This window comes from Acetobacterium sp. UBA5834, assembly GCF_002435675.1.
Classification (GTDB): domain Bacteria; phylum Bacillota; class Clostridia; order Eubacteriales; family Eubacteriaceae; genus Acetobacterium; species Acetobacterium wieringae.
In genome coordinates, this window is record NZ_DJGY01000060.1 from 173,015 (window position 1) to 220,746 (window position 47,732).

The following is a 47,732-nucleotide window of genomic DNA, read 5'->3' on the forward strand; positions in this document are numbered from 1 at the left end:
TTGTCATTAAGGCTGCTGCCGTTGCTGATTTCAAACCCAGCGACGTGGCCACGGAAAAGATCAAAAAACGCGATGGAAAGGCAGTCATTCATCTGACGCCGACGATTGATATTTTAAAAACTATTGGTGAAAAGAAACGTCCCGACCAATTTATCTGCGGTTTTTCGATGGAAACTGAAAATATGATTGAAAATACCAAGGAAAAGCTTTATTTCAAAAATGTGAATATGATGGTGGCCAATAATTTAAAGGAAAAAGGTGCCGGGTTTAATACCACCACCAACCGGGTGACGATTATCACCCTGGAAAAAACCGAAGCCCTGCCACTTTTGTCCAAGGATGCGGTTGCCCACCGGATTCTTGATGCCATCCAGGACGAACTGTAATGACCATTACCCAGCTCAGTCATGTGGCCATGGAAATGGGGGTGATCCTTCTTTCCAATGGTGCTGAAACCTACCGGGTGGAGGAATCGATGCATCGGATCAGTATTGCCCTGGGCGCCAAAGAAGCAGAAATTTTTGTTGTGCCCACCACCATCATACTCTCGGTTACCCTGGAGGGGGAGGTTCCCCTGACCCGAACCCAACGAATTCACACCCGTAAAATTGATTTGACCAAGGTCTCGGAAATTAATCATTTATCCCGTCAGATCTGCTATGAACCCACCAACTACAAAGACCTGATCGCAGAAATCCGGCGCATCGACACCATCCCTTCTTATCCTTATTATCTTCATGTCCTGGCTTTTGCCTTTATTTCCCAGATGTTCACGCTTTTTTTTGGCGGCAGCCTGGTCGATAGCGGAATCGGATTTTTGATTGGTATTGGCATTAAACTGCAAATGGATATTATGGGACGCTTTGAAGCCAATGTTTTTTTTACCAATATTGTTGGTGGACTCATCGCCTCCACGGTGGCGGTAACCGCCACCGGACTGGGTCTGACCACCAATATGAACACCATTATTATCGGTTCGATTATGACCCTGGTACCCGGGCTGGCGATCACCAATTCGATCCGGGACATTATTGCCGGGGACTATCTCTCCGGACTGACCAAAGGCATTGAAGCACTGCTGATCGGCGCCGCCATTGCCGCCGGGGTTGCAGTTCCACTAAGTCTGTTGCGACCATTCTGGGGAGGTTGAAAATGAATTATATCACACCCTGTTTATACGCCTTTGGAGCCTCCCTGGCCTTTGCCATCGTCTTTAATATTCCCCGCAACAAGCTGCTGCTTTCGGCTTTGGGAGGGCTGCTGGGCCAACTGGTTTACGTGGTTTTTCAGCTGGTCATCAGCAATGATGTCATTCTCTATCTGCTGGCTACCATTGCCATCTCCCTTTATGCTGAGGTGCTGGCCCGGTTGACCAAATCGCCGACCACCATTTATTTGGCGGTAGCCCTGATTCCACTGGTTCCCGGTGGTGGCATTTACTATACGATGCTCTATTTTATCAACGGCGAAATGGATCTTGGCATCACCACCGGGGTCCACACCCTGCTGATTTCGGGTGCCCTGGCCGTGGGGATCATTATGATTTCTTCAACGGTCAACCTGGTTCGTAAAGTGATGCTGCGCAGTTCTTCAAAAATAGGAAAGAAGCTAAAACATGGCAAAAACGCTTAAACGATTGTTTGTCTTTGTTGTCCTGACCGGCTTGATTGTTTTGCTTTGGGGAAATTTTCTGCCCCACACCGAGGATAATACTAAATTGGCTAATTACACCACCCTTGTTTCGGAACCGCTGATTCCAGTCGACCCGCTTTCCCGGGAAGCGCTTAATTGTCGGGCCTTTATCGACGATCACCTGACCTCACCATATGGCGGTATTTACACCAATTATCAGAGCACTGCCCAAACCGGGGACTTATCAGCTGGTCATGAAGTACTTTCTGAATCGATGGGACTGTTATTGGAATATGCCCGCTTAACTGGTGATCAAAAACTATTTAACGACACTGCCAACTATATTAAAAATTATCTGATGGTTGATGATATCTTATTGTGGCGGATCGTTGAAAACAGTGATCCGATCACCGACGTCTCAGCCACCATTGATGATCTGCGGATTTACCAGACCCTAGCCTTGGCCAAAAACCAATGGCCTCATAATGATGCCGCCGCAGAAATTTTTAAAACCCTGGAAAATCAATTACCACTAAAGGGATTTCAGTCCGGCTACCTGGTTAATTATTACAGCAATGCCAGCCCCACTCAGGATAAAACCGTGGAGCTGGCCTATATCAATCTCTCGGCCATCCAAACCCTGGCGACGGCCAAGCCTGAAATGGCCTCGGCAGTCACCACCAACCAAGAGATTCTACTGGGTAGCTTTATTAGTGAAAGCTTGCCACTTTACCATAAAAGCTATGATCCCTCTAAAAGAATATATACCGATGCTGATGGAAAAATAAACATTCTGGATAGCCTGATGGTGATGCTAAATCTGGCTCATGTCGGGATTTATTCGCAGCAGTCCATCGACTGGCTGGAAGAGCGTACCGCTAGCGGAACCCTTTATTCCTATTATGATTCCCAAACCGGGGCCACCCTGGATACTCAGGAGTCATCAGCCGCCTACGGCCTGGCTGCTCAGATCGGGGCTGCCCTGGGGAATGAATTCCTGACCGGCAACGCCCTGAGCCAGCTTAAAAAGCATCAGAACAGCGATCCCCTCAGTCCCTTATACGGCGGTTTCGGCTACAACAATAACGCCTATTCCTACGACAACCTCCAGGCTCTGCTGGGTCTGGTTTATAACAAGTGATCGCTTCGACGATATGACAAACATGATGAGAGGGAGTAAAATGAAAAAAATTAAAGTCATGCTTCTTTTTGGAACCCGGCCGGAGGCCATCAAAATGGCGCCTCTGGTGATTGCCTTAAAAAAAGATCCCCGTTTTCAGACCCTGGTCACCCTGACAGCCCAGCACCGGGAAATGCTGGATCAGGTGCTGGCACTTTTTGCGATCACCGCCGATTATGATTTGAATCTGATGAAGCCCGGTCAAACCCTTTGTTATCTCACGGCCAGTATTCTCAATGAACTGAAACCAATTCTTGAGACTGAATCCCCGGATATGATTCTGGTTCATGGCGATACCACCACGGCCTTTGCCGCTGCCCTGTCGGCTTTTTATGAACAAATCCCGATTGGCCATGTCGAAGCTGGTTTGCGAACCAAAAATAAGTACTCCCCCTACCCGGAGGAAATGAACCGCACCCTGATCAGTCAGCTGGGGGATCTGCATTTTTCGCCGACCCCCGGCAATCGGGATAATCTGATCTGCGAAGACATTCCCGAAAACCAGATCGTCATTACCGGGAATACGGTCATTGATGCCTTATTAATGACCGTCAAGGACAACTATCAGTTTACCAACCCGATCCTTAATACCATTGACTATGACAATCGCCGGGTCATCTTATTGACTTCCCACCGCCGGGAAAATATCGGTGCCCCGATGGTAGAGATTTTTTCGGCCATCCGGGAACTGGTACTGAATAATCCGGATGTGGAAGTCGTCTTTCCAATGCACCCCAATCCACAAATTGCCAAAACCGCACTGCCACTATTGGCAGATCTTGACCGGGTACATATTCTTGAACCACTTGATTACGGGGATATGTCCAACCTGATGGGCCGGGCTTATCTAGTGCTCACCGATTCCGGCGGCATTCAGGAGGAAGCTCCGGCCCTGGGCAAACCAGTGGTGGTACTGCGTAAGGAAACCGAACGCCCGGAAGCCGTCGCCGCCGGAACCGTTGTCATGGGCGGGGTCGAGAAAGCCAATATCATCCGGATCACCCAGCATCTGCTGGATGACCCTCTGGCTTACCAGACCATGGCCCAGGCTGTCAACCCCTATGGCGACGGCAAGGCCGCCTTGCGCATCTGTCAGGCCATTGCGGCTTATTTTAATAAATAATAAAAAGACCAGCTATTGTGACGCAATAACTGGTCTTTTGCAATCTCCGGGTTTTCCCCTTAGCCGACATCGTATTCCATTTCTTTTCGGGCCTTTTCAATAAATTCCAGCGGCGAAACCATCTCGCCATTCTTACAATTATCACAATGAAAGACCCCGATTTTTAAATCAATTTCTACCTCGTAGGGAGCCGTAATGGTATAAAACTCTTCGGTTTTCATATGATCTCTGATCCGCTTTTCAACAATTCTGGTTCCGGCGGTATCGGTAATCAAAAACAGACCAAAGGTGATATCCTCTTTTTCAATCAGGTACAAGGTATCCTCTGCCCGGAGACTGCGATGCAAAACCTCAGTCATCTGACGGATAAACAACGGCAGCCGTTCTTCACCCAAAATTCGTTTGATCTCTTTATAGTGCCGAAATTTGATCATCATCAGGGATAACTCGATCTGTCCCCGCTTTGACATCCCAATAAAAATTTTGGCATCGCTGACCAGGGTCCGAAAGTTTCGCAGGCCGGTGTCCGGATCCACCGTCGATAAGCTGACATTTTCATCTTCAAGTTCATTAACCCGATTCTGTAGTGCCTGATTTCTGCTGGTCATCAAGCTGACGACATAGGTGTACAGGGGCAACAGCACAATCCAGAAATAGGAGGAGGCGGTCAGCGGCTCACCGTTTACCAGCACCAGAAAAATCGTATAGGAGATATAGAAAAAGATCACCACGCCGTTGGTCACCAGACCCAGGGTGATATTGCTGAAATAAGTAATTAAGATCACCAGAAAGGTCACATTCAACATTACCAGGTTTTGAACATAATGGTCAGCATCCTGGGCGGTAAAGGTAATGGTGACGAAGGTCAGTACCAGAAAAAATACAATCCCCAGATCAGATAATACATGATCGCGATTTTTCATTTTCGCCAACCTCCCTTCTTAAGCTCAATGCCGTTCTTCCTTACCACCATAATCAGACCTGCTGCCAGCAGAATAATAACCATAATGCTGACCAGCAGAAAAATCTGGGCTTCCTGGTTTACCGAAATTTGCTGTACCACCGCAATGGTGGGATTTTTCGGCGCTTTAAAGCGATAACTCTGGACATTGCCATTGGTATCGGCTAACGCAGCATCCCCAGATAATCGCCCCAGGTTTTTCATTTCGCCCAGATTATTTTCAATCGCCACCAGACCGGTCTGATTCGGGGCCACCACCATCAGGCTGGCACGACCGGGTTTGCTGTATAGTGAAGTCAGCAACTGCGCTGACCCCAGGGTTTTGCCGTAAGTCGGATCGATGACCAGTTTCTCATTGGACAAGAAGGTGGTGCCATCTTCGCTGAACTTAAAATATAGTTTGTCATTATTACTCTTAATAAAACTGTTGTTCTCGTAGGTTCCCACTGCGATAATATTGGAATAAAGCGCCACTTCATTCATTTCTTCCGGATAAAGAACGGTGAGCTCCCCGGTATTTCCTCTGGTATAGCGTCCCATCACCCGGAACATTTTGGCCAGCAGGTTGGCTGTTTCACCATTCAGCTGATCCGGCACCACCAAACTGACCGCGTTATAACTGTAATCGGTCACAAAGGGGGCTGGATAGTTTTCAAAAATCAGATCCTGACTGGTCACTGAGTTAATTTTTAACATTGTGTTTGGTGTGAGGTAGGCCCAGGGCATGTCCCCCTGCCGCAAGCTGCACCACAGATCTTTTATTTCCAGATCAAAGGTTACCTTCACCTGGAAGGAACCGCCAATATCAATGTCGATGGGAATCGGGATGGTGGCCTCGTCCCCTCCCGCCTTACTCTGAGAGAGCTTTCGGCTGCCGACGGGAACATCATTGATAGATACCGTCATCAGCGACCGGTCAAAGTCGAGATTTTCTGAATAGCGGTAATTCAGGTAAAATTCACTGGCATTGGTCAGGCTTCGATTGGCCGGGTAATTGATGGTAAACTCCTTAACCTGATGAAACGGACCATTGTAATAGCTTCCTTCTGAACCAGCAAAACTGATATAGGTTTCCGCTTCATAGACTTCGGTTTTAATATCTTCGCTTTTTCCCAGCAATTTTACCGGCGCCTGCAACTGGTTCATCAAGGCCGGGTTTCCCAACATCCGACCGGCATTGATCAGGGCCACGTCGTTTTTGGCAGTAATGATCAGGGTATTAATTCCTGACCCTTCATTAAGCAAAACCAGCACAGCATTCTCATCATCGATACCGTTCAGGTCAGCCTGGTTCCGGTAGTTTTCCGGTAACTGGTCATACCGGGCAATGATGATCCGGTTCCGGGAAAGATTCCCGGCAGGATCACTGAGTGTCAAAATCGGAAAATAGCCGTCTGGATAAATCGTCTGATTGGAGATCCCGGAGACGCCCAGGAGCGCCGCATTCAGCTCTGCCGGACTATCTGAATCCGAAATGATAAAGGCTGATTCTCCATAGCGCAAAGCATCCACCTCAAAAAAACGATTATAGAAGGAGGCAATACTGGTGGTAAAAGCGTTTTTATCAAATCGTACCGAAACGGTTGATTCCTTGAATATATCCAACCAGTTGGCTTCGCTGACATCATCCACACAGGGCAGGGCATTCTGGGTTCGCATATAGCCATCAATCCGGATATTATTGTAACCTTGCTGGAGCAACTCCAGCGGTACATAAATATCAATGCCATGCCGGTTGCCGGAATTATCAGCCGGTCGTAATGAATAAAAATATGTCCCATTAATGGCCACCGTCAGACTGGATAACTGGGTGTCTGCCAATTGAGTGGCCCGGTATTCCAGATGCAAAAGGACGGTTTCCACGTCCCAGTCTTTGGCAATCCAGAAGGTTTGTTCGGCGGTCGAAAACAAACCCTTCATCGATTGATCCGAAAAACTGGTGACAAAGGTCTGGGGTTCGGTCCGTAGATCAGACTGGGGCACCCCACCATAGTTGGCCGCACTGGCCGGCTCAATCAATAGCCCCAGCAACAAAACCAGCAAAACTATTGTAATCGTCGATCGTTTCATTTTCTCCTCCTTTATGTCATGAATTTAGGCATTTGCGAAACTAAAAACATCGAACAAGAATTGCTTTGGGTGCAGTTTCCACAAACAATTTTGTAACGTGTAGGCGAACAGTTCATCGAACTGTCCGCCGTACAGTGTAAAAATTGTTTCGTGCGAAACTGGATCCAAAGCTCATGCTACCTTCGCAATCACTTATCCATTGATTTTTATTTCAGCCCTGGAAGCGCTCGGTTTTATACCATTTGCTGTCCTGCTTTTTAATCCGGTCTTTAAAATACTGATAGACCCCATACACCGTTACGATGATCCACATCTGACAATAGGTAAAATACATCAGGGCGATGATAAAGAAATTGGCAACCGTCATCTCGCCTTTCTCCGTGGTCAGGGCAATAAATACCCCCAAAACAAACATCACGAAGGCAGTAAACCAGAGCAGGTTGCTAAATCCCTGGATGGAAGTGGAAACCAACCCGGCCATATTCATAAAAAAGATAATATCCGACACCACCAGCGCCGTTAAAAGCAAAAAGTAAGTGGATAGGAAATAAAAAATATCAAAGCGGATTTTTCTGGCCTCCTTATCAACCAGATAACCAATATTTTTTATCAGCACATAAACATTGCCCTTGACCCAACGGGTTCGCTGTCTAAACCAAACCCCCAGGGTTTGGGGTTCCTGTTCCCAGGTCACCGCCTTGGGCTGGAATTTAATTTTATAGCCCATTAGATAGATCCGGAAGCTGATTTCGGTGTCTTCTGCCACCGCCTTTTCGTCCCATCCACCGATCGCCTCGATGATGGTTCGGCGCAGAATGAAATTGGTTCCCGGAATGGTGCACAGCTTCATCAGCTGCCACCGCCCGGCCTGGGCCATCCACTGAAAAGAGAGGGTTTCAATATTGATAAAGCGGGTCAGCAGATTGACCTCCTTATTCCGGGTGCGGAATTTTCCAATCACAGCCCCCAGCGAATCGTCGGCCTTAAGTTCAGCGGCAAGATATCTCAGAGCCTTGTGTTCCGGAGTATTGTCGGCATCATAAATGGCGATAAACTCGCCTTTAGCCTGCTGATAGCCGATATTCAGGGCATTGGATTTGCCCTTGCCACCGGTAATATTATCAGTGTTGATAACAACCAGATTGCGACCGGGGTTATCGTCCTGGATTTCTTTGAGCAGCTCGGCACTGTTGTCGGATGAGTTGTCATTGATCACAATAATCTCGTAGCGATCCTCGGGATAATCAAAGGCCAACAGTGCTGCCACCGTTTTGACGATCACCACCCCTTCATTATGGGCTTGTACCATAATCGAAACAAAGGGGTACTCCCCGGATATTTCTGGCGGTTTCTGCTGTTCCACCTTGAGATAGTAAACATATCCGGCCACAATCAGGACAATGTTGACAAACAGGAGACTCCAGATTAAAAAGATATTGATCACCATTATATAATCAAATACGTTCATGGGGTGTTGCCCTCCTTTTTATCATTTTCTTTAACCGACTGATTGTCCTGCTCCTGATCCACCACTTTTCGAAATTTGTTGAGATAGACCCGACGGCTGAAAACCACAATGATGATAAAAACCACGATAATAATCCCCACCACTGTCAGTAAAAAGGCGTTGCCTGCAGTAAATATTTTTTCCAGGCTGTATTCCGGCGGTTTCTGGTATGCGTAATCATCACTGATGGGTTCCTCGTCATATACCAGCGAAACCGGAAGGCCATTGACCCAAATCCCTGCCGGGCCACTGACGACGGTATTCTGTCCGATGGTCCACTGATTGTCCAGCTGCTGATAGTTCGTCAGTGAAAGCCATTTTTGATTGATGATATTCAGCTGTGCAGTCAGCGCCTCCTCATTTTCTGGCAGCGCCATGACAATGGTGGTATTTATGGGGTAATTACCAAAATTACGATTCTGACTACTGCTATTTATTGCGGTTTCAAGTGTCACTGCCATACTGGCTGAATTCAGGGCCCAGCTTGCTTTTGGCCCCGGCGCAGCGATGCTGGTATCCGGCATAATTATCCCTGATGAAAATAAATTGAGAGGATTAACCACATCGACCGCATCAAAAAACAAACTTTCGTCAGTTACCAGTCCCAATGGATACACCCCATTTTCCACCATCTTCGCAATAACCGTATACATTTTTTCCGATAGCACCGTGCTGCTATCGGACACCGTCGCAGGACTGGGGCGGTGAATCAGGATGGTTCCATTTCTTGACTGTACATAGCGGAGCACCTGATAAAATCGGGCCATCGCCGGATAATCGATATTATCATCTAACGGTACCACCCCCAGCGAAAAGGGGATGCCATTGGCGTAAAAAGCATCAGCTGTTTCAATCACCATGTTCAGATCCGAAAAAGGATAGAGATCCGGGATTAACAGGGTCATATGGACTGAGTTAATGCGCCCAAACCAGTCTTGCAGCAGTTCTCCCAACCCCAGGGTAAACCCCGGCTGGCCGATAAAGGTCGGAACATAGGTCAGCTGGCCGCTGGTTTTGGCAAACGGATAGCTTGCTGTTCCAACTCCGATGGTGACTTCGCCAGAATCCGGTGTGGCATCAATCACCTGCAACTCATCGATCCAGATGCTGTTGATGGCCAAGCCATTGAGGTTCACCGAAACGGTTCGGCCCAGCTGACGATTGACGGGAAAACCCGCCAGCCCGGGAACCAATTCCGGTGCTGCAAAACCAATATAAACCATTGCTCCGGAATAGTTCTGACAATCCGCAATAAGGGCCGGGTTATTTATGGCATTTTGGGTATTTTTCAGGACAATCACTTTTTGATAAGCCAACAGCCGCCCGCCAGGGTAATCGTCCATCGACACGATTTCTGCCGTTTGCGACAGCGAACTCAGTAGGGTTTCCACCGCACTGAGATTGTTGCGGTAAACCGTGTCCGCCGCCAACTGATCATAGATCAACAGCACATCCTGGGGACTGTTGACGATAGCTTCCTGGTTGACAACTTCAGTGGCTGCGATCAGTGACATCGGCAAAATTATTAAAAATACGATGATAAAGCTCATTATGCGCCGTTTCATAATCGATATCCCCGCTGTTCCCGCTGTTTTTGCTTATTCTTGTTGCGATTTAAAAACGCCTGTTTTCGGGCCTCCCAATCCACCTTACGTAATTGTTTTTCAATCCAATGAATGAACTTACCCAAAATAATAAATGAAATCAGATCAAAGGTCAGCGAAAATATGAATAAATGCCCCAGTGTATCCGCATCGCCCGAAGTGATAATGGCCACATATAATTCCCAGAGTCCGATAAACAGCCAGGTCATCAGGCCGACAAAGCGCAGGGTATTGCGCTCATTTTTTTCAATGATGCCTTTCCTAAAAAAGCGGACATAGACACCAATAATCACCCCCATCCAGATGATAATAAAACCGAAATTTCCTGGTAGGTAATTGGCTTTAAGAAAACTCCAGAGGGTAAAAAAACTGGTTTGGGCACCGGGGGCATAACCCTGGGTTATTTCATAATTTCCCAGCCAGGCTGGCCGGATATTAAAACTGCTGTCCACCGAACGATTAAGCATTTCATACAATTGACCGGGATTGGCCAGATAATAAACGGCCACGCCAGTGGGATTCACCTTACTGAAAAAAGCCGTCTCCATTTCCTGACTGTCCATGGTTTCCGGAGCGATCGCCTGATAATATGAGGTGCCGGTGAGCACTGCATATTGGGGATTGATTGAAAATTCTTTCAGGGCCTGCTCCGGGTTTTCAGCCGTCATCAATACCCCCCGGGTCATACTGTGGTAGGCACTAAGATTTGTCAGTCCATTGGGCATTACAAAAAAAGCTGTCAGTGAACACAGCATCAAAAGGCTGCCACCAACAACACAGATGCGGATATAATATTTATCGGCACTGACATATTTAAGACTGATCCCCAGAATTCCCAGAAACAATCCCAGTAGAGCATATTGCTGATTCAAGAGACAAAGCAGCAATCCACTTAAAAAAAAGCAGCCGATTAAGAGATAATCATTCAGCTTTTCCTGGCCCATCAGAATCAGCGACGTTCCCAGAATCATCACCAGAAAAAAACTGAGGGCCTGGGGGTAAAATGAATTAATCCAGGCGGTGTAGGCAGTATCGCCAAAGATGATTACTCCCAACCCAACAATGACATAGGACCACCTGGCCCGTTTGCCATAAGTGACCGTTTCAAATAAAAAATACATTGCGATCAAATAAAAAATCGCGATCACAGCACCGTAAAAACGCATATCGAACAGCCCATCCCAGGTATAAGCCCGATCCAGATTTCTGGCGGCATTGAGAAAAGGTGTCTGTGAAGTAATCTGGCCATTGTCAGAATCGTTGTAATATTCCATGATGCCCCAATTTTTTTGAAAATAAGCCATCGCTTCTTTCGGGGTCAGTTCTCCCAAATTATAAAGGTCACTGCCTGTTATAATCGCCGCAGTGCTACCATCATCGCCCATTCCAATAACCGGCGGCAAAAATAAAACCGCGAAAAGCAACCCACATAAAACAAGCACTCCCAGGGTCGAGGGCTTAGTAAAATACTTAAAAAGCCCTACCCGAATCTTTGGCGTGTTTTGCTTTAGTGGCTCTTCTAAATGAAGGGTATTGACGTCTGGCTCTTTCTTCATGCTACATTTCCCCTTAATCATTAAGCATGCCATTCTTGGCAGGTAGTCCGATCCATGTATCCAGTAAAACCTGGTTTAGTGATAATTTATCGCCAGATTAATTGTGTCATTCTTTTTAGATCACTTTTTTATCCCATCAGATGTAATTCAATAATTACATGATTTATTACCCGATTGATGCGTGTATATTCAGCATGTTTAAGATCGGATAAAAATGAACCTCTGATGCCATCAATCAGAGGTTCACCTAATCGGTATAAATTAATTTAAAAAACCATCAATAATTTTCGCTTCTGCTTCCCCTTCGGTTAGGCCTAAAGTCATCAGCTTAATCATCTGATCGCCGGCAATTTTGCCAATAGCAGCCTCATGAATCAGGGTCGCATCCAGACTATTGGCGGTAATTTCCGGTACTGCTCGAACCACACCATGATCCATAATGATTGCATCACACTCGGAATGACCCATGCAACGGGTGTTGCCATTAATTTTTGACAAAAATGTCTGTGTCGAATAATCCCGGGCGACGGAACGGGAAATCAGATTAACACTGGAATCTTCACCATCCATATCCACTTCAAACTTAGACTCAGCAAATTGCTCGCCATGGGTCATCAGTTTTTCTTTGATTACCAGTTTGGCCCCATCTTTAAGTTTGGCGGTGGTAAAGCGGCGGGTGGAATCAACCCCTTTGATCTGGGTTGTTTCCATTTCCATGTAGCTGCCCTCTTCCTGAATCACCTCGGTTACCGGATCGATGACCCTTTTACCGGTACCGGTTCCCTCACCAATGTGTTTTTCAACATAGCGGACTTTCGAATTTTTTCCCAGAAAGAACCGATGAATCCCGTTATGCTCCGAGCCATCACAGCTATCCCCAGTGCTGACACCACAGCCAGCAATAATGGTGATATCAGCGTTTTCGCCAATAAAGAAATCATTATAAACCAGGTCATGAACCCCGCTACAGGATACCAGGGCCGGGATAAAGACGTTTTCGGATTTGGTGTCGGGCTTGACAATAATATCAATGCCGGATTTATCTTCTTTGCTGACAATCTCTATGTTTTCGCTGGACTGCCTAGCCACACTTTTGCTGTTTTCCCGGATATTATAAGCACCTTTGGGCATTTCATCCAAGCCGCTGACTTCTTTTAATAATTTTTTTGCAATGTCGTTCATTACTTATGCCTCCAATATATCATGACAATTCAAACAGTTTTTGGGATCTTCACAATGCAAAAGCTCCGGCAACACACTTTCTTTAGCACCGCGCTTGACAATGGCACCGTCAACCATGGCGATGATTTCATCGGCTACATCTAAAATACGCTCCTGATGGGAGATGATCACGATGGAGTTTTCCTGACTCTGATGCATTTTTAGAAAAATATCTATAAGGTGATTAAAGCTCCATAAATCGATACCAGCTTCCGGCTCATCAAAAATAGACAGCTTGGTATTGCGGGCAATGATGGTGGCAATTTCAATCCGTTTGATTTCCCCGCCGGATAAACCATCATTGAGCTCCCGATGGATATAATCCTTGGCGCAGAGGCCAACCTCCGACAAGAAATGGCTGGCATCCATTACCGATAGCTCCTCACCCTTGGCAATATTAATCAGATCATGAACGGTGATCCCTTTAAAGCGCACCGGCTGTTGAAAACCAAAGCTGATCCCTCTTTGGGCCCGTTCTGTGATCGACAAATCGGTTATATCTTCACCGTAAAAAGTAATTTTACCTTTGGTCGGTTTTAAGACCCCGGAAATAATTCGAGCCAGCGTTGATTTGCCCCCACCATTTGGTCCGGTGATAGCGATAAATTTACCTTTTTCGATGGTTAAATTGACATCTTTTAAAATTTCTTTTTCATTTTCAACTTCAAATGAAATGTTTTCGAGTTTTAACATTTTTTCTCCTCATCTGTTCTTTTCAAAGTTTTATTACTGTTTTCATTATATCAAATTTTTTCCAGCTTGTAATCCGGATCACTGATGATAATTTAATTTTATCAGCTTCACTATTTTATCACTTTTTGTATTCTTTGAAACTGATTTCATGGGGTAAATTTTCACTGTCGACCGTGTAGCCAGAATTTACCCTAAATGCTGGTTTTGTTACTGTTATTCACAAGCGGATTCCCCAAATCAGCATTGCTTTTGCCTCATTGATTGACTATAATGTAGATAATAGTATTTACAAATCGTTATTTTCTTACTGAATGAATAGCGACACTGATTTAAAATAAAGGAGAAACTCATGAAAATTATAGTCATCGGTGCGGTTGCCGGAGGAACCTCGGCGGCAGCCAAAGCCCGGCGAAATGATGATTCGGCCGAAATAGTTATCTATGAAAAAGATCAGGACATTTCCTATTCCGGATGTGGACTTCCTTATTTTATTGGCGGTAAAGTCGCATCAATCATGGAATTGACCCCTCGAACACCCGAATTTTTTAAGACCAAATACAATATTGATGTCCATATCCGCCATGAGGTCTTAAAAATTAATATTTGCGATAAAAATGTTATTATAAAAAATCTGGAAACGGGAGCCATTTTCGAAGATCGCTACGATAAATTGATAATCAGTACCGGCGCCCAGGCTTTTGTCCCTCCGATCAAAGGAATTGAACTGGACAATGTTTTTTTCCTCCGCAATGTCCAGGATGCCCTGAAAATCAAAACCTTTATGAACAACCATAAGCCCCAAACAGCGGTGGTAGTGGGTACCGGCTTTATTGGTTTTGAGGTGATGGAAAATCTGATAGCCTGCGGCATTCAGGTAACCCTGGTGGAACGGGCCGGTAAACTGACTCCTAACCTTGACGAGGATATGTCTCAATATCTGGAAAAGTTGCTCAAACAAAAAGCCATTCCCATCCTGAAAAATGCCAATGTGGTTGAAGCCACCGCTCAGGGCGTGATTCTCGAAGATGGCAGCCTAGTTCCTGGTGAGATGATTATTGTCGCCACCGGAGTTAAGCCCAATGTTAGCCTGGCCCGGGAAGCTGGCTTATTGCTGGGTGTTACCGGAGCCCTACGGGTTGATGAACGGATGATGACCATTGATACCGATATTTATGCCTGTGGCGACTGTATTGAAACCTGGTCATCGGTCACTAAAAAGCCCCATTACCGCCCCCTGGGCTCAACTGCCAATAAAACCGGGCGGATCTGCGGCGATAATATCACTGGCGGCAATGTGATTTATCCGGGTAACTTAAGCACCGGCATTTTTAAGGTCTTTGATATCAGCATCGGCAGCACCGGCTTATCCGAAGCAGAAGCCCTTAAGGAAGGTTATGATGTCGAAATTGTCCATAATATCAAGCCCGACAAACCAGGTTATTATGGTGGTCGGGAAATGCTGATCAAGGCTATCGCTGATCGGGCCACCCAAAAACTCTTAGGCGTACAGATCATCGGCTACGAAGGAGTTGACAAACGCCTGGATGTTTTTGTCACCCTGATTACCTATGGGGCCACCGTGGCTGAATTCTTTGATCTGGATCTCGGCTATGCGCCACCATTTTCCACCACCAAGGATCCGATCCATTATACCGGGATGATTCTGGATAATGCCCTGAACAATGGACGAAAACTGATCACCCCCGCCGACTTAAAAAAAAACTGAATAATGGGGAAACTTATCAAATCGTTGATACTCGAATAACTGAACACTATACTACCGATCATCTGCCAAAAGCGCAGAACATTCCCCATCAGGATCTGCGCCGCAAACTGACGCTGTTTAATCAGAACCGTCCAGTGATCACTTATTGTAATAAGGGTGTCACCGGTAATGCAACCCAGAACATCTTACTTAACCACGGCTTTAAAAATGTATTTAATCTTTCTGGAGGTTTTCAGTTTTATGATGCCACCAATGAAGAGTGATCAATCTTTAAGCATGCTGATTTTTTAACAGCGCTTTATTCGCCATAGCCCTGGGGATGGTTTTGATGCCATTTCCAGGCTGTTTTTATAATCGTGTCCAAATCAGAATGCGCCGGTTTCCAGCCCAACTCCTGGTGGGCTTTTTCTGATGAGGCAATCAGCTCAACTGGATCGCCGGCTCGTCTGTCTGCAATCTCCACTGCAAAGGCTTCTCCGGTGATGGCCCTGGTTCTGGCAATCACTTCTTTGACGGAAAACCCTTTACCATCACCTAAATTATAAATATTACTTTCGCCACCAGCCAGTAGTTTTTCCATCCCTAAAATATGAGCGGCAGCGATATCCATAACATGAATATAATCCCGGATGCAGCTACCATCAGGGGTGGGATAGTCTTCTCCGAAAATGCTGATTTTATCCCGCTGGCCCAGGGCTGTTTTTAAAATCAGCGGCAGCAAATGGGTTTCGGGGTTGTGATCTTCCCCAATCTCCCCGCTGGGATGAGCACCAGCGGCATTAAAATAACGGAAGGTCATCGATTTTAAGCCATGGGCATGATCCAACCACGGCAGCATTTTTTCGACTGCCAGTTTTGTCTCACCATAGGTATTGGTGGGCTTTTTAGTGCTGTTCTCGGTAATCGGGCTCTGCTCCGGTTCACCATACACAGCCGCAGTTGATGAAAAAACAAACCGTTTGACCTCCTGTTCGACCATGGTTTCCAGCAGACAGAGGGTGCCATAGACATTATTGTGATAATATTTGAGCGGCTCTACCATCGACTCACCCACCAGCGAGTTGGCACAAAAATGCATCACGCAGTCAATCGGATGAGCCTGAAAGACCTGCCCAAGAAAGACCCGATCCCGGATATCGCCTTCTTCAATTACTGCCTCTTTCGGTACCGCTCCCAGATGCCCGGTTGAGAAGTTATCCAGTACCACTACCTGATACCCCCGCTCCACCAGCACCCTGACCACATGTGATCCAATATAACCGGCCCCGCCACAAACTAAAATTTTCATCGTGTTCCTCTATTTCTATTATTCATTGTTGTATTTGTCGATTTCTCTTTATTATAGAACTTTTTCTAAAAAAAAGAAACCCCGAAGGGTTTCTGGAGTTGCCGATATACTACCGTACCGACCAATTGTTAATCTGTTGTTCGCTGCGGAATCGGACAGGCTCTGCCGTTGTCCGCTCCGATGCGTACAACATGATGTAACAATTGTCGGTACTGGGTTGGCTTTTTTGACAGTCTGAGAAACCCCGAAGGGTTTCATAATCGTTTATTTGTCAGTAAAGGCACTTTTATTGTTGCTTAATGCTGCCTGAGCTGCTGCCAGGCGGGCGATTGGCACCCTAAATGGTGAGCAGGAAACATAGCTCAGTCCCACACTGTGGAAGAAGAAAATCGATTTGGGATCGCCGCCGTGTTCGCCACAAACACCGATTTTCAAGTCAGGTTTGGTTTTACGGCCCAGGGTCACACCCATTTCGACCAGTTTGCCAACACCTTCGACATCAATGCTCTGGAAGGGGTCATTGGGCAGAATGCCTTTGTCTTTATAATCGGTAATAAATTTACCGGCATCATCCCGGGAGAAACCGTAGGTCATTTGAGTCAGGTCGTTGGTTCCAAATGAGAAGAATTCCGCAGTTTCGGCAATCTGATCAGCAATCAGGGTAGCCCGGGGAATTTCCATCATCGTTCCCACCAGGTATTCGATATCTGATTTTTTTTCGGTTTTAATGAGTTCCGCTGTGTTTCTGACTACCTTTTCCAGGTAGGTTAACTCTTCGTTAATACCAATTAAAGGAATCATGATTTCCGGGATTACATTAAAGCCATCTTTTTCTTTGACTTCAATGGCCGCTTCCATTATCGCCCGGGTTTGCATTTCAGCAATTTCCGGATAGGTAATCGCCAGACGACACCCACGGTGACCGAGCATCGGGTTGAATTCTTCCAAACCCTGAATGATGGTGATCATATCTTCCACGTCAAAGCCCATATCGGCAGCCAAAGCTTCGACGTCTTTGGTTTCTTTGGGTAGGAATTCGTGCAGTGGTGGGTCAAGCAGACGCACGGTCACCGGTCGACCTTCCATGGCTTTGTAGATGCCAATAAAATCTTCTTTTTGCATTGGCAGAATTTCCGCCAGGGCTTTTTCCCGCTGTTCTTTTGATTCGGAGAGAATCATTCGTCGGACGCTAGGTAGCCGATGTTCATCAAAGAACATGTGCTCCGTACGACAGAGGCCAATACCTTCGGCACCAAAACGAACCGCAACAGAGGCATCCTTGGGGGTGTCGGCATTGGTTCGAACTTTCAGGGTTCGGAATTCATCCGACCAGGCCATGATCTGGCCAAAATGTCCTGACAACTCAGGGGTAACGGTTTTGATGCCACCCTTGTAAACACTACCGGTGCTTCCGTTTAATGAGATGTAATCTCCTTCTTTGAAAATCTGATTGCCAACAGTGAATTGTTTGGCGGCTTCATCCACCTTGATGGATTCGCATCCAGCTACACAGCATTTTCCCATCCCCCGGGCAACAACTGCCGCATGAGAGGTCATGCCACCACGAGCGGTTAAAATCCCGTTGGCAGCATACATGCCTTCAATATCTTCTGGGGATGTTTCCTTTCTGACCAGCAGTGTTTCTTCGCCATTGGCAACGGCAGTACAAACTGCTTCGGCCGTAAAATAAATTTTACCGGTGGCGGCACCTGGTGAAGCCGGCAGACCGGTAGCCAGCAATTCGGCTGCTGATAGTGCAGCTGCTTCAAAGGTTGGGTGCAACAGCTGATCCAGGGCAATCGGATCCAGTCGCAAAATGGCTTCTTCTTTGGTGATCAGCCCTTCTTCGACCATTTCCACGGCGGCACAGATAGCCGCAGCGGCAGTTCGTTTTCCGGTTCGGGTTTGCAGCATAAAGAGTTTGCTTTTTTCAATAGTGAACTCAATATCCTGCATGTCTTTATAATGTTTCTCCAATAATTCGGCGGTTTCATGGAATTGTTTGAAAACCTCCGGCATAATATCCTGCAACTCATTAATATCTTTAGGAGTTCGGATTCCTGCCACCACGTCTTCTCCCTGAGCGTTAATCAGGAATTCACCAAATAGTTTTTTCTGTCCGGTTGCAGGATTTCGGGTAAAGGCGACGCCAGTCCCGCAATCATTGCCCATGTTTCCATACACCATCGACTGAACATTAACAGCGGTGCCAATGTCGTGGGGAATATCATTCATGTTTCGGTAGCTGATGGCCCGATTGTTATTCCATGATCTGAATACCGCTTCGATCGCCATTAATAATTGTTCTTTGGGATCTAACGGGAAATCTTCACCAGTTTCATCTTTAACAATTTTTTTATAAGCAACAACGATTTCTTTAAGATCATCAGCAGTCAATTCGGTATCGTCTTTATAACCATTTTTTTCTTTGGCGGCTTCCAGTACGTGGTCAAATTTTTCTTTACCGATTTCCTGGACCACATCACCAAACATTTGAATAAAGCGGCGGTAGCTGTCAAAGGCAAACCGTTCGTTATCCGTTGCTTTGGCAATACCGGCCACGGTTTCGTCATTAAGGCCGAGATTTAAGATGGTATCCATCATTCCTGGCATTGAAAACTTGGCACCTGAACGAACTGAAACCAACAGTGGATTATCTGCATTACCAAATTCTTTTTCACATTCTTTTTCCAGAATACTCATGTATTCATTGATCTGACCGACAATTTCGTCAGAAAGTTTTTTGTCCTGATTATAATATTCAGTGCAGGCCTCGGTGGTTACGGTAAAGCCCCCGGGAACTGGTAAACCGATGTTTGTCATTTCTGCAAGGTTAGCACCCTTCCCCCCCAGCAGTTCCTTCATGTTTGCATTACCTTCTTTAAACAAATAAACCCATTTTTTTGACATTTCCTCTACCTCCTGATTATATTTGCAAGTATGATCGCTGCAATTTCTTCAATTGCTTTTGATGTGACGTCAATGACTGTACACTCCAATTTATCGAAAAGCTGTTGTGCTTTTTCTAACTCCAACATCACTCTTTCGTAACTTCCATAATTTGATGTTCCGGTGAGCCCCATGGCCCTGATTCTTTCTGAGCGGATACTGACCAGATGGTTAGGATCCAGAATCAGCCCAAATATTTTATGTTTTGGTATTTCAAATAATTCTTTTGGCGGTTCAACTTCTGGCATTAGCGGAATATTGGCTACCTTGTAATTATTGTTGGCCAAATAAATACTGATTGGTGTCTTAGAAGTTCTTGAAACGCCAATCAAAATAATATCCGCCTGATCCAGACCGGAGGTGTTTTTACCATCATCGTATTTCACCGCAAATTCGATGGCCTCGATTTTTTTCATATAGTGGGCATCCAGCTCCAGGCTGGATTTGAGGTTCCTGACCGGTTCTTCTCCGGTGATGCTTCTCAGCGTCTCCATCAGCGAGCCCATCACATCGTAAATGGGTACCCCCTTTATTTGGGATTCGGTTTCCATATGATGCTTTAATTCGATTGAAGCAAAGCGATACACCACCAACCCATTTTCCTGTTTTGCCAAATCCAACAGGTAGTCAATACTCAGCTTATCATCCACAAAGGGATGAAAACGCACTTCCCGGATGGAGTTTTCAAATACACTTGTACCTGCTTTTACCAGCAGCTCACCAATTTCGGTAGGCGTATCGGAAACAACGAATATTACTATGCTTTTCAAGATTCAACCTCATTCTTCAACACTTTTCCCCATGTTTACCACATAGCGGGTAATATTTGTTCGTGACACCTTACCAATCAGCACCAACCGCTGAACACCCTTTTCATCTATTTCTTTAGTGACAATGGGCAGCGATTCCACCTCATAAAACATCGTTTTATAAGCAGCGTCATAGACAGATTCCGTTGGTTCCAGATAAATAATATTGGGCATTCGGGTCATGATCATCGGAATCGGCAGCGACTCTACCTCTTTTCTTCCAATCATGGCTTTAATAAAATCCTTACGGGAGACAATCCCGGAAAGGTACTTTCCGTCGACTACATATAAGGTTCCGGCATTTTTTGTGAACATCGTAATAATGCCATCATAGATGGATGAGGTTTCCTCAACCACTGTTGGCTCGGTTTGAATGTCCATGACGTTAATGGTTTTGATATAGCTCCCCAAAATGTGAAGCAATGATCGCCCCGTATAATAATAGCCGACTTTTCGTTTTGCTTCTAAAATACCCATCATAGTGAGTATTTTAAGATCCGGCCGAATCGTCGCCCGGTTGATATTAAGCAGCTCCGAAATCTCATTGCTTTTCACGGGTTGCTTTTCTTTGACAATCTCGATTATTTCTTTCTGTCGATTTGATAACTCCATTTCCAACCCCTTTCATTGTTTTATTAAGTATAACACATATCTTTATATTGTAAACATATAAAATAATTATTTGATCTCTAGTGATAACTTTTTATCATTATGTTTGCATGTAACCTTTTTCATATCACAATTGATTCAGCTAATCCCTCAAAAACTTTATCACCGATTCGGGTGACATTCTTCAATTCTTCCAATTGCTTAAATCCACCATTTTTTTCCCGGTAATCAATGATCCCTTGGGCAATCACATCACCGACGCCAGGCAAGCTCTTTAATTCTTCCAGACTGGCAGTATTAATGTTTACTTTATCATTCTCGCTGGACACCGCTGTTGCTGATACCTCGCCCATAGCAGGAATGTGAATCTTCTCTTCATCCTGAATTTTTCTGGCCAGATTCAGCGAATCCACATCAGCCGTCTCTGTTAAACCACCCACCAGCTCAATGGCCTCAATCAACCGGGCTTCGGGTTTTAAAGAAACAACACCCGGCTGTTTCACTGCCCCGGTAATATGAACCATCATTTGCCCCTGATCCGACTGGTTGTTTTCGTCTGCGCCATTTTCTAATGCAGTGGCATCGGAAATGCTGATTGCAGTGTCACTACTTTCTTTAAAATGATACCAACCCCAAAAAACGCCCAAAAAAACAAGCACGATGAGAGTGTACAGGATTTTATTGCGATCAAGCTTATCCATACTACACTCCCAGAGGCTGTGCTTCCCATCGGCCTTTTTTCAGTACCCAATATTCACGATAGCCACATTCTGCTAAATATTTTTCTGCCTGGTTATATTCATAGACAATTCCCTCAACTGAATGGCTATCGCCACCGACTGTGATCGGAATATTTCGTTTTTTCATCTCCGGTATCATCCAATCAGAAGGGTAACGTCCCACTCCGGGTGTCCGCATATTTGCACCGGTGTTAATTTCCATCCGGGTCGATGTTTCTGCGATACCATCCAGACACACGCATACTGTTTCCTGATACCAGTCCTCATTTTCATCAAAAAAATAATTATTCTGATTATATTTCTTGATTAAATCAATATGTCCCAGAATCTCCGGTTCAAATGTTTTTGCCATGATCTCGATACTTTGGTAGTAATCCTTAATAAATTTCCGGGTGTCACCCCGATAGTATTTTTTTAGGCCTTTTTCAAAGTCCTGCGGGGATTCATCAATATAGGATACCGCATCGCCAGTGGTTATTCCCATGGCATGAATCGACATAATCGTATAATCCAGCTGGGGCCTAACCACTTTAGCCAGATCACTGATATCCTGACGATCGATAAAGAAATCAATTTCCATACCACAGTAAAGTTCAATTTGTGATGCATACCTTGTTTTCAGATCGTTAATATCATTAAGATAAGCTTCGACATTTTCTTCCTTCATTGTCCAGTCATTTGCAAAAGGTAAGGGGAAATGGCTGGACAGACCCATACTTATAAGTCCTGCCGCTATTCCGGCCTTCACCATTTCTTCAAGGGTATTTTTGCCATCGCAATAATCTGAATGAACATGATAATTTGCCAGTAACATTTTGATCCCTCCAAAAGTTTGCATGTGATGATTGTATCATGACATGTAGTGTAAAGCAAATAAAAAAAAATTGTCGAATCGACAATTTTTTAATTTGTTTATAGAATTTTATTAAGAAAGCTTTTTGTTCGCTCTTCTTTAGGATTAAGCAGTACTTCTTCCGGGGTGCCTTCTTCGCAGATGACCCCTCCATCCATGAAAATAACCCGATCGGCTACTTCCCGGGCGAAACCAATTTCATGGGTAACAATCAGCATTGTCATCCCTTTTTCAGCCAATTGCCGCATGGTTGCCAGAACTTCGCCAACCAGTTCAGGGTCCAGCGCTGAGGTTGGTTCGTCAAACATCATAATTTTGGGATCCATGGCCAAAGCTCTGGCAATAGCAACCCGCTGTTGTTGACCACCGGATAAACGGGATGGGTACTCATCTTTCTTTTCAAAGAGACCAACCATACTTAATAAATCCAGGGCTCTGGTTTCAGCTACTTTTTTATCCTCTTTCTTGACAATCAGAGGAGCAATAGTCACATTGTCCAGTACCGTCAAATGAGGAAAGAGATTGAAATTTTGAAAAACCATGCCCAAATCGGTGCACAAGGACTGCACGGTTACCGGGTCAATCTTCATCAGATCTTTATTGTTGGCCCGTTTATCGGACAATACATCTTCAATGTAAATTTCTCCGTCAGAGATCCGTTCCAGGTGATTAAGACAACGTAACATGGTGCTTTTCCCTGAGCCGCTGGCACCGATTATGCAGACAACCTCGCCTTGTTGAACCTCAAGATTAACACCCTTGAGTACTTCCAAATCGCCAAAAGATTTTCGTACGTTCACTAATTTTACCATACTCATATTTTTTCCCTATCTTTCGTAAATTCCCAGTTTCTTTTCCATCTTATCAAATACAACCTGAATAATTGTTGTTAAGAACAGATAGATGGCGGCGGCATAAATGTAATAAATCCACGATCCGGTCGCACTCGCCATTGTTTTGGTGGTTCTCAGCAAATCAAATAATGCAATGGTCGATACCAGTGACGTATCTTTTAACAGCATAATCAGCTCGTTACCCAAAGGAGCAACCAGCCGTTTATAGGTTTGGGGGATAATAATTTTTGTCATCGCCTGGCGATAACTCATCCCCAGGGCTTTAGCCGCTTCCATTTGCCCACCATCAATGGATTCGATGGCTGCCCGAATGATTTCGGCCAGATAGGCTGTGGCGTTTAAAGAGAATGCCACAAACGCAGCAATCATCGGATTAATTTCAAATGTAATGCCGGTTGCATCCAGATAAATAATCGGGATGGCATAAAAAATCATGAATAATTGGAGCAATAATGGAGTACCTCTAAAAAACCAGATATAGAACCACGATAGCGCATTGGCTACTTTATTTTTCGAGAGTCTCCCAAGAGCAACAACTACGCCAAAAACCGCCCCAAACACAATTGCTACAATTGCGATCTGAAGCGTAACAATGGTTCCATTTAAAATTGCCCATAATTGGATTTCAGTTAACACGTTGATCTTCCCTTCGTCATAAAAAATTTGAACAGTGATCCATGTCAGACTGCAGACAAAGCCTTTTTCACCTCGGATGACGCTTCATAATACCGCATCACAGAAAAAGACATTAACTCCTTAATTACTTTGTCTACAACCCTCACGAAAATTTGCTCAGGTATATATTGACACATACAGACTGGCCAAGTTTGAGACATTTACCAGTACGCTGCTGTCTATAAACATATGAACAGGACTTGTCACAGCAACTGTACCAAGTCCTATTCCATTTATTTATTCAATTATTGATAATCCTATTCAATGACTACCAGTTCAGTGTCAATATCTTTTGTCATATCCTGACCAAACCACTTCATTGAAATTTCTGACATTTTGCCACTTTCCTGCAAAGCTTTAATGGCTTCATTATACTTTTCGGTTGTCGCCGTGTCCGCTAAACGGGAAGTAATCCCAATCGGCTCATTGGTTAAAACGTCTGAGCTGACAACATAGAGATCAGGATTCTGAGCTACGTAGTACATGGCGACCCCGACATCGGTGATGACGTTATCGATTTGTTTACCTTGAAGGGCTGCAAATGCATCCAGCATTCCATCAAATTTTTTGATTTCAACATTGACGCCTTCTTCAACCTTTAATTTTTCGGCTGCGATATCAGCTGTGGTTTCAATCTGAGCGCCTAAAGTTTTTCCTTCAAGTTCTTTGAATGTTTTAACTGGGGTTGCATCTTTTCGTGAAACAATTACAATCCCGTTGGCAACGTAAGGGTCAGACATACTGAAACCTTCAAGACGTTCAGGTGTTATACTGGTGCTGGAAATGATGGCATCGTATTGTTTCGCATTTAAGCCGTTGAAAATACCATCCCAGGCTACTGTCTGGAATTCCGCTTTGACCCCCAATTCTTCAGCTAAAGCGTTGGCAAAGTCAATATCAAAACCAACCAGTTCGTTTTGATCATCTCTGAATTCCATTGGCAGGTAGGTATCATCCACACCGATACTTAACACGCCATCGGCTAATGCATCTTCTGATGTTTTTGATCCTCCGGAAGAACAACCAGTCAGCATCAATGCTGATAACAATAAAACAACCAGTGATAAACCTAATAATTTTCTTTTCATCGTTTCTCCTTTCTAAATTCCTAATGGTGTTAATTATATATTATTTTGTAAACATTAACAAGTTTTTTTGAAAGCTGATGCATATTTAAACGTCCTGCAGGAAGCATTATTCACTTCTCAGGAAAAGGTATTAATAAAAATCCCAATAATGTTAAGCCCACCCAGCCAGGTGCCAATACTGCTTCCCAGATTGGCAAATACCACGACCATCAGCACCTTAGTCACCTTATTGCGCCAGAGGCCTTTGATACTACCCAAGTCTTTAGGCAAGGATTCAAAATCTTCCACTTTGGGCTTACGGAAATGCGCTTCGGTCATGCCGGCAAACCATCCTGCTGCCAGTAATGGATGCAGGGTCGTAATTGGAGCCGCTACAAAAGCTGTCAATACCGATAGAATATGCCCACCTGCCAGCAGGGTGCCCAACGCTGCCAGCAGACCAGTCCAGAGAATCCAGTTTTTAGCTTGCTCCCATCCCGAGCTGGGACTGGCAATAAAGGTTACCACAATCAGCGCCAGCAAAATAATCGGGATCATCCAACCAATCACCTTGCCAACATTGGATTTCGGTGGGATCACCTCCAGCTCGGCAATATTCTGGTCTTTAAAAATTTCTTCTTTGATCCCCGGCACGTGAGCCGCTCCCAGCACGGCTACAACCTTATGTCCCGGAGCATGCTTGATTTTATAGGCTAAATACTGATCCCGCTCGTCGACCAGATATTTTTTGACGCCTTTAAAAGCCGAACCCATTTCTGACAGTGCGGCCGTCAACATATCATCGGATTTCAGGTTTTCGAGATCTTCTTCAGTAATTTCTTCATCATCCACCACACTGAGAATAATCGAGAACAGCACCTTGACCTTCTCCCATAAACTGCAGCCCCGCCAGATTCGGTTAAAAGTAATCTGGATGCTGCGATCAGCCAGTACCAGCTCCGCTCCGTACTCTTTAGCACAAGCAATTCCTTCCATCATTTCCTGGCCGGATTCAATTCCGAATTGTTCGGCCAGCTTACGCTGGTAGTTGGACAACAGAATATTGACAAACATAAAACCCGCCCGTTTGCTTTTGATGATCTGAACCAAGTCCGTATTGGACCATTTGTCTTTCTGGTTAATGGCCTCGTAGCGCTGCTGATCCAGTTCAATGCAGATGGAATCCGGCTGTTCGTTTTTTATGGTTTCCCGAACCTCATCGACGCTGTTTTTGGAAACATGAGCCGTCCCAATCAAAATCAATTCTTTGCCATGATAATTAAGCCGTGTAATATTTGATTCCAATGAACTTCCTTTCTTCAGGCTCAATAGAAAAAACTGGTCAACGCAGTATGATTTAACTCAATCACGCTGACCAGCTATTCTGATGCCTAATTGCTGCATTTAATATAGTATTAAGTCAAGTAAAGTTTTTACATCCAATCCATTAATATAATCAGACAGCGCGATGTCTTTGAGAACCTTTGACAGCGCTTCCTCGGTCGGTTTAACCCCAATCAGCAGCGTTTCCAGTTCCTGAATGTCCCCATTGCCAAAATAATCGCCATAAAAGTGAAGCTCTTTGATTTCACCCTTTTCAACCTGAAGCAAAACTGTAATCAGACCAAAGTCGCATTTTCTTTCTTTTCGCAAATTATATCGAGGCGATTTTCCATAATTCCAATCCCATGTTGCATATTTTTCTGTTTTCAACTGTTCAATCGCCTGGATTTCTTCCTCTAAAAGGGTGATCATTTCCAAATTGTCATTTTCAAACATCGCTTTTAGCAACGCTGCTTTAAAATCTTCCAGGGTATAGTCTTCATCCAGGTAGTCGACAATGTTGGTGACCCGACTTTTAACTGATTTGATCCCCTTGGATTCAATTTTATCCTGCTTTACTTTCAAAGCACTCTGAATGGTAGCCAGATTTGAATTGAACAGGATCGTACCGTGGTGAAGAATCCGCCCCCGTTTAGCATACTGGGAGTTGCCGGAAAATTTCTTTCCATCGATGGCAAGATCATTCCGGCTGTTGAATTCTGCATTGACCCCCAGCGTTTTAAGCGCTTCCACCAGAGGGCGGGTAAAGGTCTGAAAGTCAAACTGTTCCTGACCCGCTTCATTAACAATAAAGGTGAAGTTGAGATTTCCTAAATCATGGTAAACTGCCCCACCACCAGAAAGGCGACGAACAACCTTGATATCATTTTCTTTGATATATTCCTGATTAATTTCCTCAATGGTGTTCTGGTGTTTTCCGACAATTACGGCATTATCGTTCTGCCACAACAGAAAATAACTCTCGTCTTTATCCATTTGATTAAAGACATATTCTTCAAAGGCCAGATTCTTTTGTGGGTCGGTTTCTTTCCAATCAATATATTTCATAAAAGCCCCGGCTATTATTTAATCTCAGTAACCGAACCACGAATATGAACCTCATGCGGTACATAAACATTTTTAACGGTCCGATCGCCATCTTTTTCGCACAGCTTGATCAGCATCCGCATGGCAATCGCGCCGATATCGTACATCGGCTGAGCTACTGTGGTAATCTGCGGTCTGGTCCATTCCGCAATCCAGAAATTGTTAAAGCCACAGATGCTGATGTCTTCAGGAATTTTCTTGCCCATTTCTTCAGCACAGCGAATCGCCCCCAGTGCCGTCTGGTCATTAAAACAGAAAACGCAGGTGAAATCGATCCCGGAATTAATGGCTTCCTGCATCATCGTGTAACCACCGGAGAGACTCAGTTTTTCTCTTAAGATGCGGCTGTCATCAAATTCGATGTTATTTTCTTCAAAGGCTTTAATAAAACCTTTTTTTCGTTCCTGATAAATATAGCCTTCTTCCAACTCATCAAAGAACAACATGAATTTTTTGTGGCCCATTTTTATCAGCTCAGTCGCCAACTCATAGGCTGCTGTTTCATTATTAATCAAAACGCCACTGAGCACGCCACTGTCATCAGGAATACAACCTAAAACAACTTCGCTGGGCGCATCAATCAACTCAGCCTGCATTTCGTCACTGAGATCTTTACCCACATAGATAATTCCATCGCATTGTTTTTCAACCAGCACGTTCAGCGATTTTTTTTCTTTTTCAGGATCAAAGTCGGTATTACTTAAAATGATATTATAATGATAGATGCCACAAACATCTTCGGCGCCCCGGACGATTTCGGTATAATAAGGATTAGTAATATCCGGGATCATGATTCCCATGGTATTGGTTTTCTGAATTTTCAGACTTCTGGCAATGGCATTGGGTTTGTATCCGGTTTTTTTGATGGCTTCCAATACCCGTTCCTTGGTTTCTTCGTTTACTAACGGAATATTATTAACAACTCGGGATACTGTTGCAACGGAAACATTTGCTTCTCTGGCAACATCAACGATTTTTACTCTCATCTCTTTTCCTTTCAAAATTCACAACAACAGATGCCTGCGAAGCACTTATTTGCTTCGCAGCCACCTATATTATTAATGCCAATAGTTAACGGCCTCCACCTCTTTGATGGCATCCAGAATCAGCTGAGGTGATCGGCGACATTTTTCTTCTGAAACGGCGCAGGGTGCAAAACGGAGACCTTTTCCCAATGCCACAACAAAGGTGTTATTTTCCATTAAACGACTGCTGACTTCCTGGGGTTTATCACAGGGGATACTGATAAAAAAGCCATCGCAATAGGTAACCATTTTCAGGCCGATTTTATTGGCTTCCTCCACGAAAGCAGCGGCCCGACGTCTTAAAATGCTTTTATAGAAGCTCTGCTCAGCCATTGCCTGATTATATAATTCGTCATTACTGAAAATCTTCGTGATGGTTTCCATCGCTCCCCGGGTGCCGTTTGACCAGTTACCACGGTTGGAATAGGTGCAGGCATTGGCAAATTCATCGGCAATCTCTGCGGTGGGCGCCACACAGAGAATGGCGCCGTTTCGCAGTCCATACATGGTATAACCCTTGGAGCAACTAAAGGCATAAAGGGTCAAAATATTATGCGGCATCCCCGTCAGCATTTTCATAAACTGACGAGCCTCATCCCCTTCGCCAGCAAAATCGATATAGGCCAGATCCACCAGCAGAATAATTTTAGACTCCGGCTGAGCAGTGGCGGTTTCGGTGACAAAGGTCTTGATCGCTTTCCATTCCTCCAGGGAAATGGTATAGCCAGTGGGATTATGGGCTGGGGTATTAAGAACCGTTAATACCCGCTGCTGTTTTTCCAGCAGCTCCAGGATGCTTTTTTTCCAGCCTTCTAAATTGAATCCACCCGCTTCATTATAAAGTGGGAAGGTTGTGACTTTGCGATGATTTTCATCGGCAATGGTCGCATAAGCGGCCCAATACCAGTCTGTCAGTAAGATTGTATCTCCCAGTTCGGTATAATTACAGAACGAATGGCGGACTGCTCCGGTTCCCCCCGGGGTTGCCACCGCCCGAATATAACCTTCTGGTTTACAGTTTTTAAAACAGGCTTCCGTGATCTTTTCTAAAAAATCCGGTTGCCCGGCTAACCCAGAATAATCGGCAATCAGGTGATTCGGCAGGCCTTTTAAGGTGTCATACACTGATTTGAATGTTACCAATTCGCCATCATCGTCCATCAGTGCTCCGATGGTTGAATTAATAACGGCTTCCGGTCCCAATTCTTTGGTACGGTTTGCCGCTTCTCCGGCGATTCGAAAGATCGGATCAGTACCACCTGCTCTTAATGATGTTTCAATAACCATTTGTGCTTTTTTCATGTTTCCTCCCACTAAATCCATAGCTTATTTGCGAATTTTTTTCTTTCAGTTTCGTATAAATTGGTTCCTTTGGTGTCAATCACGACAATCGCCGGAAAATCTTTAACTTCAATTTTTCGAATTGCTTCCGTTCCCAGATCCTCATAGGCAATGATTTCGACTGATTTGATGCAATCCTGCAATAAGGCCCCGGCACCGCCGACACAGGCAAAATAAACGGCATCATTACTTACCATACTATTGATGACCCGTTCACTTCGATTTCCTTTGCCGATCATACCAGCCAATCCACGATCCAGCAGTTCCGGGGTATACGTATCCATCCGACCACTGGTGGTTGGTCCGGCTGAGCCAATGATCTCTCCGGGTTTCGCAGGACAGGGCCCAACATAATATATAATTTCATCAGTAAAATCCATCGGCAAAGGCAAACCTTTTTCCAGCGCTTCAGTCATCCGCTTGTGAGCTGCATCCCGGGCTGTATATATGATCCCGGAAATCCGCACATGGTCACCGGCTTTTAGTTTTTTTCGATCCTTTTTAGTTAAAGGTGTTCTGATCTCTACAACAGCCATTTTATAATTCCCTTTCCACATGTCGATTAACGTAACAGGTGATATTAACCGCCACCGGCAGACCGGCGATATGGGTCGGAAAGACTTCCACGTTAACCCCAAGTACCGTGTTGATTCCCCCAAGTCCCATTGGGCCAATTCCCAAAGCGTTGCTGGCTTCAAGCAGATATTCTTCCAGCGCTTCGATATGTTCCAGCGGATTGTGTTCACCCAAGGGTCGGCTCAAGGCTTCTTTGGCCATGATCGCCGCTTTTTCCATGGTACCGCCAACGCCCACCCCAACCACAATTGGTGCACAGGCATTAGGACTGCCAGTCTCCACGGTCTGGAGCACAAATTCTTTAACCCCGGCCATCCCATCTGCCGGTTTAAGCATCTTCAGAGCACTGGTGTTTTCGCTGCCAAAGCCCTTGGGTAAAATCTTTATTTTTAAGCCATCACCAGGTACGACCTGATAATGGATCACCGCCGGGGTATTATTGCCGGTATTTGTTCGGATAAACGGGTCGGCAACCACGGATTTTCGCAGATAGCCTTCTTCATAACCTTTGGCGACGCCAGCCTGGAGGGCTTCTTCAAGACTGCCACCCTCGATGATCAGATCCTGACCGAACGAGACAAACATTACCACCATGCCAGTGTCCTGGCAAATGGGGATATTTTTATTTTTTGCAACTTCAAAATTACTGAGCATGGTTTCCAGAATCTCTCTGCCATTTTCAGATTCTTCTGATTGCCTAGCCCGACGCAGCCCCTCTATCATATCATCTGATAAAAATGTATTGGCTTCAATACACATTTCAGCTACATGATCGATAATCTGCAAAACTCCAATTTTTCTCACTGAAATCTCCTTGTTGTTTAATATTTTCTATAGATTATCAACTTGATCATCACACTCTTCTTCAATTTGCTTTGCCTTCTCTTTGCCAACTCTGATGGAATGAATCGAAAGATAGATCCCACCAAAGAGAATAACGAAATAAAAAGTAATCAGACGCCAGAGAATCATCGCGACTGCAGTATTGCCGGGTCCGTAAATGGGCCCAAACAATAATAAAAAACCTGCTTCTGCCCCGCCAGCGGCTCCTGGGGTCGGCACAAAGGCCACTGCCACATAAAGAATCGCTTGCAGGGAAATAATCGTCAGCGCATTGGTTTCATTCAAACCCAATGACCGATACACCCAATAGTTGACTGAATAGAATACCAGGATCTGCACGATTGAAACAACAAATAGTTTTAAGGTCTGCAGTTTATGGCTTTTTAAGGCATCAATGGCGATCTGGTATTCCTTAATAAAGTGATTGACTTTTTCAAAATATTTTTCGGCATTTTTTATGATGTGAAGCGTCAGTAAAAGACGCACACAGCCAAGCATAATCGCTTTGGCAGCATTGGCATTAAAGGCCAGAATAAAGATCAGTACCACTCCGGCGATGTTTACGATTAAGCCTATGGCAATCAGCCATTTGGCAGCATCCAGGCTCTGGTGCAAGGCTGTAATGCTGAAAATGGTGGCGACAATGGCCAAAAAGGTAACCGTTACCTGATACAGTGCGTATTTTTGCACCAGCACCGCTGTTCCGGAACCGATTCCATAATTTTTTTTCGACATTTCATAGAGCTGCAGGGGTTGACCCCCGGTGGCACTGGGGGTAATCAGATTATAATACTGACCAACCATGGTCACAGTCCAGGCAAAATGAAAGCTCTCATTGGGATTATCCCTTCGCATCAATTTTAGCAGCATATAAGCTTCCAAGATCCAATAGATGAAAACACAACCAATCCCCAAAATGAGACAATAAACATTGGCTTGTTTAATTGTTCTTAAAAAGGTTTCCGGATCAACTTGTGTTAAGATAACAATTGCTGTTGCACTGATTAGAAAAACAAAGAACAAATAGTTCGAGTATTTTTTCCAAAACTTTGATTTCCAGAATTTTTCTTTTCTTCCTGTTTGATCCATTGTGTACCATCCTGATCTCGATTGAATTAATTATAACATACTGTTATGGTAAAGTAATGTAATTTTCAGCTATTTTCATGAAATTTTCATGAAAATAGCATCCTAAATCAAACCCACAAAGCCATGCTGTCGTAACGCCTCATATAAAACGATATTGACTGCATTTGACAGGTTCAATGATCGGGCCTTTTCATGATTTCTCATCGGGATACGAAAGCGATTATCGGGATGGGCTTCATGAATTTCGGTGGGAATCCCGGCAGTTTCCTTTCCGAACATCAAAAAAGCATTTTGATCATACTCAATTTGATGGTAAAACTTAGTGGCTTTAGTGGTCAGAATATACAGTTTGGCATCAGGATTCTTTTCCTGAAACTGATCAAAGGAGTCATAGACGCTGACATTGACAAGCTCCCAATAATCCAGGCCGGCCCGCTTTAAATGTTTTTCGTCCAATGAAAAACCCAGGGGTTTGATCAGATGCAGATTCGTCTCTGTCAATGCACACGTTCTGGCAATATTTCCGGTATTTTGGGGGATTTCTGGTTGATAAAGTAAAATATTCATATTCTTCCTTCTCATTATAAGTTATTTGTTGATTTTATTATAATCGAAAAAAGTCCAATTTCTTTCTTTTTTTTAAGTTCATCCTGGAAGACCGGGATGATCTTAATACCAACAAAGAAATTGAACTTCTGTTACAGGTCATTTTTATTCATTATTTATTGCAGAGTATCCCCTTTAATCGTGTTTTTCTTTGAATCCGGCTTTTGATTACTTTTTGGCAAAACAATTGAAAAGGTACTTCCTTTGTTGGGGATGGAGTCAATTTTTATTTTGCCATTATGTTTTTTGACAATATAATCAGCGATATTCAAACCCAGCCCAACACCACCGGTTTCACGGTTTCGGGCATCGTCAACCCGATAAAAACGGCTGAAGACTTTAGCCTTCTCTTCGTCCGTAAGCCCAATTCCAGTATCCTTAACCTCAATCACCAGGTGGCGCTTTCCCTGAACCAGACATAATTGAACCTTTCCACCGACTGGTGTGTATTTAATGGCATTATCCACTAAAATCCGGACCGCCTGTTTGAGTCGTTCTTCATCGCCCCGGTATTGGATCCCAGGCGAAATATTCTCACTGAGTTCAATTTCCTTTTCGTTGGCCAGTTCGGTCATCAGCTCAACCATTTGCTGACACATCGAGGATATGTCAAATACTTCCTTGTCGATGGCCAGGCGCTGATTTTCAGCCTGGGCCAAGAGCAATAACTCCGAAATGAGTTTGGCCATCGTTTCCCCTTCACTGGCAATATTGTTCAACCACTTCATGTTATCCTTGATCTGTTCATCCTCTTTGAGCTTCAGCACCTCAACATTGGTTTGAATAACCGTCAGCGGGGTTCGCAGTTCATGAGACGCATTGGCAATAAATTTCTTCTGATCCTCAAAGGTGTCTTTAATCGGCTGCAGGGATTTGCCAGCTAAAAAATAGCTGATGGGAATCAACACCGCAATCGATCCTAAGCCAATTAAAAACAAAAATGAAATGACATAGGCTATAATCGATCGCTCCGTCGAAATTTGCTGAAAAACCTGAAGCACATAGTCGTTGGAATTATTGGAATAGGGTAAGGTATAAACCCGATACTCAACATTGTCTGAGATTAGCAGATTGAACTGCGGAGTGTCCTTTTTTTCAATCGCCAGCTCGTAGCCCATCATAATCAGATTGCGGTCTTCGACCTTCATCGATTTTACAACATGGCTGCTGTCCCACATAATAAATTGATAACCGAATTTATCATGAACCGAATCCCCGGAATTGATCGGTTGAGCGGTAGTTTGGCCGTTGTTTGAAATGATTTCCTTGGCCACCGTAGTCAAATACATTTCTCCGGAAAGCGTAAGACTCCAGTTTACTAAAAAACCCAGCAGAAAGATAAACATGAACATGAAGATAACCAGAATCAAGGTATTAAACATGGTGATCTTGCGTTTGATTTCTTTAAACATGGGCCTTAACTCTCCAACCTATTTTTTCCCAAGCGTGTATCCTACCCCTCGGATGGTATCAATTTTAACCTGGGTATCGACAATTTTTTTTCGCAGGTTATGAACATAAATTTCAATATTATTTTCATTGACTTCTTTATCGAAGCCCCACACCCGATCCAGGATTTGTTCCCGGGTAAACACCTGATTGGGGCGTTTTAACAGCATTTCCAGAATCTTCGCTTCCTTAACTGACAGCTTGAATTCTTTGCTTTCAGTTTGCAGAATATTCTTTTTGGTATTAAAACTGACATCTTCAAAAACAATCGTCTCGCCCTTGATCCCATGATCGGGACGACGACCCAGGGCCCGAATCCGGGCAAACAGCTCTTTAGCAGAAAATGGTTTGATCAGATAATCATCAGCGCCCAAATCCAGGCCTTTGACTTTGTCATCAATGGTCCCTTTGGCTGTCAGCATCAAAACCGGGGTGTTAATGCCCTGGTCGCGGATCTGCTGCAAAATTTCAATACCGCTTTTGATCGGCAACATAATATCTAAAACAATGACATCATAAATAGGGTTTAGAGCAAATAACAGACCTTCCTCCCCATCGTTGGCAATGTCACAATCGATGTTTTGTATTTTACATAATTCCTGGAGTGCATCGGTTATTTTTTTTTCGTCTTCTACAAATAATATACGCATAAAGCGACTCCTTCCACCTTTTGAATTTTGATTATAAGTTAACAGATTAATTATAGAGCCAAAATCTTAAAGCTATATAAAACAAGGAAAATATGATATTATTCTAAGATAATCGAAACCAACCGTACCGACCTGACACTTATCGATGATCACTCTATCTGACTCCAGGGTCATTGTCGGTACTACTTTTATCTTTTTATTTATCGATTGGTTATGGAGGTTCCCATGAAAGAGATACTGATTATTGAAGATGATAAGAAAATATCCCGGATCATTGAACTGCAGCTTAAGCATGCCGGTTTTGAGACGGTTAAGGCGTTTACTGGCCGGGAAGGGATCGAAGCCTATCATCAACATCCCGGCTTTGATCTGGTTTTACTTGACATTATGCTACCGGAGGTCTCTGGTTATGATGTCCTTAAATATATCAAGAGCCAAAATCATCACCTGCCAATTATTTTGTTGACCGCCAAAGACGATACCAATGATGTGGTAACCGGTTTTGACCTTGGCGCCGATGATTATGTGACAAAACCCTTTAATTTTGACGAGCTGTTGGCCCGAGTTAAAGCCAATATTCGAAAAAATGCTCCTGAATCCGCACCAAATAGCCATTTGATTTTTAAAGATATTGAGATCGATCTGGATGCTTTCAGCGTTAAGCGCCAATCCCAGGAAATCAGTTTATCCCGAACCGAATTTGACCTGTTTTATTATCTCGTCCTGAACCACGATCTGGTTCAGTCCCGGGAACAGATCCTCACCAAGGTCTGGGGCTTTGATTATGACGGTGGTGATAATATTGTTGATGTTTATATTAAATATCTGCGGGACAAAATCGACCGGGATTTTGATGAAAAACTGATCCATACCGTTCGGGGGCGGGGCTATGTGGTTCGATAAGCTAAATATTCCCGGTCGTAAAAAGCCGTTAAAAATATATCATCGCATTGTGTTCTTTTTTATTCTGGCTTTGACGGCTGTATTAACGCTTTCGTTTTTGATGGTTTTCTTTTTCTCCCAGCAACTTATTTTAAACGAAAGCAAAGCGACGATGATCCGCTTTAATAATTACGTCATCAATACCCTGGACGAGAACATGCCCGCCCTACTCAGCTTACCAGCTGACCAACGACTGGAATTCATTTCAGAAAAACTTTATCCCTATGTCAAGGATAATTCGCTCATTGCCTATCAACTCAAGGATAACCAAGGCAATATCTATCAATCATCCGAAATCCTGACTGATCTGCTGGTTGCTGAAAACCTCGATAAGTATAATTTTCATTTATTCGAGTTCAGCTTTAATGACGACAACGATCAAACCATTACCGTAAACTCGTTGCGCTACAACCAGATCGAATACTATTATCTGGGGTCCTACTATGTGCTGGAAGACGGCGACATTATCTATCTCCAGATTATCAAAAACCTCAATGATAGTTATGTATTCATGACTACCCTGTTTATTCTGATGATCGCCATCAGCATTCTCGGACTGATTGCCATAATTCTAATCGGCATTTATGGTACCAAGCAAACCCTGAAACCGCTGATTGAAATCTCCGAAACCGCTAAAAATATCACCGAAAACAATTTAAATGTGCGGATCGAAGAAACCGGCAACAAGGATGAGCTGGATCAGCTGATCATGTCTTTAAACCAGATGATCAAAAAACTGGAATCCGCTTTTAATAACCAGAAGCGTTTTGTTTCGGATGCCTCCCATGAACTGCGGATTCCTCTAACGGTGATTCAGGGCTATATTGATATTTTATCCGATTGGGGCAAAAATGATCCGCAACTCCGGGATGAATCAATTGAAGCGATTCGGGATGAAATTCAGGGGATGAATAAGATGGTCGAAGATTTATTATTGATTACGCGAATTGAAAACAATTATTTTGATGAAGATTTTATTATTCTGGATATTTCGACGCTTTTGGAAAAGATTTTTTATCAGTGTCAGATGATTGATCCCGATCACCAATACATCATGGAATCCTGTGACCACGCCTTTGTCCGGGGTAATGAAGGCCTGCTGATTCAGGCGATCCGCGGTCTGCTGGACAATAGCCGCAAGTACACCCCAATGGGGGGAACCATTACCCTGAGCTGTCGGACACACAAAAACAAAATGAATGAAATCTCGATCAGAGACACTGGCTGTGGCATCCCCGCCGCCGAGCTTGACAAGATCAAGGAACGTTTTTACCGGATCAGCAGTGACCGCTCCCGGGCCACTGGCGGTTCGGGCCTGGGATTATCGATCATTGACAGTATCGTCAGCATTCATCGTGGCAAACTGATTATTACCAGCGAAATAAATCAGGGCACCAAAGCGACTATCTTGCTAAAAAAACAGTAAAAAAACGGGGCGGATTGCCCCGTTTGAGGTTGTCGATAAACTACCGTACCGACCAATTGTTAATCTGTTGTTCGCTGCACCATGCGAAATCCGCTACGCTCCTTTCGCATTGGTCGCGGGCAGTCGCCAACTATAAGCAAGCTTATGATTGGCTCGTTGCCTGCGCGCAGAATCTGACAGGCGATGCCGTGTCCGCTCNNNACAACATGATGTAACAATTGTCGGTACTAGGTTATCTTTTTTGACAGTCTGAAACGGGGCGGATCGCCCCGTTTTATTTCTATAAACATTCAGCAAAAATCTGAACCGCCTGATCAATTTCGGCTTTGGTAACCACCAGCGGTGGCACAAAACGAATGGCATTGCTGCCAGCAGTAATCAACAACAAGCCTTTTTCCATCGCCTTGGCAACGATGGCACCCAGATCAGCATCAATCTGGATGCCCACAATCAGACCCATGCCGCGCACCTCTTTAATGGCCGAATGGTCTTTTTTCAAGGCTTCCAGTTGGGCTTTGAGATAATCCCCTTTTTCCGTGACCGCTTCAAAAAATCCCGGTGCGGTCAGGGTTTCAATCACATATTTGGCGGTGGCGGTCACAAATGGGTTGCCCCCAAAGGTGGACGCATGGGTTCCCGGGGTAAAGACTTCGGCCACGTGATCTTTGGCAATAATGCCGCCGATGGGGACCCCGCCCCCTAAGCCTTTGGCCATCGTCACCACATCCGGTACAACACCATATTGCTGGTAAGCAAACAGTTTGCCCGAACGGCCAATCCCGGTTTGCACCTCGTCAAAAATCAGCACGATGTTTTGTTCATCACAGATTTTACGGACTTCTTTTAAATAGTCCGGATCGGCGGGATAGATTCCCCCTTCGCCCTGAATCGGTTCGAGAATAATCCCACAGGTTTTAGGGCTGATCTGCGCCTTCAGGGCATCGATATCGTTATAGGGTACATGATAAATTTCCGGCATCAGCGGTTCCAGGTTTTCCTGGTATTTTTTTTGGCCTGTAGCAGTAATCGCCGCATAAGTTCGGCCATGGAAAGATTGAATCATGGCAATGATTTCCACTGCTTCCACGTCTTTTTTAAGCTTGCCATACACCCGGCACAGTTTTAAGGCCGCTTCACAGGCTTCTGCCCCGCTGTTACAAAAGAATACCTTATCCAGGCCACTGGCCTTGGTCAGCATTTCGGCCAGTTCAATGCCCGGTTTGGACCAGTAAAGATTGGAAATATGAACCAGTTTTTCCATCTGCGCCTGCATTGCTGCCAGCAGACCCGGATGGGAATGACCCAGGGCATCAACAGCAATCCCAGCCACAAAATCCAAATATTCTTTGCCATTATGATCAGTCAGAACACAGCCCTGACCCTTATCAAAGACCAGAGGAAAACGCTTATAGGTTTCCATGATCACATTGTTTCCTCGTGTTATTAAATCCATATTGTCCTCCTTATATAATGGAACGACGAATCATCGTTCCGACCCCGGCAGCCGTGAACAATTCCAGTAGCATTGAATGTTCCACCTTGCCGTCTAAAATATGAACCGAATTGACTCCCTGATTCAGGGCATCGACACTGTTTTCCACCTTGGGAATCATCCCGCCGGAAATAATCCCCTCTTCAATCAGTTTGGGCACATTTTCAGCAAACAACCGTCTGATAATCGAATCCGGATTGTCCGGATCCATATAGACCCCATCGGTATCCGTTAGATAAATCAGCTTTTCAGCTTTAACTGCTTTGGCAATGGCATACGCTACATGATCAGCATTGATGTTGTAGCTCTGGCCGGTTTTATCCGTGCCAATCGGCGCAATCACCGGCAGATAATCGTCTTTTAACAGAGTATTCAAGAGCCGGTTATCAACCCGGATAATGTCCCCAACAAAACCGATGTCCAGATTATTAACAAATTTCTTCTTCACCTTGATCATCCCGCCATCTTTTCCTGAAAGGCCGACAGCATTCATTTCACGGTTCTGAAGCAGCTGGACAATTTCCTTGTTGATTTTTCCGGATAAGACCATTTCGGCAATTTCGACCACCTTTTCATTGGTAATCCGCAACCCTTCGACAAATTCGGTCTGGATTTCCAAGTCACTCAGCATTCCGGAAATATCTTTGCCGCCGCCATGAACAATGATCAAACGGATGCCCACCAGACGCATCAGCGAAATATCATCCATCACCGACTGCTTTCTGGCCTCATCATACATAAAACTGCCACCATATTTAATGACCATGGTTTTCTTTTTAAACTGTTGGATATAGGGCAAAGCTTCGATCAGAATCTTGGCCTTTTCAATATATTTTTCCATTATTTACTCTTTTCTATTTAACTTCGGTAATCGCCATTGATTTTGACATAATCGTAGGACAAATCACATCCCCAGGCCACAGCTTTTTCATCGCCTTCTTCCATTTCAACCACAATATAAATATCTGTTTCGGACAGCACTTTCTTCGCTTCATCTTCATCAAAGGCAATCGGGGCACCATCGTTTAAGAGGGTAATCATCCCAGCCTGACTGGAAAAAACCAGGGAAACCTTCAAGGGATCAAATTCAGCCCCGGAATAGCCCAAGGCACAAAGCACCCGACCCCAATTGGCATCTTCCCCAAATAAGGCGGTTTTGACCAGACTGGACGTGATTACCGATTTAGCCAGCTTGCGGGCATCATCTTTGGTTTTTGTCCCACGAACTTCCACTTCCACAAACTTGGAAGCGCCTTCGCCATCGCGAATGATTTTTTTTGCCAGGGTTTTATGTACATATATAAAAGCTTCTCTAAAGATCTCATAATCCGGGGTATTTTCCTGCAAGGGCAGATTTCCAGCCATCCCGTTGGCAATCACCGCTACCATGTCATTGGTACTGGTGTCGCCATCCACAGAGATCATATTGTAAGTATCAACAGTGGTTTCTTTTAGCAACTGATCAAGCAGGGCTGGTTCAATATTTGCATCAGTCGTCACAAAGGACAGCATCGTCGCCATATTGGGATGAATCATCCCGGAGCCCTTGGCCATGCCGCCGATCTTTACGGACTTACCGCCGATTTCCACCTCGACGGCAATGGTCTTTTTTACTGTATCGGTGGTCAAAATCGTATTTGCAGCAATGTCGCCGTCTTCTTGGCTACTTCCTAATTTTGCTCCCAGGAGTTCAATCCCAGACAGAATTTTCTCAACCGGTAAAATCACCCCAATCACCCCAGTTGAAGCAATCAGCACATCCTCCGGTTGCACCCCTAAAACCGCTGCCGCTTTGTTGGCTGTAGCTGCTACAGCTTCCTCGCCTTTTTGTCCTGTGCAGGCATTGGCGTTGCCACTGTTGACCACCACCGCCTGCTTGTAGGGATTATTCATGACTTTGTTACACCAGAGAATCGGCGCAGCCTTGACAACATTGGTAGTTGTCATGATGCTGGTTGCCCCGGGTACCTCTGAAAAAATCATTGCCAGATCATTTTTTTCATTCTTTTTAATGCCGCAATTGATTCCCCCGGTTTTAAAACCCAGAGGTGTTGTCACTCCACCTGTCTTTATTAGTTTCATGTCTTTACTCCTTGTATTTTAATGAATCGTCTCTGATCCGTCAGGTTTTCACCAAACTGTCATACCGACCAACTGCTAATCTGTTGTCGGTGCGGACTCTATATTCTTATATCACACCATTATTAACTGATTTGTCACTGCTTATTTAAATGGGAAAATCGGCAATAAAGTCGATACCGGTTTTTTCAGCCAGTCCAAAACAGATATTCATATTTTGTACCGCCTGCCCGGCGGCTCCTTTAATCAGATTATCAATGGCTCCTACGACAATGACGTGGTTGGTTCTAGGATCGATGGACAACCCGATATCACAAAAATTAGTTCCTTTCACCCAGCGGGTTTCCGGCATCCGATTTTCCAGAATTCTGACAAAATATTCGTCGTTGTAGAATTCACGGTAAATCGCCTTGATCGCTTCCAGACTCAGGTCAGCGGTTAATTTAGCATAGGATAAGGCCAGAATGCCCCGATTCATTGGAACCAGATGGGGGGTGAACAGAATATTAAAATCCTGACGATTTAATAGCCGCAATTCCTGCTCAATTTCCGGCGTATGTCGATGGGAACCGATTTTATAAGCCTTGATGGTTTCATTGCACTCGGAGTACATCAAATCGGTGACTGTTCCCCGGCCAGCTCCAGTTACCCCTGATTTGGCATCAACGATAATGCTGCCCGTATCAATCAGATTATTTTTGATTAATGGCGCCAGGCTTAAAATGCTGCAGGTTGTATAACAGCCGGGATTTGAAATAAGCTGGGCCTTTTTTATCTCTTCCCGATGCAATTCACATAATCCATAAACCGCATCATTCAGTAATGAATGGTTAAAATGCTCGGTTTGGTACCAATCCTCATATACATCGATATCTTTAATCCGGAAATCAGCCCCCAGATCGATGACCTTTGTTTTTGTGAGTACCTCTGCCGTAACGGTTTTGGATGCAATTCCATGGGGTAAGGCTAAAAATACCACATCCGACTTCTCTGCCAATTCTTTGATGTCGGTTGCTTCACAAACGAGATCGGTAATACCTTGAAAGTTTCCATAGATATCACTGAATTTTTGTCCGGAAAAGCTTCTGGTTCCGATTGTCACCACTTCTACTTCAGGATGCCGCATTAAAATACGGATCAGTTCCTGTCCGGCATAACCAGTTCCTCCGATAACAGATGCTTTAATCATTTTATTTTACTTCCTTTCTTAAATGTCTTTGCTTAAGAATAGTAAGAGTTTAGGCAAACCGGGTCACACAATCCCACAAAAAATCGAGATGCGGTTTATCTACAATCTTAGTATTCTATTTTTATACTATCCAAGTAAACTCTTTAAATATTTATTTTACCAAAATATGTGAAGTCTGTCTGTTAGTTTCTTAAATATATAATATATTATTTTTGTATTATACTCGCTTCTCTATGCATAATCAAGCGTTTTTATGTATATTTATAAATTTATGCGAATTATTTTCTTTTTATACTTGCTTTTCTCTTGAAATGATTGTATAATCATTCATGTGATTAAGTTGATTATACCAACGAGATAATTATCAGGAGGATATAAAATTGAAGAAGAAAGTAATTCTTGCCTATTCCGGGGGATTGGATACCACAACCATTATCCCATGGCTTAAAAATACCTATGACTATGATGTTATTGCTGTGTGTGTCGATGTTGGACAGGGTACTGAACTTGACGGTCTCGAGGAAAGAGCCCTGGCTTCAGGTGCCAGCAAATTATATATTGAAGACGTAACCGACGAATTCGTCGAAGATTATGTGTGGCCTGCGCTTCAAGCTGATGCGATTTATGAAAAAAAATATTTATTGGGCACCTCCCTGGCCCGTCCTTTGATTGCCAAGGTGCTGGTAAAATATGCTGAACTGGAAGGCGCTGAAGCCATCTGTCACGGTGCCACCGGCAAGGGAAATGACCAGGTTCGTTTTGAATTGACCATTGGTGCTTTAGCACCACAGTTAAAAATCATTGCCCCCTGGCGAATTTGGGATATCAAGTCCCGGGAAGATGCCATGGACTACTGTGTCATGCATGATATCAAGGTACCGATGTCGATCAGCAACAGCTATAGTCGGGATAAAAATATTCTGCATATGAGCCACGAAGGCCTGGAACTGGAAGATCCCTCTCTGGAACCGCAATATAAAAAATTACTGCAAATGACCACCCCATTGGAAGAAGCGCCGGATGAAGCTGAAATTGTCAGTCTTGACTTTGAACAGGGAATTCCCGTCCGACTAAACGGTGTAGAAATGACGGGCCGGGAGCTGCTTGAACAACTCAATATTATTGGTGGCCGTCACAGCATTGGTGTCGTTGATCTGATTGAAAACCGGGTGGTAGGGATGAAATCCCGGGGAATTTATGAAACTCCCGGCGGTTCAATCCTTTACAAAGCCCATGAAGAATTGGAACATATGTGTCTTGATCGTCAAACCTTTGGCTTTAAACAACAGGCAGCCGTTAAATTTGCCGAACTGGCCTACAACGGCGAGTGGTTTACACCGCTGCGGGAAGCTTTAACAGCCTTTGTCGATGAAACCCAAAAAACGGTTACCGGAAATGTTCGTTTAAAGTTATATAAGGGCAATATTATTCTCATTGGTGTGACCTCGCCTTACTCACTCTACAATGCCGAAATTGCCAGCTTTACCACTGGTGATCTTTATGATCATAAGGACGCTGAAGGATTTATCCATTTATTTGGCTTACCGCTTAAGGTTCGTGCTTTAATGCGACTCAGCCGCGAAGAAAAAGGGGAATAGAATAAAATGAAAAAAATGTGGGGAGGTCGGTTTTCTAAAAAAACCGACCTTTTAACTGATGATTTCAACTCGTCCATATCCTTTGATCAACGCCTGTACAAACAGGACATCACTGGAAGTATTGCCCATGCCCGAATGCTTGGAAAACAAAATATTATTGATCCCAACGAAGCTGAACTGATCATCAAAACGTTAGAAGCGATTCTTATCGATATCGAAGCCGGAAACGTTGAGTTTTCGGTATCAATGGAAGATATTCATATGAATGTCGAAGCCATTCTGACTGAACGGATTGGTGATATCGGCAAAAAACTCCATACCGGCCGAAGTCGCAACGATCAGGTTGCCACCGATATGCGCCTCTATGTCAAAGAAATTGCCGATGACAGCAAGTCTCTGATTCGTAACCTGATCCTGACCCTATTGGATCTGGCTGATGACCATACCAACACCATCATGCCCGGCTATACACATTTGCAACGGGCCCAACCCATTACTTTTGCCCATCATCTGATGGCTTATGTGGAAATGTTCAAGCGGGATATGATCCGAATGGCTCAGGTTAAAGCGATGGCTGACACCTTACCGCTGGGTTCCGGTGCTTTGGCAACCACTACCTATCCACTGGATCGGGCCGCCGTTGCCGCAGAATTGGACTTTGCCTTTATTTCCCTGAACAGTCTGGATGGGGTTTCGGATCGTGATTTCTGTCTTGATTTCCTTGAAGCGGCCTCCGTCTTAATGATGCACCTCAGCCGTTTTTCGGAAGAGATCATCCTCTGGTGCAGCAGCGAGTTTAATTTCATCACTCTCGATGATGCCTTCAGTACTGGCAGTAGCATCATGCCCCAGAAAAAAAATCCGGACATTGCCGAACTGGTGCGGGGTAAAACTGGCCGGGTATATGGCAACCTGATGGGCCTGCTGACCACCATGAAGGGGATTCCCCTGGCCTATAATAAGGACATGCAGGAGGATAAGGAACCAGTATTCGATACCTATGATACCATTAAAATCTGCCTGATCACCTTTGCCAAAATGATCAAAACCCTGACCGTCAATAAGGAAACGATGAAAAAAGCGGCTGCCGGGGGCTTTTCCAACGCCACCGATGCCGCTGATTGGCTGGTTAAACACGGGGTCGCCTTTCGTGACGCCCATGAAATCATTGGTAAGTTAGTATTTTTTGCGCTGGAACAGCAAAAAAGCCTGGATGAACTGACCCTGGACGAATACCGGAGTATCTCACCGGTTTTTGATGAATCCATTTTTTCGGCCATCGATCTGAATGCCTGTGTCAACCAACGAAATATTATTGGCGGGCCGGCTGAAGAGCAGGTTCGCAAAGCCATCGCTTTTAACCACCAATGGTTAGTTCAGAATTAAACGCTAAATGCCCTGTCTTAACCACGCAATTAAATCAAGAAAGTTTTTTTAGCTTCCTTTGTCTTGTTTTTCACAAAGAAATATGGTATGCTTTAGCTATATCTTACGCATTTTTACACAGAATTAAAATATAGAAATAGAGAGTATAAAATGGGAAAATACAAGGTTGGTAAAGAAACCAAGGAAAAGATTTATGAGGCATCTAAAGCCTTATTTTATGAATATGGCTATACCAGCACCACCTGCCTGAAGATTGCCAAGGAATCCGGGGCGAATGTTGGTCTGATCAATTATTATTATGGTTCAAAAGGCGGCCTTGGAATTGAATTATATAACGAACTCATGTCGACTATCAAAGCGAAGGTTACCGAAAATCTTTACAAATTAGGGCTCGAAACAACCCTTTTACTTCAAACCGCCGTTGAGTGGCGGGTATTGAACAACAATATGCGATTCAATAAAAATTTCAGTCGATTTTACTACGATTTACTGGGAGAAAATGTTCTTTACAAGGAACAAAGTGTGGTCACCGATTTTTACCGCAATCTGGCTGAAAGCTGCGACCTTCACTACAGCGACTTTGAGATTGCCTTTATTGCGTTCGCCAGCGCCGGTGCTACACAAGGTATTAATCTTGCTTATGATGCCGGGCTTATTGATTGTTCTTCTCAAGATTTCATTAACTCCAGTATTCATCTATTGCTGAACAATATGGGTCTTGATCCAGAACTTATCAAACAGGTAATTAGCGAATCCTACGAAATCGAAAAAATGTTTACCGTGCGAATCGAAAAAAATTTTAACATTGTCTGATCGTATCATTTTTTCTGGCTTCTCCGGTATCCTTACAGCGTCATGCTTAACATGGCGCTGTTTTTTTATACTCTTTCTCCCATTTTTTTAACTTCAATTAATATTTGAACTACATAACGTCAACACACTATTTTAACGCTCCACTCATCACTGTAAAATTTTTATAATTCATGTTTTAAACGTTTATAAATGTGTAAAATTCTATATATTTTCGTAATTATTCACTTTTAATGTAAATAATGCTGGACATTCCCGATTTTGCATGCTATTATCATCATACACTTAAACGTAACTAATATTGTACTTGTATAACTTATTGATCACTGAACCACTATCTTAGCTTTATCGAACTATTTTTCGGCTCAGTGATTGAAATAGTGCTTTTGGGGGTGATTCGCACACCAATTTAAGAAGGAGGATTTAAAAAACGCATGTTATAACCCCCTTGCTATTATCCGTTGTGAACCAAGCCAAACAGCAAACGTTTAAATGACATTTGAATCCTAACTAATCATGTTATTTTTCGCGGCTGACTGGCTACATACCCATCTCGAAAATCGGGGCTGGGTAAACTTTAAACATCCTGGTCTGATTCCAGGGTGATATCTTTTAGAAGAGGTGAAATTATGAAAAATAATACGTTCCTAAAAATTGCAGTATTATCGGTTTTCTTTGTCCAAATGGGGGTTGGTACCATCACACCGGCTATCGCCAGTATTGCTGCGGCCTTCCCTGATGTTCCATTTACATCCCTGTTGCTTGTTTCTACTCTGGCAGTATTAATGTCTGTTCCGGCTACCCTGATCTCCGGTCGACTTGCCGGTGGTGTTGTAAAATACAAAACGCTGTTAATCATTGGTATGATTCTCTTTATCGGTGGTGGTATGGCCCCCTATTTTATGACGACTTCCAGTTTTACGGCAATTCTGATCGTTCGAGCCATCTTCGGTATTGGACTCGGGATTGTTACACCTTTGGGCGCCGCACTGATTATCGCTTTCTTTGATGGTGAGGTACGGGCTCAAATGATGGGCCTCAGCGGTGTCGTTGGCAACGTAGGTGGAATTCTCTTCCAATTACTCGGTGGTTTTGCGGCGACAATTTCCTGGGAATATGCATTTTTAGTTCACGGATTAGGGATTGTAACCTTAGTGATTGTTCTGTTCCTGCCTGAGCCAGCAAAAGCTCCCGTTCAAGCAGTTGGTGAAGCAAAGCCCAAACTGCCCGGGGCCGTGTTTGCTTTTGCCGGTTTAATTTTCTTCATGATGGTTCTGATTTACCCGATGCTGGTTAACATGTCTTCAATTATCGCTGCCGGTGGTATGGGAACTGCTGGAGATGCTGCTCTTGTCTTGACAATGTTCACAGTCGGCGGAATGCTGGGAGGTTTAATTTTTGCGAAAGTCTTCGGTATTTTCAAAAGTAATACCATGCCATTAGGCGTTGCTTTAATAGCTGTCGCCATGGTCAGTATTGGTCTGGGAAATTCCATTGCCTTTATGTACATTGGTACAACTGTTGCCGGTGTTGGTTTAGGTTTTATCATGCCAAGCATCTTCATGAATTTGGGCGCAGCCGTCCATCCCAGCCAGATGCCCACCGCCTCGGGAATTGTCATGGCATCCATGAATGTCGGTGGATTCTGTTCGGCTTATTTCTGTTTTTGACCAACTAAATTGAC

Annotated in this window: 43 protein-coding genes (1 of these 43 cut by a window edge); 13 read left to right on the plus strand and 30 right to left on the minus strand. The window is 44.2% G+C overall.

The genetic code is table 11. The features are described 5' to 3' along the window. The 5 genes in view from coaBC to wecB are tightly spaced (at most 40 nt apart) and all read left to right on the plus strand, a layout consistent with a single transcriptional unit that may run on beyond the window. On the plus strand, positions 1 to 386 hold the 3' portion of the coding sequence (gene coaBC / locus B3F51_RS12350) for a bifunctional phosphopantothenoylcysteine decarboxylase/phosphopantothenate--cysteine ligase CoaBC (RefSeq protein ID WP_228882880.1). 814 nt of this gene lie to the left of the window's left edge; only the last 386 of its 1,200 coding nucleotides appear in the window; its start codon lies beyond the left edge, outside the window; it ends in the stop codon at positions 384 to 386. Next, positions 386 to 1,150: a threonine/serine exporter family protein gene (locus B3F51_RS12355; RefSeq protein ID WP_148638695.1), complete on the plus strand. Its 765-nt coding sequence runs from the start codon at positions 386 to 388 to the stop codon at positions 1,148 to 1,150. Before coaBC ends, B3F51_RS12355 begins: the two co-directional genes overlap by 1 nt. Before the next feature lie 2 nt (positions 1,151 to 1,152). Next, a complete protein-coding gene (locus tag B3F51_RS12360; RefSeq protein WP_228882877.1) occupies positions 1,153 to 1,632 on the plus strand; it encodes a threonine/serine exporter family protein in 480 nt (159 codons plus the stop codon). Beyond that, a complete protein-coding gene (locus tag B3F51_RS12365) occupies positions 1,616 to 2,773 on the plus strand; it encodes a hypothetical protein (RefSeq protein WP_228882875.1) in 1,158 nt (385 codons plus the stop codon). Before B3F51_RS12360 ends, B3F51_RS12365 begins: the two co-directional genes overlap by 17 nt. Positions 2,774 to 2,813: 40 nt before the next feature. Beyond that, the gene (gene wecB / locus B3F51_RS12370; RefSeq protein WP_286947377.1) at positions 2,814 to 3,935 is read left to right on the plus strand and encodes a non-hydrolyzing UDP-N-acetylglucosamine 2-epimerase; all 1,122 of its coding nucleotides are present in this window, start codon (positions 2,814 to 2,816) and stop codon (positions 3,933 to 3,935) included. A gap of 59 nt (positions 3,936 to 3,994) precedes the next feature. Here wecB and B3F51_RS12375 read toward each other — a convergent pair whose 3' ends face one another. The 7 genes from B3F51_RS12375 to B3F51_RS12405 form a co-directional block, all read right to left on the minus strand. Continuing rightward, complete coding sequence (locus tag B3F51_RS12375) at positions 3,995 to 4,858, minus strand: GGDEF domain-containing protein (protein WP_286947379.1); 864 nt, start codon at positions 4,856 to 4,858, stop codon at positions 3,995 to 3,997. Next, positions 4,855 to 6,966: a cellulose biosynthesis cyclic di-GMP-binding regulatory protein BcsB gene (locus tag B3F51_RS12380; protein WP_286947381.1), complete on the minus strand. Its 2,112-nt coding sequence runs from the start codon at positions 6,964 to 6,966 to the stop codon at positions 4,855 to 4,857. The genes B3F51_RS12375 and B3F51_RS12380 overlap by 4 nt, the downstream gene beginning before the upstream one ends. Before the next feature lie 211 nt (positions 6,967 to 7,177). After that, positions 7,178 to 8,434 (minus strand): glycosyltransferase family 2 protein, encoded by a 1,257-nt coding sequence (locus B3F51_RS12385; RefSeq protein ID WP_286947383.1) that lies wholly within the window; start codon positions 8,432 to 8,434, stop codon positions 7,178 to 7,180. Then, positions 8,431 to 10,038 carry a DUF2334 domain-containing protein gene (locus B3F51_RS12390; protein WP_286947385.1) on the minus strand — a complete coding sequence of 536 codons (1,608 nt, stop codon included), beginning with the start codon at positions 10,036 to 10,038 and terminating at the stop codon, positions 8,431 to 8,433. The genes B3F51_RS12385 and B3F51_RS12390 overlap by 4 nt, the downstream gene beginning before the upstream one ends. Further along, on the minus strand, positions 10,035 to 11,633 hold the full coding sequence (locus B3F51_RS12395; protein WP_286947387.1) for a hypothetical protein: 1,599 nt from the start codon (positions 11,631 to 11,633) through the stop codon (positions 10,035 to 10,037). Before B3F51_RS12395 ends, B3F51_RS12390 begins: the two co-directional genes overlap by 4 nt. Positions 11,634 to 11,894: 261 nt before the next feature. Next, on the minus strand, positions 11,895 to 12,815 hold the full coding sequence (locus tag B3F51_RS12400) for a SufB/SufD family protein (RefSeq protein WP_070370547.1): 921 nt from the start codon (positions 12,813 to 12,815) through the stop codon (positions 11,895 to 11,897). Positions 12,816 to 12,818: 3 nt separating this feature from the next. After that, complete coding sequence (locus B3F51_RS12405; RefSeq protein WP_250933200.1) at positions 12,819 to 13,547, minus strand: ABC transporter ATP-binding protein; 729 nt, start codon at positions 13,545 to 13,547, stop codon at positions 12,819 to 12,821. Positions 13,548 to 13,896: 349 nt separating this feature from the next. On the opposite strand from B3F51_RS12405, the gene B3F51_RS12410 reads away from it, so the two are divergent. Both B3F51_RS12410 and B3F51_RS12415 read left to right on the plus strand, forming a co-directional pair. Next, a complete protein-coding gene (locus B3F51_RS12410) occupies positions 13,897 to 15,273 on the plus strand; it encodes an FAD-dependent oxidoreductase (protein ID WP_250933202.1) in 1,377 nt (458 codons plus the stop codon). Positions 15,274 to 15,308: 35 nt separating this feature from the next. Beyond that, a complete protein-coding gene (locus B3F51_RS12415; protein WP_243134867.1) occupies positions 15,309 to 15,536 on the plus strand; it encodes a rhodanese-like domain-containing protein in 228 nt (75 codons plus the stop codon). A 35-nt stretch (positions 15,537 to 15,571) separates the two neighbouring features. On the opposite strand, the gene galE is transcribed toward B3F51_RS12415, so the two are convergent. From galE to B3F51_RS12510, 19 genes are all read right to left on the minus strand, one after another. Continuing rightward, a complete protein-coding gene (galE, locus tag B3F51_RS12420) occupies positions 15,572 to 16,561 on the minus strand; it encodes a UDP-glucose 4-epimerase GalE (protein ID WP_286947389.1) in 990 nt (329 codons plus the stop codon). A gap of 264 nt (positions 16,562 to 16,825) precedes the next feature. After that, on the minus strand, positions 16,826 to 19,471 hold the full coding sequence (ppdK, locus tag B3F51_RS12425) for a pyruvate, phosphate dikinase (RefSeq protein ID WP_148638706.1): 2,646 nt from the start codon (positions 19,469 to 19,471) through the stop codon (positions 16,826 to 16,828). A 5-nt stretch (positions 19,472 to 19,476) separates the two neighbouring features. Then, on the minus strand, positions 19,477 to 20,280 hold the full coding sequence (locus B3F51_RS12430; protein WP_243134864.1) for a pyruvate, water dikinase regulatory protein: 804 nt from the start codon (positions 20,278 to 20,280) through the stop codon (positions 19,477 to 19,479). Between the two features lie 9 nt (positions 20,281 to 20,289). Continuing rightward, positions 20,290 to 20,931 (minus strand): helix-turn-helix transcriptional regulator, encoded by a 642-nt coding sequence (locus B3F51_RS12435; protein ID WP_084633531.1) that lies wholly within the window; start codon positions 20,929 to 20,931, stop codon positions 20,290 to 20,292. A 119-nt stretch (positions 20,932 to 21,050) separates the two neighbouring features. After that, the gene (locus B3F51_RS12440; RefSeq protein ID WP_286947392.1) at positions 21,051 to 21,629 is read right to left on the minus strand and encodes a helix-hairpin-helix domain-containing protein; all 579 of its coding nucleotides are present in this window, start codon (positions 21,627 to 21,629) and stop codon (positions 21,051 to 21,053) included. A gap of 1 nt (position 21,630) precedes the next feature. Further along, positions 21,631 to 22,482, minus strand: a complete 852-nt coding sequence (gene hisJ, locus B3F51_RS12445; protein ID WP_286947394.1) for a histidinol-phosphatase HisJ — start codon at positions 22,480 to 22,482, stop codon at positions 21,631 to 21,633. A 98-nt stretch (positions 22,483 to 22,580) separates the two neighbouring features. Beyond that, complete coding sequence (locus B3F51_RS12450) at positions 22,581 to 23,339, minus strand: amino acid ABC transporter ATP-binding protein (RefSeq protein ID WP_276496012.1); 759 nt, start codon at positions 23,337 to 23,339, stop codon at positions 22,581 to 22,583. Between the two features lie 9 nt (positions 23,340 to 23,348). Next, complete coding sequence (locus B3F51_RS12455; protein ID WP_286947397.1) at positions 23,349 to 24,011, minus strand: amino acid ABC transporter permease; 663 nt, start codon at positions 24,009 to 24,011, stop codon at positions 23,349 to 23,351. 296 nt (positions 24,012 to 24,307) lie between these two features. Continuing rightward, on the minus strand, positions 24,308 to 25,138 hold the full coding sequence (locus tag B3F51_RS12460; RefSeq protein WP_070370537.1) for a transporter substrate-binding domain-containing protein: 831 nt from the start codon (positions 25,136 to 25,138) through the stop codon (positions 24,308 to 24,310). Between the two features lie 117 nt (positions 25,139 to 25,255). Then, positions 25,256 to 26,422, minus strand: a complete 1,167-nt coding sequence (locus B3F51_RS12465) for a TraB/GumN family protein (RefSeq protein WP_148638712.1) — start codon at positions 26,420 to 26,422, stop codon at positions 25,256 to 25,258. 99 nt (positions 26,423 to 26,521) lie between these two features. Next, positions 26,522 to 27,508: a lipoate--protein ligase gene (locus B3F51_RS12470; RefSeq protein ID WP_148638713.1), complete on the minus strand. Its 987-nt coding sequence runs from the start codon at positions 27,506 to 27,508 to the stop codon at positions 26,522 to 26,524. Positions 27,509 to 27,522: 14 nt separating this feature from the next. Then, complete coding sequence (locus B3F51_RS12475; protein WP_070370535.1) at positions 27,523 to 28,533, minus strand: LacI family DNA-binding transcriptional regulator; 1,011 nt, start codon at positions 28,531 to 28,533, stop codon at positions 27,523 to 27,525. A 72-nt stretch (positions 28,534 to 28,605) separates the two neighbouring features. Then, a complete protein-coding gene (locus B3F51_RS12480) occupies positions 28,606 to 29,874 on the minus strand; it encodes a pyridoxal phosphate-dependent aminotransferase (protein ID WP_286947403.1) in 1,269 nt (422 codons plus the stop codon). 11 nt (positions 29,875 to 29,885) lie between these two features. Beyond that, entirely contained in the window at positions 29,886 to 30,449 is a 564-nt protein-coding gene (locus B3F51_RS12485) for a Fe-S-containing hydro-lyase (protein WP_286807180.1), read from the minus strand. 1 nt (position 30,450) lies between these two features. Next, positions 30,451 to 31,293: a fumarate hydratase gene (locus tag B3F51_RS12490; protein WP_286947406.1), complete on the minus strand. Its 843-nt coding sequence runs from the start codon at positions 31,291 to 31,293 to the stop codon at positions 30,451 to 30,453. A gap of 27 nt (positions 31,294 to 31,320) precedes the next feature. Further along, positions 31,321 to 32,421: a lysylphosphatidylglycerol synthase transmembrane domain-containing protein gene (locus B3F51_RS12495; protein WP_228882854.1), complete on the minus strand. Its 1,101-nt coding sequence runs from the start codon at positions 32,419 to 32,421 to the stop codon at positions 31,321 to 31,323. A 102-nt stretch (positions 32,422 to 32,523) separates the two neighbouring features. Next, positions 32,524 to 32,988: a tRNA (uridine(34)/cytosine(34)/5-carboxymethylaminomethyluridine(34)-2'-O)-methyltransferase TrmL gene (gene trmL, locus B3F51_RS12500; protein WP_070370530.1), complete on the minus strand. Its 465-nt coding sequence runs from the start codon at positions 32,986 to 32,988 to the stop codon at positions 32,524 to 32,526. Between the two features lie 155 nt (positions 32,989 to 33,143). Beyond that, positions 33,144 to 34,439: a sensor histidine kinase gene (locus tag B3F51_RS12505; RefSeq protein WP_250933224.1), complete on the minus strand. Its 1,296-nt coding sequence runs from the start codon at positions 34,437 to 34,439 to the stop codon at positions 33,144 to 33,146. 18 nt (positions 34,440 to 34,457) lie between these two features. Further along, entirely contained in the window at positions 34,458 to 35,126 is a 669-nt protein-coding gene (locus B3F51_RS12510; protein WP_014355748.1) for a response regulator transcription factor, read from the minus strand. A 225-nt stretch (positions 35,127 to 35,351) separates the two neighbouring features. On the opposite strand from B3F51_RS12510, the gene B3F51_RS12515 reads away from it, so the two are divergent. Then, a complete protein-coding gene (locus tag B3F51_RS12515; protein ID WP_070370528.1) occupies positions 35,352 to 36,029 on the plus strand; it encodes a response regulator transcription factor in 678 nt (225 codons plus the stop codon). Further along, positions 36,016 to 37,494, plus strand: coding sequence for a sensor histidine kinase (locus tag B3F51_RS12520; RefSeq protein WP_286947412.1), 1,479 nt, complete (start codon positions 36,016 to 36,018; stop codon positions 37,492 to 37,494). Before B3F51_RS12515 ends, B3F51_RS12520 begins: the two co-directional genes overlap by 14 nt. A 280-nt stretch (positions 37,495 to 37,774) precedes the next feature. Here the strand turns inward: B3F51_RS12520 and B3F51_RS12525 are convergent, their stop codons facing one another. The 4 genes from B3F51_RS12525 to argC all read right to left on the minus strand — a co-directional run bounded on the left by B3F51_RS12525 (position 37,775) and on the right by argC (position 42,254). Beyond that, positions 37,775 to 38,947 carry an acetylornithine transaminase gene (locus tag B3F51_RS12525; protein WP_286947414.1) on the minus strand — a complete coding sequence of 391 codons (1,173 nt, stop codon included), beginning with the start codon at positions 38,945 to 38,947 and terminating at the stop codon, positions 37,775 to 37,777. Between the two features lie 10 nt (positions 38,948 to 38,957). Beyond that, positions 38,958 to 39,827: an acetylglutamate kinase gene (gene argB / locus B3F51_RS12530; protein WP_070370525.1), complete on the minus strand. Its 870-nt coding sequence runs from the start codon at positions 39,825 to 39,827 to the stop codon at positions 38,958 to 38,960. 17 nt (positions 39,828 to 39,844) lie between these two features. Continuing rightward, a complete protein-coding gene (gene argJ, locus B3F51_RS12535; RefSeq protein ID WP_148638723.1) occupies positions 39,845 to 41,068 on the minus strand; it encodes a bifunctional glutamate N-acetyltransferase/amino-acid acetyltransferase ArgJ in 1,224 nt (407 codons plus the stop codon). A 145-nt stretch (positions 41,069 to 41,213) separates the two neighbouring features. Next, entirely contained in the window at positions 41,214 to 42,254 is a 1,041-nt protein-coding gene (argC, locus tag B3F51_RS12540) for an N-acetyl-gamma-glutamyl-phosphate reductase (RefSeq protein WP_286947417.1), read from the minus strand. Between the two features lie 380 nt (positions 42,255 to 42,634). On the opposite strand from argC, the gene B3F51_RS12545 reads away from it, so the two are divergent. The 4 genes from B3F51_RS12545 (at position 42,635) to B3F51_RS12560 (ending at position 47,718) form a co-directional block, all read left to right on the plus strand. Beyond that, positions 42,635 to 43,852: an argininosuccinate synthase gene (locus B3F51_RS12545; RefSeq protein WP_070370522.1), complete on the plus strand. Its 1,218-nt coding sequence runs from the start codon at positions 42,635 to 42,637 to the stop codon at positions 43,850 to 43,852. A 6-nt stretch (positions 43,853 to 43,858) separates the two neighbouring features. Further along, complete coding sequence (gene argH / locus B3F51_RS12550) at positions 43,859 to 45,238, plus strand: argininosuccinate lyase (RefSeq protein ID WP_286947420.1); 1,380 nt, start codon at positions 43,859 to 43,861, stop codon at positions 45,236 to 45,238. Between the two features lie 150 nt (positions 45,239 to 45,388). Beyond that, positions 45,389 to 46,051 (plus strand): TetR/AcrR family transcriptional regulator, encoded by a 663-nt coding sequence (locus B3F51_RS12555; protein WP_070370520.1) that lies wholly within the window; start codon positions 45,389 to 45,391, stop codon positions 46,049 to 46,051. A 626-nt stretch (positions 46,052 to 46,677) separates the two neighbouring features. After that, the gene (locus B3F51_RS12560; RefSeq protein ID WP_286947422.1) at positions 46,678 to 47,718 is read left to right on the plus strand and encodes an MFS transporter; all 1,041 of its coding nucleotides are present in this window, start codon (positions 46,678 to 46,680) and stop codon (positions 47,716 to 47,718) included. The last annotated feature ends 14 nt before the right edge of the window (positions 47,719 to 47,732 follow it).

Excerpts from the sequence above, each read along its gene's own strand:
- B3F51_RS12355 (WP_148638695.1), top strand. The coding sequence starts at position 386 with ATGACCATTACCCAGCTCAGTCATGTGGCCATGGAAATGGGGGTGATC.
- B3F51_RS12360 (WP_228882877.1), top strand. The coding sequence starts at position 1,153 with ATGAATTATATCACACCCTGTTTATACGCCTTTGGAGCCTCCCTGGCC.
- B3F51_RS12365 (WP_228882875.1), top strand. The coding sequence starts at position 1,616 with ATGGCAAAAACGCTTAAACGATTGTTTGTCTTTGTTGTCCTGACCGGC.
- wecB (WP_286947377.1), top strand. The coding sequence starts at position 2,814 with ATGAAAAAAATTAAAGTCATGCTTCTTTTTGGAACCCGGCCGGAGGCC.
- B3F51_RS12375 (WP_286947379.1), bottom strand. The coding sequence starts at position 4,858 with ATGAAAAATCGCGATCATGTATTATCTGATCTGGGGATTGTATTTTTT.
- B3F51_RS12380 (WP_286947381.1), bottom strand. The coding sequence starts at position 6,966 with ATGAAACGATCGACGATTACAATAGTTTTGCTGGTTTTGTTGCTGGGG.
- B3F51_RS12385 (WP_286947383.1), bottom strand. The coding sequence starts at position 8,434 with ATGAACGTATTTGATTATATAATGGTGATCAATATCTTTTTAATCTGG.
- B3F51_RS12390 (WP_286947385.1), bottom strand. The coding sequence starts at position 10,038 with ATGAAACGGCGCATAATGAGCTTTATCATCGTATTTTTAATAATTTTG.
- B3F51_RS12395 (WP_286947387.1), bottom strand. The coding sequence starts at position 11,633 with ATGAAGAAAGAGCCAGACGTCAATACCCTTCATTTAGAAGAGCCACTA.
- B3F51_RS12400 (WP_070370547.1), bottom strand. The coding sequence starts at position 12,815 with ATGAACGACATTGCAAAAAAATTATTAAAAGAAGTCAGCGGCTTGGAT.
- B3F51_RS12405 (WP_250933200.1), bottom strand. The coding sequence starts at position 13,547 with ATGTTAAAACTCGAAAACATTTCATTTGAAGTTGAAAATGAAAAAGAA.
- B3F51_RS12410 (WP_250933202.1), top strand. The coding sequence starts at position 13,897 with ATGAAAATTATAGTCATCGGTGCGGTTGCCGGAGGAACCTCGGCGGCA.
- galE (WP_286947389.1), bottom strand. The coding sequence starts at position 16,561 with ATGAAAATTTTAGTTTGTGGCGGGGCCGGTTATATTGGATCACATGTG.
- ppdK (WP_148638706.1), bottom strand. The coding sequence starts at position 19,471 with ATGTCAAAAAAATGGGTTTATTTGTTTAAAGAAGGTAATGCAAACATG.
- B3F51_RS12435 (WP_084633531.1), bottom strand. The coding sequence starts at position 20,931 with ATGGAGTTATCAAATCGACAGAAAGAAATAATCGAGATTGTCAAAGAA.
- B3F51_RS12440 (WP_286947392.1), bottom strand. The coding sequence starts at position 21,629 with ATGGATAAGCTTGATCGCAATAAAATCCTGTACACTCTCATCGTGCTT.
- hisJ (WP_286947394.1), bottom strand. The coding sequence starts at position 22,482 with ATGTTACTGGCAAATTATCATGTTCATTCAGATTATTGCGATGGCAAA.
- B3F51_RS12450 (WP_276496012.1), bottom strand. The coding sequence starts at position 23,339 with ATGAGTATGGTAAAATTAGTGAACGTACGAAAATCTTTTGGCGATTTG.
- B3F51_RS12460 (WP_070370537.1), bottom strand. The coding sequence starts at position 25,138 with ATGAAAAGAAAATTATTAGGTTTATCACTGGTTGTTTTATTGTTATCA.
- B3F51_RS12470 (WP_148638713.1), bottom strand. The coding sequence starts at position 27,508 with ATGAAATATATTGATTGGAAAGAAACCGACCCACAAAAGAATCTGGCC.
- B3F51_RS12475 (WP_070370535.1), bottom strand. The coding sequence starts at position 28,533 with ATGAGAGTAAAAATCGTTGATGTTGCCAGAGAAGCAAATGTTTCCGTT.
- B3F51_RS12480 (WP_286947403.1), bottom strand. The coding sequence starts at position 29,874 with ATGAAAAAAGCACAAATGGTTATTGAAACATCATTAAGAGCAGGTGGT.
- B3F51_RS12485 (WP_286807180.1), bottom strand. The coding sequence starts at position 30,449 with ATGGCTGTTGTAGAGATCAGAACACCTTTAACTAAAAAGGATCGAAAA.
- B3F51_RS12495 (WP_228882854.1), bottom strand. The coding sequence starts at position 32,421 with ATGGATCAAACAGGAAGAAAAGAAAAATTCTGGAAATCAAAGTTTTGG.
- trmL (WP_070370530.1), bottom strand. The coding sequence starts at position 32,988 with ATGAATATTTTACTTTATCAACCAGAAATCCCCCAAAATACCGGAAAT.
- B3F51_RS12505 (WP_250933224.1), bottom strand. The coding sequence starts at position 34,439 with ATGTTTAAAGAAATCAAACGCAAGATCACCATGTTTAATACCTTGATT.
- B3F51_RS12510 (WP_014355748.1), bottom strand. The coding sequence starts at position 35,126 with ATGCGTATATTATTTGTAGAAGACGAAAAAAAAATAACCGATGCACTC.
- B3F51_RS12515 (WP_070370528.1), top strand. The coding sequence starts at position 35,352 with ATGAAAGAGATACTGATTATTGAAGATGATAAGAAAATATCCCGGATC.
- B3F51_RS12520 (WP_286947412.1), top strand. The coding sequence starts at position 36,016 with ATGTGGTTCGATAAGCTAAATATTCCCGGTCGTAAAAAGCCGTTAAAA.
- B3F51_RS12525 (WP_286947414.1), bottom strand. The coding sequence starts at position 38,947 with ATGGATTTAATAACACGAGGAAACAATGTGATCATGGAAACCTATAAG.
- argB (WP_070370525.1), bottom strand. The coding sequence starts at position 39,827 with ATGGAAAAATATATTGAAAAGGCCAAGATTCTGATCGAAGCTTTGCCC.
- argJ (WP_148638723.1), bottom strand. The coding sequence starts at position 41,068 with ATGAAACTAATAAAGACAGGTGGAGTGACAACACCTCTGGGTTTTAAA.
- argC (WP_286947417.1), bottom strand. The coding sequence starts at position 42,254 with ATGATTAAAGCATCTGTTATCGGAGGAACTGGTTATGCCGGACAGGAA.
- argH (WP_286947420.1), top strand. The coding sequence starts at position 43,859 with ATGAAAAAAATGTGGGGAGGTCGGTTTTCTAAAAAAACCGACCTTTTA.
- B3F51_RS12555 (WP_070370520.1), top strand. The coding sequence starts at position 45,389 with ATGGGAAAATACAAGGTTGGTAAAGAAACCAAGGAAAAGATTTATGAG.
- B3F51_RS12560 (WP_286947422.1), top strand. The coding sequence starts at position 46,678 with ATGAAAAATAATACGTTCCTAAAAATTGCAGTATTATCGGTTTTCTTT.